The organism is Pseudoclavibacter sp. Z016 (genome assembly GCF_002931215.1).
In the GTDB taxonomy this organism is placed as follows: domain Bacteria; phylum Actinomycetota; class Actinomycetes; order Actinomycetales; family Microbacteriaceae; genus Pseudoclavibacter.
Genome location: NZ_PSTU01000022.1, coordinates 1 through 57,489, shown reverse-complemented (window position 1 = coordinate 57,489; position 57,489 = coordinate 1). Strand labels below are relative to the sequence as shown.

Here is a 57,489-nt window from a genome sequence, read left to right as displayed (position 1 = left end):
GTCGCCGGCATCGCATCCCTTCTTCACCGTCGTGGAACCCGTCTCGCGCAACAGGGTCCGCAGGCATTGGCCCGCCCGCGGCTCGGCCGAGCGGTCTGTGCCGTCTACTTCGAACTTCACGCGAGTCCCTTCCGGATGCGCTCCGCCAACACGATGCTCACACCGCGGCGCCAATCTGCTGAGCCGAGCGGGTCGCTGTAGTAGCCGTCCGCGTCAGCGACGCGCGCGGCGAGGTCGGCTGCGGTCGGGAGGTGCGGGAACGCGAGCACGGTCGGGGTCTGCGTGGCTGCGGTGACCGTGAAGACGCTGCGCCCTGAAGGGTCGACGCGCCCCGTGACGACGGCGCCAGAGCGTCCATGCTCTGCGAGCGCGATCTTGAGGAGCAGCGCCCGCGAGCGCAGCGCGGCTGCGGGCAGGTGGATGCTGCGGAGCACGTCGCCAGGCTGGAGGACGGTCGTCCCGTCCCCGGTCACGAGGTCCGCGACCGGCAGGCGCACCGCCTCGGCTCCTCGCCAGATCTCCGCCTCCCCATCGAGCGCGACGCACAGCGAGACCATGCCGGCAGCTGCAAACGCCCGGCAGATGTTGCCGCCGACCGTCGCCGTGTTCCAGATCTTGAACGACGCGAGGAGAGCATCCGCCGCGGCCGGCACGAGCGAGAGCGCCGGCCAGTCCTGCTGCGACGGGAGCCTGCCAGCATCCCGCGCCTCCTTGGCCCACGCGACCAGCGTCGCGATGGTGCAGGTGGCCGAGATCCGGAGCCCAACGTCGTCGGCCTCGATATCGGGCCACCCCATGGCGGTCACGTCGACGAAGCCCGTCGTCGTCGGCTGCGGCTCGCTCATGAGCCAGGTGCCGCCCGCCAGGATGGCCTCCCCAGGGGCGAGGAGCAGCTCCTCGCGGGTTCGTGCGACGCGGTACGAGCGCACCGTCGTGATGTCCATGGCCCTCCCGGTCGAGACTCCGCGCCGTCGGTCGCTTGCTGGCGCGAGTGGATTCTCGGGAGTGAACCAGAACGCCGTTTCGGCGGTGTTTCGATCGTGGGTCGAGGATCGTGACGACCTTCACGTGCCCGCAACAGCCACGCAATGGGCCCGGCTTAGCGTTTCGTCATGCGTGGAATCCTGCCGATGGGCGCCGAGTGGTCGCGCCGAGGTCGACCGTTCGCGATGGCGACGCTCGTCGCCGTCAGCGGCAGCGCGCCCCGCGAGGTGGGCGCGAGCATGATCGTGTCGGCTGACGGCGAGGTGTTCGGCAACGTGTCCGGCGGATGCGTGGAGGGGGCCGTCTTCGAGCAGTGCCTGCACGCGATCCAGAGCGGCAGCGCGAGCGTCGAGACCTTCGGGTACAGCGCGGCGGCCGCGTTCTCGGTTGGGCTGAGCTGCGGCGGGGTCATCGAGGTCCTGGTCCGCCCAGTCCTGCCGGGCAGCGCGGCGGCCGCTGACGTGCTGCTGCTGGCGGAGCGTGAGGCGCGCGCGATGCCCGCGAGCTACACGCTGACGGTCGCCGGAGCCGACGTGGGCCGCGGCGTGATCGACCAGACATCGCCGCCCTCGTCGGGAGCCGTGACGATCGCCCTCGGCTCGCCGCCCCGGCTGATCATCGTGGGCGCGGTCGAGTTCGCCGTGGCGCTCTCCCGCATCGCGATCGCCGCGGGCATGCAGGTCACCGTCGTCGACCCGCGCGAGGTGTTCGCGACGACGGCCCGGTTCCCGGGCGCCGAGGTGGTTGTCGCCTGGCCGCACCGCTACCTGGAGACCGCGGAGGTGGACGCGCGCACCGCCGTGTGCGTCCTCACGCACGACCCGAAGTTCGACGTGCCCGCGCTGCGCGTCGCCCTGGCCTCTGCCGCCGGCTATGTCGGTGTCATGGGGAGCCGTCGGACCCATGAGGAGCGGCTCGAGCGGCTCACCGACGCATCGGCACCCGCGGCCGAGGCCGTGCCAGCCGAGCAGCTGGAGCGGCTGCGCTCGCCGATCGGGCTCGACCTGGGCGGGCGCTCCCCCGAGGAGACGGCCCTCTCGATCCTCGCCGAGATCGTCGCCGACCGGCACGGCGCATCCGGTCGCCGCCTGTCCGAGCTGTCGGGGCCGGTTCACCGACCGCTGGGAGCGCGCGTCGCCTCGTGAGCGGTGACGGGTGCGGGGTGGGGTGGGGGTGCTGGTGCTGGTGCTGGTGCTGGGGGCGAGGTTTGGAGGTCGGGCTGCGGAGTTCGGAGGTCGGGGCCAGGGGCTTGGCGGGGGTTGTGCGCAGTCCGGGTTCCTGCACCTGGGCTGGCGAATGCCGGTGGCGGAAGCACAGGTCTGCGGCGGGGGCGCGGATGGACCCTGGGCTCGTGCCTGCGACGTGCAGCTGCGGCGAGACCCACCCAAGCGCATCCACCCCAGCCGCGCGGAAGACGGTGCGCAAATGAACGTCTGCGGAGTTGCCCTCGCGGCCGGCGCCCGTCCGCGACGCAGCGGACGCGCCAACAGACCCACGACCCAAACCCGAGGCGAGACCCACCCGAGCGCATCCACCCCAGCCGCGCGGAAAACGGTGCGCGAATGAACGTGTGCGGAGTTGTCCTCGCGGCCGGCGCCGGGTCGCGATTCGGCGGGCCGAAGGCCCTGGCATCCCTGCCCGACGGCACACCCTGGGTTGCGCGCGCCGTGGGGACCTTGCTCGGGGCCGGATGCTCTGATGTGCTGGTCGCCCTGGGCGCCGGTCGCTCGGAGGCGGCCGCGCTCGTACCGGCGAGCGCGACGGTTGTGCCCGTGCCGGAGTGGTCTGGAGGGCTCGCCGCCTCGGTCCGAGCCGCGCTGCACGCTGCCGCCATGACCGACGCGGACGCCGTCCTGCTTGTTCCCGTCGACACGCCCGACCTGTCAGTCGCGTCCTGCCGGAGGGTCCTCAGCGCGGGTGGGGTACTCGCCCGGGCGACCTACCGCGGCGAGCCCGGGCATCCGGTGCTCATCGGGCGCACGCACTGGGCCGCCCTCGCATCGACGCTCGACGGTGACCGAGGCGCGGGCCGGTACCTGGCCGAGCAGGGCGCTGTCGTGGTGGAGTGCGGCGACCTGTGGCACGGCCGCGACATCGACGAGCCGGTCGCCCCTCCCGTCGCGGCACGCCCTCCGGGCCAGCCCCTCCGCTGATTAGGTCACTTTCACCCCGTACCGAGCGCCGAAACGGGGCGAAAGTGACCCATCGGCGGCTGACAGGGCAGCGGCGCAGGGCGAAAGTGACCCATTCACGGCGCAGAGCCCGGTCGACGAACCCTCCACACCACGACCCCCTCTGATTGGGTCACTTTCGCCCCGTACCGAGCGCCGAAACGGGGCGAAAGCGCCCCATCCACGGGAGATGCGGCAGCGAAGCGGGACGAAAGTGACCCATCCACGGGAGATGCGGCAGCGAAGCGGGACGAAAGTGACCCATCGACGGGAGATGCGGCAGCGAAGCGGGGCGAGGGCACCCCATCCCGGCGGAGGCGACTGCGGAGCGGGATGCAAGCGCCCCATCGACGACGGAGGACCCGGTCCACAAACCCTCCACGCCACGACCTCCTCCAACTAGGCCATTTTCACGCCGTATCGGGCGCCGAAACGGGGCGAAAGTGACCCATCCATGGGAGACGCGGCGGCGAAGCGGGACGAAAGTGACCCATCGACGGGAGATACGGCAGCGAAGCGGGGCAGGCGCAACCCATCCCGGCGGACGCGACGGCGAAGCGGGGTGCAAGCGCCCCATCGACGGCGGAGGAGCCGGTCGACAAACCCTCCACGCCACACCCTCCGCCAATTAGGTCACTTTCACGCCGTAGCGGGCGGCGGAACGGGGCGAAAGTGACCCATTGGCGGCAGACAGGGCGGCGGAGCGGGGTGAAAGTGACCCATCGGCGATGGATGCAGCGTCGAGTGGGGCGAACGTGACCCATCGCGCGCAACGCGGACGCGACGGCGGCAGCGGTAGCGGCGGCGGCCGCGCCGACGGCAGCGACCCCGGGGACGGGCCGCTACGCGCCGAGCTGGTCTTCGAGGTTGAAGACCTCGACGAGGGGCGACGCCGCCTGGTCGGCGCGGCCCTCGAGGCCGTCGAAGAACTGCGACATGTCCGCTTCCCAGCGCGCCGCGACCGGCGAGGCCGCGAGGTAGGCGTTCGCGGCCGCCTCGTCGTCGACGTCGTAGCTGCCGAACAGGGTGCCGTCCGGAGCGAGGAACAAGGAGTAGTTGCGGCGGCCGGCGGCGGCGATCTCGGCGAGCATCTCCGGCCACACCTCCGCGTGACGGCGCACGTACTCGTCGATGTGCTGAGGTGCGACCTTCAGCTGGAATCCGATTCTTGGCATGTGGTTCTTCCTATCTGCGTTCGTGTTCCCGGAGTTCGTGACCCCGGACCATGCCGGGCAGGGCCGCGCGGACGCGGACGCGGACGTGGCCGCGGCCACGACGCGCGCCGGGACTTGGGCCGGGATGCGCGAACGCCGCGCCGGGAGATGGTCCCGGCGCGGCGTCCGCAGTTCAGCTCAGCGGGGCGACTGGCCCCCGCCCTCAGCCCCTAGAAGCTGAAGTCGCCGATGTTGGCCTTGTCGAAGACGAAGGGGTCGCCGAGGAGGACGACGCCGTCGGCGCCGACCGTGTATTCGCCGAGCTTGCCGGCTTCGAAGGTGTCACCCTCGGCGCCGGTGATGTCGCCGGCGATGAGCGCCTGGGCGGCGAACGCCGACAGGTAGCCGAGGTCTTCCGGGTTCCAGAGTGCGAACGAGGTGACGGTGCCGTCCTCGACGAACTCGCGCATCTGGTTCGGCGTGCCGAGACCGGTCACCGCGACCTTGCCCTTGAAGTCAGAGGTCTGGATGTAGCGTGCCGCAGCCGCGATGCCGACCGTCGTGGGCGAGACGATGCCCTTGAGGTTCGGGTGCGTCTGGAGGAGCGCGGCGGTCTTGTCGAACGAGGTCTGGTCGTCGTCGTCGCCGTAGACGGTCTCGACGATGGTGATGTCGGGGTACTCGGTGCCGACGTACGCTTCCATCTTCTCGATCCACGCGTTCTGGTTCGTGGCGTTGGCCGCGGCGGAGAGGATGGCGATCTCGCCAGATCCGCCGATCTGCTCGGCGATGAGGTCGATCTGCGCCTTCGCGATGCCGTCAGCGTCTGCCTGGTTCACGAACAGGTCGCGGCACTCGGGGTTCGTGTCGGAGTCGAAGGTGACGACCTTCGTGCCGGCTTCGCGTGCCTCGTTGAGGGCGTCGCAGATCGCTTCGGGGTCGTTGGCGGAGATGACGATGCCGCCGACGGCCTGCTGCGTGAGCGTGTTGATGTAGCTGACCTGCGCGTCGGGGGTGGCTTCCGACGGGCCGACCTCGGCGAACGTGCCGCCGAACTCGGTGGCGGCTGCCTGTCCGCCGACGGAGGACGCCTCGAAGTACGGGTTTCCGAGGTTCTTCGGGAGGAAGGTGACGGTGAGGTTGCCGGTGTCTCCGCCGCCTGCGGCGGTGTCATCGCCGCCGGTGGTGCATCCAGTGAGCACGAGTGCAGCGCTTACTGCGAGTGCGCCTGCTGCGCTCAGCCGCTTCGTTGCGAGCTTCATGGGGGTTCCCTTCGGGTACTGAGCCGCTCGGTGTTCCGGGCGACGGTTGGGGTGTTGCGTGTTGGGTTCGAGGTGGGGCTGCAGTTCTTGGGAGGCGATCAGCCCTTGGGAACTGTCCCGCTGGTCGTGCCGACCAGCGGTTTCTCTGCCCTGGGCCGCTTGCGGCGGATCCTGGGCAGGAGGCTTGCTCCGACGACGGAGGCCACGAGGAGCACTCCGGTGATGATGTTGATGACGTCGGAGGTGACGTTCGCGAGGCGCAGGGCGCTAGCGAGGACGCCGATGAGGAGGACTGCCGCGACGACTCCGTAGAGCTTGCCGCGTCCGCCGAAGACGGACACGCCACCGAGGACGACGGCTGCGATGACCTGCAGTTCGAGGCCGGTCGCGTTGTCGCCTCGCGCTGAGCCGTAGCGCAGCGTGAAGTAGATGCCGGCGAGGGCGGCGAGGCCGCCTGCGAGCACGAAGAGGACGAACTTCGTGCGACCGACGGGCACTCCCGAGAAGTGGGCGGCTTCCTTCGAGAGGCCGATGGCGTAGACGCCGCGGCCGAAGGGCGTGTAGTGGAGCACGATGATGAAGATCGCGAGCAGGATGAGGAACGGGATCATGATGGCCGGAATGGGCGTGCCCACGATCTTGGCCTTCGCGATGTCCGTCCAGAACTCGGGGAACGAGGTGACCGCGGCGGTGCCGAGCACGCCGACGGCGATGCCGCGGAAGAGGGCGAGGGTACCGATCGTGACGGCGAGCGACGGCAGGCCGACCTTCGTGACGAGGAAGCCGTTGAAGGCTCCGCCGACGACGCCGACGATGAGGGCGGCGAGGGCGGCGATTTCGAACGGCACGCCAGCCTGGTAGAGGGCACCCGTGGTGACGCTCGAGAGGCCGACCATGGAGCCGACCGACAGGTCGATCTCGCCCGTGATCATGATGAGCGTCATCGGCAGGGCGATGATGAGCACCGCGGCGACGTCCATGAGCAGGTACGTGATGGTGATGGGCTGCGAGAAGCCCTTGACCGCGGACATCGAGACGACGCACACCACGACGAGGAGGGCGACGATCGCCATTTCGCGGGTGAACAGCATCCGACGCCAGGCTGGCTGCGAGTAGTTCTCGATGGTGCGCTGCGTTGCAGCGGACGACGTTGGGGTCGTGAGAGCGGTCATGATTCCTCCCTCGCTTCGACGAGCTTGCGGGATTGGCGGATGGCGAGGACGCGGTCGAGGACGATCGCGGCGAGGATGAGCACACCGACGACGGCGCGCTGCCAGAAGTCCGGGATGCCGACGAGCGGGAGCACTCGGTTGATGGTCATGAGGAGCATCGCTCCGATGGCGGCGCCCCACAGGGTTCCGACGCCGCCAGTGATGGCGACGCCTCCGATGACGGCAGCGCCCACCGCATCCAGTTCCCAACCGGCACCGGCCTGCGAGCTGACCGTGCCGTAGCGGGCGGCGTAGAAGACACCGGCGAGGCCGGCGAGTGCGCCCGAGAGCACGAACGCGGTGAGCACGCGGCGCACGTCGGGGAGTCCGTAGAGCTTCGCGGCGTCCGGGTCGGAGCCGATGGCATAGAACTCGCGGCCCGCTCGCGTGTTCTTCATGACCCAGGCGGCGATGGCGAGCACGATGACGGCGATGATCGTGAGGATCGGGATGGTCAGGATCTGACCCGTGCCGAGTGCGAGGAAGTCGCGGGGCATGTCGCTCGCGTTGATGCGGCTCGAGCCGGCCCACATGACGTTGATGCCGCGGTACGCGTAGAGCGTGCCCAGCGTGATCACCATGGCCGGCACTCGCACGTAGGCGACGAGTGCGCCGTTGACGAAGCCGAGGATCGCGCCGAACAGCACTGCCGCGACGACGACGACGGGGATCGGGATGCCCGGGTAGTCGATGAACAGGCGGCCCGTGAGGAAGGCGGTGAGGCCGATCACGGAGCCGACCGACAGGTCGACGTTGCGGGTGATGAGCACGATCGCCTGGCCGACTGCGACGAGCAGCAGGATGGACGGCGTGAGGAACAGGTCTCGCCAGCCGTCCGGGCTGAAGAGGAAGTTCGGGTTGGCGATGGTCGCGACGATGAGGACGACCGCGAGGGCGAGGAGGATGCCGAGCTCGCGGGCCTTGCCGAAGTTGCCGAAGCGGATGGCCTTCTTGGGCGGCATGGGCGCGCCGGCGGTGGGGTGCGGCCCCTGGGTGGTGGTCGTGGTCATCAGAGCACCACCGTCACTGCGCCGGTCGCGGCGCGCATGACGCTTTCGCTGGTCGCCTGGCTGCGGTCGATTTCCTGGGCGATGCGGCCTTCGTGCATGACGAGCACGCGGTCTGCCATGCCGAGGACCTCTGGGAGCTCCGAGGAGATCATGAGGATTCCCATTCCGGTGCCCGCGAGCTCGGAGAGCAGGCGGTGCACTTCTGACTTGGTGCCGACGTCGATTCCTCGTGTCGGCTCATCGATGATGAGGAGCTTGGGGTTCGTCGCGAGCCACTTGGCGATGACGACCTTCTGCTGGTTGCCGCCGGAGAGGGTGCCGGCGATCGTGTCGAGCGCCTGCGCCTTCACTTCGAGCTTGGTCGCCCAGGTGCGGGCGTCGTCGTGCTGCTTGCGGCCGCTGATGACGCCGAGCTTCGTGAGCTGGTTCAGAATGACGCTCGTGATGTTCTCGCCGACTCCGGAGTCGACGACGAGGCCCTGCTTGCGGCGGTCTTCTGGGATGAGCGCGAGGCCGGCCTGCATGGCTGCGACGGGCGAGCCCGGCTTGACGACCTTGCCCTCGACGCTGACGCGACCCGACTTGTACTTGTCGACACCGAACACGGCGCGGGCGACCTCGCTGCGGCCTGCGCCGACGAGGCCGGCGAGTCCGACGATCTCGCCGGAGCGGACGGTGAAGTTGATGTCGTGGAAGATGCCGGGGCTCTCAAGGTCCTCGACGACGAGCACTGGCTCGCCGATGACGGCTTCCTGCTTCGGGAACAGCTCGGTGACCTCGCGGCCGACCATCTGCTGCACGAGCGCATCCACGGTCGTCTCGCTGATGAGGTTCGTCGCGATGTAGCTGCCGTCGCGCATGACGGTGACCTTGTCGCAGAGGGCGAAGACCTCGTCGAAGCGGTGGGAGATGAACATGAGCCCTCGGCCCTCGTCGCGGAGGCTGCGGGCGATGGCGAAGAGCCGGTCGACCTCGACGCCGGAGAGGGCTGCGGTCGGCTCGTCCATGATGAGCACCCGCGCGTTGAGCGAGACGGCCTTGGCGATCTCGATGACCTGCTGGTCGGCGATGGAGAGGCCTTCGGCGGGGCGGTCGGGGTCGATGTTCACGCCGAGTCTGGCGAACAGCGCCTTCGCCTCGTCGCGCATCGCCGAGCGGTTGATGCGGCCGAAGCGGTTCGTGGGCTGGCGACCCATGAAGATGTTCTCGGTGACCGAGAGGTCGGGGAAGAGCGTCGGCTCCTGGTAGATGACCGCGACGCCAGCGGCCTTCGACTGGGCCGTGGATGTGAAGTTGACGTCTTCGCCGCCGAGCTGGAAGGTGCCGGCGTCGCGCTGGTAGAGGCCAGCGACGATCTTGACGAGCGTGGACTTGCCGGCGCCGTTCTCACCCACGAGTGCGTGGATGGAACCGGACTCGACGGCGATCGTGCCGGATCGGAGTGCGACGACGGATCCGAATGACTTCTGCACATCGCGCAGCTCGAGTACGACTTGCGAACTCGTCACGGTGGCTCCGTTCTCTTCGTTGAGTATTGCGGGGGTGTTGAGGGGTGCTCGGTGGTGAGCGGCGTGAGCCTGCCTGCTGTTTCACGGACTTTGTGAATCGTTTCAAGCGACTGGATGCGACACTACGCGACGCTCGCAGAAAACGTCAAGCCAAGGATGCAGAGTTGTTACCGGAGGGCGTGCCGCGCTCCTCGGAAGCTGACCCCAACAGCCCCTCCAACCCCTGGAAAGCTCGCGCGACGGCAGTGTGGGCGGCCTCATCTGCGCCCGCCTCGGTCGCCCACCAGGAGAGCGCCTCGGCCATGGCAGCCTGCACGGCCGCACTCGCGGCACGCGCAACAAGGCCGTCCGGATGCAGTCCGCCCCTGCGCGCCAGGAACACGGCGACCTCTTGCCGCCAGCCGAGATAGGCATCCGGGCGCGAAGACTGCCCTGGAGGCATCGCGGCGATGGCGCGGAGCCGGAGGCGTGCGGTCGGCTCCTCCTCGACCTCGAGGTCGAAGACCCTACCGACAGCGACGGCGAGCGCCTGGAGGGGCGCCAGCCCCTGGTCGACCGCGTCGAGCTCGCGCCTGAGCGCTTCGTGCCCACCCTCGGCACCCAACCAGACGATGTCACCCTTGGCCGGAAAGTACCGATGCAGGGTGCGCAGGCTGATGCCCGCCTCGGCGGCGAGCTGCGCCATGGTGACGTGCTCATACCCCTCGCGGAGGATGATCTCCAGCATCTGCACGCGGAGCTGGCGCGGATCTGCAGACGCGGGTCGCCCGGGCCGACGTGTCTCACTCATGTCCACATTGTTGCTCCTTGCCGGGTCCGGAGTATTGACATACTCTGCCAATACTCGCCTGAACTCAACGTGGAGGTCTCATGCCGCATCCGCTCCCCGACGTCTCGAACGCCCCGATCTCGGACCTCGTCTCACTCAGAGGACGGCGCGCCGTCGTGACCGGAGGCGCCCAGGGCCTGGGGCGGGCCATCTGCGAACGACTCGCCGAAGCCGGTGCAGATCTGCTCATCGTCGATCTCGACGCGACCCGTGCGACAGCCGCAGCTGACGAGATCGCCGCCAAGCACGGCACCCGCGCCATGGGCGCCGCCGCAGACGTGAGCGTCCCCGACTCCATCTCCGCCGCAGCCGCCCGCGCCGCCGCTGAGCTCGGAGGAATCGATATCTGGGTCAACAACGCGGGCATCTTCCCGAACGCCCCCGTCCTCGACATGCCGGTCGAGATGTGGGACCAGGTCTTCGCGGTGAACGCCCGAGGCACCTTCCTCGGCTCCCGCGAGGCGGCGAAGCACATGAGCGGGAACACCTCCGGCGGCGTGATCGTCAACGTCATCTCGACAGCGGGGTTCACGGTCGGATTCCCCGGCATGGCCGCCTACGCAAGTTCGAAGCACGCGGCACGCGGACTCACGAAGTCGCTCGCGCTCGATCTCGCTCCCATGGGGATCCGCGTCCTCGGGGTCGCCCCGAGCTACGTGCCGACCGAGGGCAATATCGCCGCTGCCGCCGCCGGCATGGAAGCCGCGAAGGCCGCCGGCGTGGAACTGCCGGAGCTCGACGTCATGAACCACAGCTTGATCGACCGCACCGGCACTCCGGATGACATCGCGCGCGTCGTGCTGTTCGCCGCCAGTGATCTGTCGATGATCATGACCGGCAGCACGCTCCTCGCCGACGCCGGGGAGACGATCTGATGTCGGCGCAGCACCAGGGGCGCCTGCACGGCAGGGTCGTCATGATGACGGGCGTCAGCAAGGGGCTCGGCAAGCAGAACGCGATCGAGCTGGCGAAGGCCGGAGCGAAGCTCTCGATCTCAGCACGGAGCGAGACCGCACTGCGCGAGACCGTGGCGCTCTGCGAAGCCGAAGGGGCAGAGGTTCTCGGCGTGGTCTGCGACGTGACCGACGTGGAGCACCTCGAGCGCTATGTCGCGCGAACCGTCGAGCGCTTCGGCCGCATCGACGTGCTGGTCAACAACGCCAACTTCGAAGCTGAGCTCACGCCGTTCCTGGAGCAGGACGTGTCGTCGCTTCGCACCGCGTTCGAGGTCGGCGTGGTCGCCGTGTGGCGCCTCATGCAGCTCTGCCATCCGCACATGTCCAGGACGGAGGGGACAGCTTCCATCATCAATCTGGTCTCCGGCGTGTACGAGACCGGGATGGAGGGCTACGCGTCCTACGTTCCCGACAAGGCGGCGATCCGAGGCCTCTCCATGGTGGCTGCCCGAGAGCTCGGGGCGAGTGGCATCCGCGTGAACACGCTCGCGCCGGTTGCACTCACTGACACGATCCTGCACGGCCTCGCGCCCGAGTACTCGGAGTTCGTGAAGCAGCAGATGTCGGTGAACCCGCTTGGCAGGTTCGGCGACCCAGCGACGGACATCGCCCCGGTCCTGATCTTCCTCGCCAGCGACGACAGCCGCTGGATCACCGGCCAGAACTTCAACGCCGACGGCGGAGCCGTCATCCAAGCCTGAGTCCGTCACCCCCGCTTCCTCGAGCAGTCGAGGGAGCGGGGTTCTTCCGGCCTAGTTGTGAATCGTTTCACCTTCCGATCGAACCACTCGAATCCTGCCGAGCGCAGGGAGAGGAACACTCCGTGACCCAACCAAGACGAGGTCGAAGGCGGCGCACCGTCGCCATCGCCACGGCAGCGAGCCTGTCCGTCCTCCTCAGCCCACTGCTCGCCACTCCCGCAACGGCCGACCCGACGCCTCCCACGGCCGCGGTCCCCGTCATCGACACCGCCGCCTTCGCTGACCCGCCCTCAGCCGTTCGCCCGATGTTCCGGTGGTGGATGCCATTGGCCTACACGGAGGACAGCGTGCTGCGCGAGCAGCTCGACCAGATCGCCGCCTCCGGCGCCGGCGGTGTCGAGGTCGCTCCCTTCATCGTCGCCGGCGAAGGCAACCAGAGCAACGCGTTCCTGGCCGAGTACGGCTGGGGCACCCCCGCGTGGGCACACAAGATGGAGGTCATCACCGAGAAGGCCGCCGAGCTGGGCCTCATCGTCGACCAGAACCTCGGGCCGCACTACCCGCCGACCGTGCCGACGCTGAACAGCTTCAACCAGCCGGAGGCGGAGCAGCAGCTCATCTTCGGCTGGTCAGCTCACGCAGCAGGCGAGACCGTCACCGGCGCCCTCCCCGCGCCCCTGACAGCACCGCCCTCGGTCGCGACGAAGCTCGCCGAGGGAGCGACCGCAGGCCAGACGGCCCTGACCGTCGCGAGCCTCGGCGGCTTCGCGATCGGCGACGTCGTGACGCTCGGGGCAGAGGGCACGTCCGAGACCGTCACCGTCACTGCCGTCGGCGACCGCCTCGGCGCAACCGGAATGCTCACCGTGACGCCGATCTCCGGCGATCACGCTGTCGACGCGCCCCTCGTGAACGTCGCAGAGACCACGCGCCTCCGCACCGTGATCGCACAGTGCGAAGCCGAATGCGCCCCCGGCAGCGAAGGGCCCGCCGCACTCGTGCCGGGATCGATCGTCGACGTGACCGACAAGGTCGTCGATGGCCAGCTCGACTACACGTTCCCAGCCGACGGCGCACGCTGGGTGATCATCGACTTCCAGCAGACCGCATCCGGTCTGGTCGGACAGCGCGGAGGCTACACGGCGACACAGCCCAACTACGTGGTGGATCACCTCGGCAGGGGCGGCGTCGACATCCAGGCCGACTTCTGGGACGAGAACATCCTCACCGACGCCGTGAAGGCGAACCTCGACAAGGTCGGAGGCGGCGCCATCTTCGAGGACTCCCTCGAGCTCGGCGAGTCACAGAAGTGGACCTGGAGCTTCCTCGACCAGTTCGAGGAGCGCCGCGGCTACGACGCCACGGAGGTGCTGCCCGCACTCGCAGGTATCGGCATCCAGGGCTCGCATGAGGCAGCATTCGAGATCGGAGAGGTCGGCGAGAAGGCCCGCGAGGACTACCGCGAGACCGTCAGCGACCTGTTCGTCGACGAGTACGTGACCCCCATGCAGTCCTGGGCCCAGACGCATGGCCTCGACTTCCGAGTCCAGGCGTACGGCCTGCCCACCTCCACGTCGCACGCGTCCTCCGCATCAGGCATCCCCGAGGGCGAGTCGCTGAACTTCGGCAGCCCGAACCCGCTCGGCGCCGAGCAGAACTACCGCGTCGTCAGCGGCGGCGCCCACCTCGCCGGCAAGGACACCGTCTCGGTCGAGTGCTGCGCCGTGTTCTTCGGCGGCTACCGCTCCGGCATGGCCGGCCCGAACATCGGTGGTCAGTTCTCCGACAGCGGCGAGGGCTCGGTGCTCGGCGGCAAGTACTCGCAGGGTCTCCTCGACAGCGTCTACAAGAGCTACGCGGGTGGTGTGAATCAGCTGGTCTGGCACGGCTTCGCCTACCCGGATGCACCTGCAGGTGTGGGCACAGCGGGCCGCGATGGCGGCACCTGGCCCGGCTACCAGCCGTGGGACATCTTCGGCGCGCTCAACGTGAACGACGTCTTCGGACCCCGCCAGGCCAACTGGGAGGACATGACGGGGGTCAACGACGCCCTCGCCCGCACGCAGTACGTGCTGCGCGAAGGCCAGGCGAAGCTCGACCTCGGTGTCTACTACGAGGACCTGGGCCTCAAGGGCTCGTCGGTGAGCGGACAGCAGGCAGAGCAGCACATGCTCGGCACCGACTCCGCGACCTCATCCGCCGGGTACACCTACGACTACTTCGCGCCCCAGTTCCTCGCGGAAGAGGGACTGGCACCGGATGCGGACGCCGGCCTGTTCGGCGACCGTTCCGGCTACAAGGCGGTTGTCCTCAACGAGCAGCGCACGATCTCCCTCGCCGGGGCACGCTCGCTGCGTGACCTCGCGAAGCAGGGACTCCGCGTGTATGTCGTCGGCCAGGCGCCGAGCGAGCTGACGGGCGCTGAACCGGGAGCTGACGAGCTGGCGACGGTCGTCGCAGAGCTCCTCGCGCAGCCGAGTGTCACGCAGCTCGGCACCGAGGCGGAGCTGCCCTCTGCCCTCAGCGGCGACTCGATCGCGCCCGCCGTGTCCCCGAGCGACCAGGGCTCAGCACTCGGCTTCGTCCGTCGCGCGGCAGAAGGCGTCACGTACGACTTCGTGTACAACCGGTCCGGTGAGGCTGTCCAGCAGTCGCTGACCCTCGCGGGCACCGGCCGCCCCTACCAGCTCGACCCCTGGTCTGGAGAAGTGACTCCGATCGGCGAGTTCACGCAGGATGGTGACAGCGTCACGGTCTCCGTCGACGTCGCCGCTCACGACACGGCGATCTTCGCCCTCGTCGACGACGACGGATCCGCCGTGCACGCGGTGTCCAGCGATGCTGATGTGCTGGCACCGGCAGCCGACGGCAGCATTTCGGTGCGCGCGACCGGCGACGGCACGTTCGGGACGGAGTTCAGCGACGGCTCGTCGACGACGACCGACGTGACCGGCCTGGCGGCTCCGCAGGGCCTGAGCACCTGGTCGCTCGCCGCCCAGACGTGGGGCCCGGCGCCCGATGCGACGGGAATGACCGCATCCAAGACCGAGAAGGTCGACCAGACAGCCATCGACATCACGGCCGACGCCGACGGGAAGCTGCCGTCGTGGCGAGAGGTGACCGGCGAGGTCGACCTGAGCAACGCATCCGGGCTCGGCACGTACTCGACGACGGTCACGCTTCCGGAGGCCTGGACGGAATCGGATGGAGCCTACCTCAGCCTCGGTGACGTCCTCGATACGGCCCAGGTCTGGGTGAACGGCGTGCAGGTCGTCGTGAACCAGGCCGACCGAGCACGCATCGACCTCGGCCACCACCTGGAGCCGGGCGAGAACCGCATCGAGGTTCGGGTTGCCACGACGATGTTCAATGCAGTCAAGGCGACCGGCGACTCGAACTACCAGACCGCGGAGCAGCAGCGGACCGGCCTCATGGGCCCGGTCACGTTGACGCCGTACCGCGACACGGTCGCGTTCGAGGCACCGACGGCGACGGCCACCCCGCAGCCGACCGGCGAGCCGCAGCCGACGTCGACTGACGGCACCGGGACCACGGCGCCGACCTCGGCACCGGGCAACGGTGGCAACGGTGGCAACGGTTCGAGCAACGGCGACTCGGATGCTGGTGGCCAGGACGGCGACCTCGCCACGACGGGCGTCGACGGCAGCCTCGCGGGCCTCCTCGCGCTCCTCGGGGTCGTGCTCGCCGGCACCGGAGCCGCGTTCCTCATCAGGAAGCGCCGCGGACGCGTGACGAGCGAGTAGTTCGGCTCAGAATGCGGCCCCTGCTTCTACGATCGTGTGGATGCAGGGGCCGCTTTCGTTGCACGAGCCCGACGATTCTTGGCGCGGTTCCTGCCTTACAGCGGCTCGCTCACGTACGACTGCAGCTGCACGCGGAACGCGGCGACCGCATCCACTTCGGGCGCCAGGAGCCACTGCTGCGTCAGCCCGGCCCTGAGGCCGGCGATCTGGACGGCCGCGAGCTCGACGGGAACGTCAGCGCGAGCGTAGAGCCCCTTCTCCTGCAGATCCGTGAGCGCGTCGAACGCCGTCGACCGCAGGAACTCGTACCACCGCGCGATCGAGGCGTGCGCTGGATGCGTCGGGGCCAACGCCTCCGCGGACACGATGCTGAACATCAGGACCCCGTCCGGCTTCGCAACGTCGCGTTCCGCGAGCGCCAGGAGTCCGCGCAGGTACGAGAGCCCGGTGGAGAAATCGAGGCCGACCTCCGCGGCGGCGCGCTGGCCACGGCGCTCGAGGAGCGTCTCGAGCAGCACCGCCTTGTCGGGGAAGTGGTGGAGCACTCCTGTGTGGGACATGCCAGCCTCGACGGCGATCTCGCGGATCGACGCCGCGTTGAAACCCTTGACCGTGAAGACCCGCGTGGCCGCATCCAGAATCTGGTCGCGCCGCGGATGCGGGGTGACGTCCCTCTGCGAGAACCGCGGGACGGGATCGGCGGCTGCTCCTGGGGACATGGCGACCATTCTCCCTTGCCGGGATTGTCTAACACGTGTTAGGTTCGCGACTGAATCGATTCAACTCCCCGAATTCGGTCCCACCCGCGCCCTCGGACCCCACGAGCTGGCGCGACAGTTCACACCCCGTCGTTGGCAAAGATGCCAGAGAGGTCACAAGATGAACGATCCACGAAGACGAGGGCGACGAGCCGTTGCGCTCGGCGCAGCCCTCACCGTCGCCTGCACGCTCGCCGTCGCCGGCCCAGCCGTCGGCGACGAGCACACCACCACGACCAGCGCCATCGACCCCACCGAGTTCGCAGAGCCAGGCGTCGACTTCCGACCAGGCGTGCGCTGGTGGTGGCCCGGCAACGCGGCCAGTCAGGAGGACCTGCTCGCGCAGGTCGACTACCTGCACGAGAACGGCTTCGGCGCCGTCGAGATCGTGGCCTTCTCGAAGGGGTTCCTGACCGAGGAGGGCATCGCGGGCAACGGCGGCAACGGCGGCTCGATCTACGACGCCGCCCCGGGCTACGACACGGAGGCCGTGCTCGGCTACGAGTCGCCGGAGTACTTCGCGAAGCTCGACGCGGTCATCGCCCGCGCCAACGAGCTCGGCATCACCGTCGACCTCAACATCGGCAGCGGTTACCTCGCGAGCGACGACTCCATCGACCTCGAGGACAGCCAGAACACGATGGCGCTGGGCCGGGCCACCGTTCGGGTGGATGCGGCTGGCGCGCTCACCCTCGTGTCCGGCGACGTCTCGGTCCCGACCGGCACGGGCAAGCTCTCGCTCGGCATCCCCAAGGCGGAGGTCAGCCCGTTCTTCGCCTCGGAGAAGTTCGGCTTCGACTTCGGCGAGTGGAAACCGGAGAACGCGCACCTGAACTCGGTCATGCTCGCGCCGATCACCGGACAGGGCGCCGACCTGACGACGGCCAACCAGACCCTCACCTCCGACTTCAGCTCGGTCAAGACCTACGAGCAGCAGTCGGTGCTCGACCTCGATGCCGCGCAGCTCTCCTACCCGAGCGACGGGCAGACGACCTTCGGTGTCGACACCTCGACCCTCGCGGCGGGCGACTACGAGATCGTCGCGCTCTACAGTGCAACGACGGGCGCGTACGGCTTCAACTCGATCATCGAGAACACGACGACCGACAAGCGCAACTACGTCGTCGACCACCTCAACCCGGTCGCGATCACGAAGCTCGTCAACGGCTGGCTCGGCGAAGCCGCGCTGAACGACATCGTCGAGTCGCGCGACATCCGCGCGGCCTTCAACGACAGCTACGAGTTCTACACCGACCGCCACTACAACGACCTCATCCAGGCCGCGGCGGAGTCGCAGGAACTGCTCGGCTACGACATCACGCCCTACCTCCCCTCCCTCTACTCCGTCTACCAGGACTCGTTCCTCATCGACGGAACCCCGACGGTCAAGCCGGAGTATGCCGCGCTTGGGCTGCAGACTCCGGAGGTCAGCCGCTTCGGCGGCGGCAGCGGAGTGCCGCTGCTCGCCAGCAACCTCAGCGAAGAGGAATCGCAGCGCATCGTGCACGACTACGGCGTGCTCCTCAACGACTCGTTCCTCCAGGGCCTCGAGGCGTTCTCGAGCACCCTCGGCGAGTACGGCATCGACTACCGCCAGCAGGCGTACAACCCGCCCATCGACACCCTGAAGTCGTCGCAGTACGTCGACATCCCCGAGACCGAGGGCCTCGACGAATACCAGCTGAAGCGCGTCGCATCCGGAGCGCACCTCTACGGCAAGAACCTCGTCACCTCGGAGGTCTTCACGCTGGGCTCGGTGCCGTTCCAGATCACGCCGGAGTTCATGAAGCAGGGCTACGACCTCATGGCGACGAGCGGTGTGAACAACTTCTTCTACCACGGGCTCAGTGCCACCTACAGCGGCAACGACGACCCCGCCTTCACATCCGACGACAACCTCTTCGCCGAGGAGGGCTGGCGCGCCTGGCCCACGATCGGCGTCGAGATGGCCGACACGGCCGGCATCGCCGACTACTACGCGTCGATGAACGACTACGCGTCGCGCGCCAACTACGTCATGCAGTCGGGCACGAACAGCAGCGACGTGGCGATCTACATGCCCCTCTTCGGGGCGCTGGCGAGCGGCGGCGGCTTCGGCGGCGGCTCCACGCCGCTCGCATCCGTCACCACGGCCCAGGCAAACGGGTGGGCGTGGGATGCCATCAACGACGACACCATCCAGACGGGCCTGAGCTGGGACGGCTCGCAGCTCGTCGCGAACGGCGGCAACGCATCCTTCGACGCCATGCTCGTCGAGAGCGGCACCGTGCCCCTCGAGACGATGCAGGCGCTGCAGAAGTTCAAGGATGCGGGCGCTCCGATCGTCTTCGTCGATTCAGCTCCCGCCGCGCAGCCCGGCTACGCAGGCGGCGAGTACGCGGCACTGGATGCGCAGGTGTCCGACATCGCCGCAGCCATGGGCGGTGCCGTCGAGGCAGCCGCCGTCCCCGCGGCGCTCGCGGCCTCGGTCGACGCTCCTATCTCCTACGAGGAGAACGCGGACGTCCGCTTCGGGCGCCGCACGCTGCCGACCGGAGGCGAGCTCGCGTACGTGCGCAACACCTCCGCGGAGGCGGCAACGGGTGTCAACCTGACGGTCGCCGACGGCCTCGACTCGTGCTGGTGGCTCGACCCAGAGACGGGCGAGATCTTCGACGCGGAGGTCGACGGCAACGTCGTCTCGGCGACGCTCGACGCGAGCGGAGCGGTTGTCCTGCTCTGCGAGCCAGCAGGCACCGGCATCGCCGATTCCGCCGTCTCCGACGGGACCCCCTCGTCGATCGACACGACCGAGCGCAGTGTCGGCCACCAGCTCGGTGCCTTCTCGCTCGAGGTCACGGCAGACAACCTGGGCACGAACGCACCGGGTGAGCCGAGCACGTCCGAGTACACGGGCGAGGTCCTCGGCGACTGGAGCGCCGACGGGTTCCTCGGCAACGAGCTGCGGTACGTCACCGACTCGGGAACGTACCGAACCACGGTCGAGATCCCGGATGCGGCCGACCTCCTCGAGGGCGGCGCGGTGCTGAACCTCGGCACCGTGAGCAACGCGGCGACGGTGCGCGTGAATCCCGGCACCGAGCACGAGCTCGTGACGCAGCTGTACGCCGCGCCGTACGAGGTCGACATCGCGCCGGCGCTCGTGAACGGCTCCAATGTCATCGAGATCGACGTACAGCCCGTGCAGAGCAACCGCCGCGAGGGCCTCAAGGAGCTGTACAACAGCGACCCGGTCGCCAACGTGAAGTACCAGGCGTACAACAGCGTGCACGGCGGGTCCGGCCTCATTCCAGCCGGCCTCGTCGGCCCGGTCACGCTGAACAGCGCTGTCGAGAGCATCGCCGAGCCGAACCCCACGGGCACCGCGGAGCCCACGCCGCAGCCGACCTCCACGGACGGCACCGGGACCACGGCGCCGACCACGAGCCCCGGCAACGGCGGCGGTGACGGCGGCGGGAACGGGTCCGGGAACGGCGGATCCGACGCCGGCGGCCAGGACGGCGACCTCGCAACGACGGGCGTCGACGGCAGCCTCGCCGGCTTCCTCGCCCTCCTCGGGGCTGTGCTCGCTGGCACCGGAGCGGCGTTCCTCATCAAGAAGCGCCGCGGACGCGTGACGAGCGAGTAAGCGCTCTCGGTCCGAACAAGATCGCCCGGACGGTCGTCACAGCCCCAGCTGACGACCCTCCGGGCGATCCCGTTGACACGAGAGGCACGACGATTGAGGTCGCCTCGAAGGCAGCGCGAGCCTGTCGACGGATACTGCAGCCCTCAGCCGCGGCCTCCGATCGTGCTCGCGCGCTCGTGCAGACTGGGCGGCAAGACAATGGTGCGATGCTCGTGCCGATCGCCAAGAGCGATCTCCTCCATGAGCAGCTCCGCGCCCACCCTCCCCATCTCGAGGCCGGGCTGCCCGACACTCGTGATGCGGACAGGGCTGTCGGTCGACATGCGGTTGTTGTCGAAGCCGACGACTGCCAGATCCTCCGGCACCGAGACGCCTGCCGCCAGAAGGGGTTGCATGGCCCCGAATGCCAGGGCATCGGACGCGCAGACGAGCGCATCCGGCCGCTCGTGCGGCGGGCGCTCGGCCAGCATCACGCCGAGGCTATGCCCTCCACGAACGGTGATGCGTGGCGTCTCGATGGTCTCGATCTCGACACCTCGACTCTCCTCGCAGGCCCGGAGCACACCTCTCCGACGTGCCGCGACCGCGGAGAGCGAGAACGGACCACCCGCGAAGACGAGCCTGCGACGCCCGAGCGCGATGACGTGCTTCGCCGCCAGGTAGCCGCCAAGCTCTTCGTCGGCCACGACCCCGCAGGCGTCGTCGCTTCCCGGCCAGTTGACCTGCACGACCGGCATGCCCCTGCCCCGCGCCTGCTGCGCGGCTTCGAGCGGAGCGTCGAGTGGAGCCAACAGGATGCCGGCCACCTGTGTCTCCTCGAAGAGCTCGATGTGCCCTGTCTGCTTGGCGAGGTCGACGTCACTGTTGGCCAGAAGGAGTCGCTTGTGCTTCGTGTCGAAGGCCTCCTCCGCCCCTCGGGCGATGTCGAGGAACAGCGAGTTCGCGAGATCGACGATGACGAAACCGACCGTGTCAGCCCGCCCCATGGCGAGCGACCTCGCCGTCCGATTCCGGACGAAGCCAAGCTCCTCGATGGCGCGCTCGACTCGTTCGCGCGTTCCTGCCGCGACGAGGTTCGGGGTGTTGAGCACGTTGGAGACGGTCCCCAATGACACCCCGGCGAGACGCGCGACGTCAGTCATCACTGGCCGCGGTCGATCCCTGGTCTCATTGGTCGTCGGTGACATGGATCAGAACTCTATACGACAAGAAAGTTATCCGTTCGCTTGCGAATCGTGCAGGTTCGTGGTTGTCTTTGAAGCGCTTCAAGCACGCGAGGTCGACTCGCCCAATCAAGGAGGATTCATGAAGCGAACCCCTCGGGTCGCGCCAACGCGCTTGACCCTGACCGCGCTCGCGGGAGTCTCAGTACTCGCGCTCACGGCCTGCTCTGGTGGAGGTGGCGCATCCGTCAGTGACGATGAGTTCTCCGTCTTCATCAACGTGGAGAACACCGAGGTTCCAGCCGTCCTCGAAACCCTAGCCGGGGACACCTGCTCCGCCGAAGCCGGCGCGCAGCCGCTGAGCGTCGAGACCGTCCCCCAGACGAACCTCGACCAGCAGCTCCAGCTCAAGGCGGGACAGGGGGACCTCCCCGTGCTGTTCTCAGCAGGCAACGCACCTGCCCTGACGCAGACACTCGCGGAGTCGGGCAACATCGCCGACTTCGAAGCGCTGCTGACGGAATCCGGACAGCTCGACAAGATCGAGCCGGCAGCCGTCTCCACGATCGAGAACCTCTACGGCAGCTTCGCCGTGCTCCCATTCGAGTACAACGTCGAGGGCATCTGGTACAACAAGACGATCTTCGACGAGCAGGGCATCGCCGAGCCACAGACGTGGGACGAGCTCACCGCGGCCTCGGAGAAGCTCGACGCTGCCGGCATTCAGCCGTTCTCCGCGAGTGGAGAGCAGGGGTGGCCGATCACGCGCCTGATCTCGAGCTACCTGTTCCGCACCCTCGGCCCCGACGCGATGCAGAAGGTCGCCGACGGCGAGGCCAAGCTCACCGACCCCGAGTACGTCGAAGCCGCGCAGGCGATCGCCGACCTCGGCGCGGCCGGCTACTTCGGTCAGGGCGTCGGATCGATCGACATGGCGACGTCCGAGAACCAGTTCCTCAACGGCAGCGCCGCGATGTTCTACATGGGCAGCTGGTTCCTCAGTGGCCTCAACGACCCAGAGGCGAACCGGATCGGCGTCGAGAACGTCGGGTTCATGCCCTTCCCCGGCGTCGAAGGCGGCGCAGGCGACCGCTCCCAGCTGGCGGCGAACGTGGGCCTCCCACTCACGATGAACGCGAACGCCACGGGAGAGAACTCCAAAGCATGGCTCAGCTGCATCGTCGAGAACTACGGCAGCACCGCGCTCGCACAGGAGAACCGCGTCTCCGGCTTCGCGCTCTCCGAAGAGGTCGCCGACGTACCGCCGCTGACACAGCTGGTCCAGGACCAGATCGCTGAGACCGAGACCACCGTGCTCTGGTTCGAGGCGCTCTTCTCCCCTGAGGCGACGACCACGAGCCAGCGCAATGCCGCCCAGCTCGTCACGGGCAGCATCACCGCTGAGGACTTCATGGCGCAGGTCCAGGCAGACCTGGGCTAAGTCCCCGCGAGGTGCGGGAGCGTCCGCTCCCGCACCTCCACCGGATTCGGAGATACACATGAAAAACGTGCTCGGCGACAAGCGCACGATCGCCATCCTGCTCGGCCCCGCACTCCTCGTCTACTCAGTCGTGATGCTCGTGCCGGTGCTCGTCTCACTCGGGTACACCCTCTTCGAGGGGAACGCGATCGTCGGCTTCACCTTCGTGGGCTTCGACAACTTCGTACGACTGTTCGGCGACTCCGAAGTCCACGCCGCCCTCCTCTTCACCCTGAAGTACGCGGTCGTCGTGACCATCGGCCAGGTGCTCTTCGGGTACGGCCTGGCACTGCTCTACGCCTTCGCGCTGAAGCGGGCCTCGGGCCTCATCCGGACACTCGTCTTCTTCCCGGTCGTCATGCCGACCGTCGCCGTGGCCTTGCTCTTCCAGCAGCTCTTCTCCGTCGCCCCCACGCAAGGTGTCGTGAACTCCTTCATCACCTCATTCGGTGGCGTCCCGCTCGACTGGTTCGGCGACGGCGGCAGCGCCTTCGTCGTGATCGCGATCATGGACATCTGGCGCTCGATGGGCTTCTACGGCGTGCTCCTCTACTCAGGGCTCATCGACATCCCCGAAGACGTCATGGAATCCGCCAGACTCGACGGAGCCAGCGGGTGGAAGCTCATCCGCCACATCGTGCTTCCGCTCTCGCTGCCCGTCCTCATCTCCTCGCTGATCTTCTCGATCAACGGAACGCTCAAGGTGTTCGACAGCGTTCTCGCACTCACGAACGGCGGGCCCGGCAGCACCACGAGCCCCCTGACGATCGCGATGTTCGACCAGTCCTTCACCTACGGCCAGTACGGCTACGGCTCGACGATCGCGATGCTCCTGACGATGGTGTGCCTCGCCGTGACGTTCGTCGTCTTCCGCGGGGCCGCCCGCAACCGACAGAAGGCTGCATCATGACCACGACCAACAGCTTCTCGCCGGCCCGTGTCCGCCGGCTGCTCGGCCGGATCCCGGTCTGGATCGGCGTCGCCTTCCTCCTCGTCATCGTCGGCTACCCGCTGCTCTGGCTCCTCCTCGGCTCCTTCAAGACGCAGCGCGAGTTCCTCGAAGAACCCACCTGGGCGATGCCGGAGCAATGGAACTTCGACAACTACAGCGTCGCGTGGGAGACGGCCGGCCTCGGCCAGACGTTCCTGAACAGCGCCGTCGCCGTCCTGCCCTCGCTCTTCCTGATGCTCCTCCTCGGTACGGCCGCGGCGTTCGCGCTGGAGATCATGGTGTGGAAGGGGCGCAGCAACGTGCTGCTCATCTTCCTCGCCGGCATCATGGTGCCGACCCAGATGATCCTGCTCCCGCTCTTCAGCGCCTACTTCCAGATCGGCCTCACCGGCACCCTCTGGACGCTGATCATCACCTACACAGCGACCGGGCTCCCGCTGACGGTGTTCCTGATGGCGACCTACTTCCAATCCATCCCCAGAGAGATCTTCGAAGCGGCGACCATCGACGGAGCATCCGTCATCAGGCAGTTCTTCTCCATCGGACTGCCGATGATGAAGAACGGCCTGTTCACCGTCGGGCTCGTGCAGTTCTTCTTCTTCTGGAATGACCTGCTCATCGCGCTCACCTTCGCGAACTCCGGCAGCATCCGCACGCTGCAGCTCGGTCTCCTCAACTTCAACGGGAACTTCGGCACGACGCAGTACGGTCCGCTCTTCGCGGCCGTCAGCATCAACGTGTTCGCGCTCCTGATCGTCTACCTCATCCTCAATCAGCGGATCCAGAAGGGCCTCACGGCCGGAGCGGTCAAGGGATGAGCATCAATACTCCGAACAGGAACACCGTGCACGTCACTCCCCCCACGATCGAGCACCTCCGCGAGAACATCGGCATCGGCACCCCCACCCCTCGACTCAGCTGGAAGATCAGCGCCGCTCCCGGGTGGACACAAGATGCCTGGGAGCTCGAAGTGGATCGCGGCGGGCAGCTCAGCCGGTCAGGTGGTCGAGGCCACGAGCAGGTTCTCGTGTCCTGGCCGTTCGACCCGCTTCGCTCGCGTGAGTCAGCAGCCATCCGTGTCCGCGTGCTCGGCGGCGGCACGTGGTCCGCCTGGAGCGATGCCACAACGGTCGAGGTCGGCCTCCTCGAGGAGGCCGACTGGCAGGCGAGGCCCGTCGGCGCAGCCTGGGAGGAGGAGGCCGGGACCGACCGGAGGCCATCCCTCGTCCGCCGCGAGTTCCACCTCGCGAAGCCCGTCCGAAGCGCCCGCCTGTACGTCACCGCGCACGGTCTCTACGAAGCGGAGATCAACGGGCAGCGCGTGGGCGACCACGAGCTGTCTCCAGGCTGGACGAAGTACGACGACCGCCTCATCTACTGGACCTTCGACGTCACCCAGCACGTCCAGCAGGGCGCGAATGTCATCGGCGCCTGGCTCGGGGACGGCTGGTACCGCGGCCGGCTCGGCTTCAACGGCGGCTACCACGACCTCTACGGCACCGACCAGTCCCTCATCGCTCAGCTCGAGATCGAGCACACCGACGGCTCCCGCCACGTCGTCGCGACCGACGCCGATTGGGTAGCGGCGCTCAGCCCGATGACCAGCGCCGGCCTCTACGACGGCGAGAAGCACGACACCCGCGAGGAACAGGACGGGTGGAGCGCACCTGGCGCCTCCGATGACGGATGGACTCCCGTCGCAGTCCGCTCTCGCGACGCCGCCACTCTTGTCGCGCCGTCGCTCCCGCCGGTGCGATGCACGCAGGAGATCGAACCTGTCTCGGTCACTCGAACCGCAGAGGACTCCCACCTCGTCGACTTCGGGCAGAACCTCGTCGGTCGGCTCCGCGTCGAAGTCGACGGGCCGGCCGGACACCGCATCGAGCTGCGTCACGCCGAGGTGCTCGAGCACGGCGAGCTGGGCGTCCGCCCGCTCCGCCTCGCTGACGCCCACGACATCATCACCCTGGATGGCCGCGGCCCACGCCTGTGGGAGCCGAAGTTCACCTTCCACGGCTTCCGATACGCCGTCATCACCGGTCTTGCGGAGCTGCCCGTCGGAGGTGTGATCGCGCGCGTGCTGCACAACGACATGGAGCGCACGGGAACGCTCACCACCTCATCCGATGACCTGAACCGGCTGCACGAGAACGTCGTCTGGGGCATGCGCGGCAACTTCCTGTCGATCCCCATGGATTGCCCGCAACGCGACGAGCGACTCGGCTGGACGGGCGACATCCAGGTCTTCGCCCCCACCGCGTCCTTCCTCTACGACTGCGCCGGGTTCCTCGAGAGCTGGCTCGCGGACCTCGCCCTCGAGCAGCTGCCCGACGGCACCGTGCCGTGGTTCGTGCCCGTCGTCCCCGGCGGGCCCACCTGGACCCCCATCGAGACCGGCGCGGTTTGGGGCGACGCCTCTGTACTCACTCCCCTGGTGCTGCACGAGCGATTCGGCGACCGCGGCATCCTCGCGCGTCAGTTCGAAAGCGGGCGAGCTTGGGTCGACCGGATGATCCTCCAGTCGGGTGACTCGCGACTCTGGAAGTCGGCACACCAGCTCGGCGACTGGCTGGACCCTGCTGCTCCGCCTCATGACCCGGCAGACGGGCAGACCGACAAGTACCTTGTCGCCTCTGCGTACTTCGCGTACACGACGAGGCGTCTCGCCGACATCGCCATCACCCTCGGCCGAACCTCGGAAGCGAGCAGGTACGCGACGATCGCGTCCCAGGCGCGCGACGCATTCCGCAGCGAGTACGTCGTGGATGGCGGCATGCTCACGAGTGACGCGCAGACCGCATATGCACTCGCCATCCGCTTCGACCTCCTCTCGGCCTCGGAGCAGCAGGTTGCCGGTGCACGGCTGGCCCAGCTCGTGCGAGAGGCGGGCCATCGCATCGCGACGGGTTTCGCCGGAACCCCCGTCATCAGCGACGCCCTTACCGCAACCGGGCACCTCGACGAGGCATACGCACTGCTCCTCGAGGACTCGTGCCCGTCCTGGCTCTACACCGTGCGCATGGGCGGCACCACGATCTGGGAACGATGGGACTCGATGCTCCCCGACGGCAGCATCAACCCGGGTGAGATGACCAGCTTCAACCACTACGCGCTGGGCTCCGTGGCCGACTGGATGCACCGCACCATCGGGGGGCTGGCTCCCGCGCAGCCTGGCTATCGGCGGGTCGTCTGGGCGCCACAGCCCGGCGGCGACCTCACGAGCGCGACGATCGCCTTCGATTCCAGGTACGGGAGGATCACTGGCTCGTGGACGCGAACCCACGAGGGCGTCAGCTACGAGCTGCAGCTTCCGACCGGCGTCACGGGGCAGGTGCGACTTCCCGGGACAGAGGAGCGGTTCGAGCTCGTATCGGGCGCGAAGTTCGAGCACCGCGTCGCGGCCCCCGTACTCGAGACGCGGGTGCGATAGGGAGAGCTGGCCCACCGTGTCCGGCACGATCTCCGTCGCACGCGACCCCAGAGCGCAGCTCGTGCTCGGGACGCTCGGTTTCGGCACGAAGCAGAACCGGGATGCTTCGTTCGCCCTCCTCGATACCTTCGTCGAGGAGGGCGGGCGGACCATCGACACGGCACACGTGTATGGCAATTGGGAGCATGCGGCCCCGCCGAGTGCGAGCGAACGCGTGCTCGGTGCATGGCTGTCGTCCAGGGGCATGCGCACAGTTGTCAACGCCACGACCAAGATCGGCCACCCCTCACTGGATGACCCCGAGGTGACGCGCCTCGACCCCGAGTCGCTGCGCCTCGACATCGAGGAGGCACGCGACAACCTCGGGCTCGAGACGATCCCGTTGGTGTACCTGCACCGGGACAGCACCGCGATACCCGTCGAAGAGCTCCTGGCGCCGTTGGAGGAGTTCACCCGAGCAGGTCTCATCAGTGCGTACGGCGCCTCGAACTGGACGACCACGCGTCTTCGGGAGAGCCGTGTGGTCGCGGCGGCTCGCGGGTGGACCGGATTCGTGGTCAATCAGCCCAGCTGGGGACTCGCGCGCCCACTCGAGACGGCACTCCCGACCGGAATGGTGGCGATGGACGGGACGATGCATCGCTTCCACGAGCAGTCGGGCCTTCCCGCCAGCCCCTACTCGTCGCAGTCGAAGGGGTATTTCTCGCGCTGGAGGCGCGGTCCAGCTGACGCGACGGTTCGGCTCTTCCACGACAACCACAACAGGGCGACCGCGCTGCTGCTCGACGAGCTCGCGCCTCTCTACGGCGTACCCGCGACCGAGTTGTCGGTCGCCGTTCTCCTCGCCTCTGCGTTTCCAGTCTCTCCGGTCATCGGCGCTGGCACCGTCGAGCAGCTGCGATCCAGCTTCCGCGCCGCCTCGGTGGGCGTGTCTGCGGCCCACCTCGAGGCCGTTCGCGCGCTTTGCAGATTGCCCGTTGTGTAACGGCATGGCGACTGATAATTTCGTGTCACCCGGATGTTGAAGCGTTTCAACACATCGCTGCGTTCACCGACGAACGCTCCATCCGCGTGCCTCCACTCCCGATGAAGCACCTCAACGAAGAGAACGGAAGATCGCACTTGATATCGAAGACCCCCCACGGCAGAGGCCGATCATTCAAGGCCGCGACAGCCCTGACGCTCGGCACCTGCCTCCTCGCAGGATCCTTCGTGAGCGCGCAGCTCGCCATCGCCGCTCCGACCGACACCACTCCCGTCGCTCTTCAAGTCGACCGCCAGGAGTCCCCCATCCTGGTCGACTCCACACCGAGCTTCAGCTGGCAGATGGATGCGGCGCATCGCGGCGCCGCACAGACCGCCTACCGCCTCGTGGTCGCGACCTCGTCCGAGAGGGCCTCCAACGGCGAGGGTGACGTCTGGGATTCCGGCGTCGTCGAATCGAACGCCAGCTCAGCGGTTGCCTACGCTGGCCCCGCGCTGTCGCCGAAGACCAGCTACTTCTGGGCCGTGCAGGTGACGGATGAGCGCGGGGAGACGCTGCCCACCGCCACGTCGTCCTTCCGAACCGGCCTCAAGGCGACCGACGGGAGCACAGGTTGGAACGGCGCTCAGTGGATCACCCAGCCAGGCGCCGAGCCCTCGCTCGCTGACGATCGCTCGCTCGCAACGACGTTCGATGTCTCGACGAGATTCCAGATCCTGCAGGGGTCCGCCGGCCTCACGTTCAACGGGGTCGACGACGACTTCATCCTGCTCAACGTGGCTGAGGTCGACGGTCAGTACCGGCTGAAGCTGCACGAGGGCAACGCACAGGGCATCCGAGACTTCACCCGCGACAACGGCGCGGCCGAGAATCCGGAAAGCCCCCGTGGCTTCGACCCCGTGAATGTCGACGTCGCACTCGACGGCTTCGACCCCGCCGCCGAGCACACGCTCACGGCGAGCCTCGTCGGAGGCGGAGGGGTCTTCCCCTCCGGGTCGACGTGGAAGATCAGCCTCGACGGTGCAGTGCTCGCCGAGTTCGAGCTGCCGGGCAACCGGCAGATGGTGCGAGCGGGTCTTGTCGGCCTGTACAACGACAACGGGACGAGCGCCAAGTACACCGATGTCTCCCTGACGGTGCCCGATGCGGCCGAGAAGCTCGACGAGACCCAAGCGAAGCTCACCGCAGATCCCAGCGCATCCGCCTTCGCTGAAGCCGACGGTGCGAAGATCGCCGACGGCTGGATCACGGTTGCGGACAGTCTCGCTCAGGAGTCCGACACAAGTGCGTCGGATGGCCTCTTCCGCGAGGAGTTCACCACCAGCGGGAAGACAGTCGAGTCGGCCCACCTCTACGCGAGCGCCCTCGGCATCTACGAATTCGAGCTCAACGGTGAGAAGGTCGGTGACTCCTACCTCGCGCCTGGCACCTCCGACTTCTTCAAGACAGCGCTCTACAACGCCTACGACGTGACCGATCAGATCGCGGCCGGCGACAACGCGATCGGCGCGCAGCTCAGCGATGGCTGGTACTCGGGATCCTTCGGCGCACTGCAGAAGCCTTACGGAGCACAACCGGCGCTCATGGCGAACCTCGAGATCACCTACACCGACGGCAGCACCGAGTCGGTCGCGACGGGACCCGATTGGTCGTACTTCGGCGAGGGCCCGATCACCGACAGCAACCTCATGGACGGCGAGAACTACGACGCTCGGCTCGAGCCAGCAGTCGCCGGATGGTCGCAGGGCGGCTTCGATGAATCAGGCTGGGCAACACCCGCAACCACCTCGCTGCCCGCAGGGCTCAAGGTCGTCGGCGACAGCGCATCCGCGATCAAGAAGGTCGAGGAGCTCTCGCCCGTCTCCCGCACGGTCGATGCAAACGGCAACCTCGTCTTCGACTTCGGCAAGAACATCGTCGGCAACGTCGCGATCAACGTGTCTGGGCCCGCCGGTTCGACCGTCGAGCTCAACTACGGCGAGATGCTGAACGACAGCAGCGCAACAGCCGACGGCCCCGCAGGCACGATCTACAACGAGAACTTCCGCTCGGCGAAGGCCAACGACTTCTACACGATCGGCGACTCGGGCTCCGGCTCGTTCGAGCCGACGTTCACCATGCACGGCTTCCGCTACCTCGAGGTCTCCGGCTTCGACGGATTCGACGCGAACTCTGTCGACACAGGCGACGTCACGGCGTACGTGCTGAGCTCCGCCACCGAGCTGACGATGGACCTCGAGACGTCGAGCGACGGTCTCAACGCCCTGCACGAGAACACGATCAACGGCCTGCGCGGCAACTTCAACTCGATCCCGACCGACACTCCGGCCCGTGACGAGCGGATGGGCTGGCTCGGGGACATCCAGGTGTTCACGTCGACCGCATCCATGACCGCGGATGTGCGCAACTTCCTGCAGAAGTACACGGAACTCGACCTCGCGGACGCGCAGTTCGCGGACGGCCAGTACCCGCGCTTCGCGCCGTACCACTCCGGCTGGGAGTTCGTGCACGGAACGTCCGACCCGTGGACAGACGCCAGCATCATCGTGCCCTACGAGCTGTGGAGGGCGTACGGCGACACCGAGATCCTCGAGGTCAACTACGAGCAGATGAGTGCCTACGCGACGGCGCTCAACGAGGGCCCGCGCGGGTTCGTGCTCGGCGACTGGCTGTCGTTCGCGAAGACCGACACCGAGTTCGTGATGCAGGCGTACAAGGTGCACACGATCGCACTCATGGCCGAGGCCGCAGAGGCCCTTGGCAAGACCGAGGACGCGCAGAAGTTCAGCGGCTGGCACCAGGACTGGAAGAACACCTTCGTCTCCACCTACTTCCCGAGCGGTGGCTCGCAGATCGAAGGCGTCGACCTCGAGACGCAGGCCGCCTACGCCATCGTGCTCGACTTCGGCCTCTACCCGGATGGCAGCCAGGCTGGGCTCGCCGAGCGCCTCGCACAGCTGAGTCTCGCCGGCAAGAACGGAGAGCCCGCGCTCACGACGGGCTTCCTCGGCACTCCCGCCATCCTGCCGGCGCTCTCCGGCAGCGGCCAGCTCGACGCCGCCTACGACCTCGTGCTCAGCAACGCCTACCCGAGCTGGCTGTACACGGTCGACCAGGGCGCCACGACCTACTGGGAGCGCTGGAACTCGTACACGCTCGAGGACGGCTTCGGCGACGTGAGCATGAACTCGTACAACCACTACGCCTACGGCGCGGTCAGCGAGTGGATCTACAACACGGTCGCCGGCATCAACCAGGACCCGGCGAACCCCGGTTATCAGCACTCCGTGCTCAAGCCGCAGCCGGATGCCGACGGCCGCGTCACGTGGTCGAACGCCGCGTTCACCACGAACTACGGCACGCTCGTCTCCGATTGGACGACCGAGAACGGCGCGTTCGAGTACCACGTCGTGGTTCCCGCGAACTCGTCCGCGACGGTCTATGTGCCAGTTGCCGACGAGAGCATGACCGTGCTTGAGGGCGGACTCGCCGCGGCCGACGCCGAGGGCGTCACGCTTGTGGGCATCGAGAACGGGACTGCCCAGCTCGAAGTCACTTCCGGCAGCTTCGACTTCACGGTCGGTGTCGCCCCGGAGCCGACGACTGAGCCCACGCCGCAGCCGACCTCCACCGACGGCACCGGGACCACCGCGCCGACGTCGAGCCCCGGCAACGGCGGCGGCAACGGGTCCGGGAACGGGTCCGGGAACGGCGGCTCCGACGCCGGCGGCCAGGACGGCGACCTCGCCACGACGGGCGTCGACGGCAGCATCGCCGGCTTCCTCGCCCTCCTCGGGGCTGTGCTCGCCGGCACCGGGGCGGCGTTCCTCATCAAGAAGCGCCGCGGACGCGTGACGAGCGAGTAGCCGCAAGGGGACTCAGGAAAACGCCCGGGCGGATGGGCTGGCACTCACCAGTTCATCCGCCCGGGCTCTTTCTGCACCTTCAACTGCTCTGCCTACCCAAGAGCGACCTGGAGCGCGACCGCGCCTTCGCCACAGCTCTCGACCGCGCACTTGGCGAACTCCCCCGACGCCAATAGCGTGGCCCGCGACACGAGGTGTTCGCGCTCAGCCGCGCACTCAGAACGCTCGCCCCGCACAAGGAGTCCCGATGAAGGTCACCACCACGACCCTGGAGATGCTCAAACAGCCCCGAGACGTGCCTCGCGCGTTTCCCGACGACATCCGCCTCGACCGTGCGGGTTCGATCTCGCCGGAGTACGCACGGTTCCTCTACGGACTCGTCGGCGGGCCATGGTTCTGGACGGAGCGGCTCGACTGGACGAGGCGCCAGTGGGTGGATGAGCTCGCGGAACTCGGCACCGAGTTCTGGATCCTCTACGGCGGCGGCAATCCGCTCGGGTACGTCCACCTTCAGCCGAAGCCATCCGACAAGGGAACCGCGGTGGAGATCCGGTACTTCGGCCTCGCCGAGGCGGCCCAGGGTCGCGGACTCGGGGGACGATTGCTCGAGCACGGCGTCCTCGCCGCGTGGACGCTGCCGGAGCGCGCCCAGCTCGCACCCGTCTCACGGCTCTGGGTGCACACCTGCACCCTCGACGGCCCGCTGGCCCTGGCGAATTACCAAGCACGTGGATTCGTGATCACCGGAACCGAGGAGACCTTCGAGGACCTCCCAGATCGACCGGTCGGGTCCTGGGTTTCCACCGGTGGGCGGGCCGCGCAGCCATGATCGCCGGACACGGGGAGAAGCGGCTAGCGTGAAACGCGTGCCGGATGCTCTGCCAGACCAGCCCACGCACGACGGGCCACGCGACCCTGCGCCCGGCCGAGCCACTCCGATGCGGGCGGTCGTGAACTCGACGGATGGCGGCCCGCACAGCTTGCAGCTCCGCGAGGTGCCGCTCCCCCACCGAGCGCCCGGTCATGTGCTCGTCGAGGTGCGGGCGGCCGGCGTCGCGTTTCCCGACGTGCTGCAGTCGCGCAGCGAGTACCAGCACCGCATCCCGACTCCGTTTGCGCTCGGCTGCGAGTTCGCGGGCATCGTCGCCGAGGCCGGCGAAGACTCCGGGTTCGCGGAGGGCGACCGGGTCTTCGGCGTCGCCAGCCATGGCGCCTTCGCCGAATACGTCGTCGCGCCGGCCGACCGGGTGCTGCCACTACCGGATTCGATCAGCTTCTTGGATGCCGCGGCGCTGCCCATCAACCTCCTGAGCGCCGACTTCGCCCTCCGCGACCGCGGGCAGGTGCGGCCAAGCGAGACCGTCCTCATCCAGGGGGCCGCTGGCGGGCTCGGCGTCGCGCTCATCCAGCAGGCGAAGCTCATCGGCGCCACCGTCATCGCCGTCGTCTCGACCGAGGAGAAAGCTGCGCTCGCACGCTCGGTCGGCGCAGACCACACCGTCTTCGCGGGCGACTTCCTCGCCGAGGTCCGCCAGCTCACCGACCACCGCGGCGTCGACGTCGTCCTCGATCCCGTCGGCGGCGACCGCTTCACCGACTCCCTGCGGTGCCTCGCGAAGCGCGGGCGCCTCGTCGTGCTCGGCTTCACCGGCGGCAGCATCCCGACCGTCAAGACCAACCGGCTGCTGCTTGGCAACATCTCCGTCGTCGGCGCGGCTTGGGAAGGGCTCATGCCCGAGTGCCTCGTGTCACTGCCCGAGCAGTGGGCGCGGCTCTCGCCCGCCGTCGAGCGCGGCGAGCTGCGCGCCTCGATCACCGCGGTCGTCCCCCTCCGCGAAGCGTCCGAGGCCGTCGCGAGCCTCGAGGAGTGCCGCGCCCGCGGCAAGGTCGTGATCGACCTCGGGCTGGAGTAAGCGGGCAGCGCGAGCTGCACCGCGGCTCACGAGACGACGCGCCCCTCGACTCACTCCCTCGCCCGATGCCAGACTCGGACGATGACCGACCCCGCCACCCCCGCGTTCGTCGCCGAACTCCCCGCCCCCATCGCCCGCCTCGCGGAGGGTGTCGAGCTGCTCGACCCGGCGGATGTTCCCCCGCTGCGCTGGGGAATCCTCGGCGCCGGCCACATCGCGCGAAGATTCGCGCACGAGGTGCCGCGTCACACCCGGTCGACGATCGCGGCGGTCGGGGCGCGCGAACTGTCGCGCGCCGAAGCCTTCGCCCAGGAGCTGGGCGTCGAGCGTGCGTACGGTTCCTACGGCGAGCTCATCGCGGATCCGAGCGTCGACGCGATCTACCTGGCAACCATCAACTCGACACACCACGAGCTCGCGCTCGCGTGCATCCGCGCAGGCAAGCCGGTGCTCGTCGAGAAGCCGTTCACGCTCAATGCCCGCGAGGCCCGCGAGGTCTTCGCCGCTGCCGAACAGCGTGGAGTGCTCGTCGTCGACGGCATGTGGACGCGGTTCCTCCCCCAGTTCACGGTGACAAGGCAGATCGCCGCCAACGGAACGCTCGGCCGCCTTGTCACCGCCCACGCGAACTTCACCGGGATCATGGATGCCCCCGTCCCGCGCATCGTGGACGTCGAGCAAGGCGGTGGCGCGCTGCTCGACATCGGCGTCTACTCGGTCGCCGCGGTCCACGACCTCATGGGCTCGCCCATCGAGGTCGCCGCGGCAGGCAACCTGCTTCCCGGGTACGCCGTCGACGGGTCCGCATCCGTCATCATGCGCACCGCGAGCGCCGTCGGCACGGCTCGGTGCAGTTTCGAGGGACGAGCCGCGTCGAGCGCGGAGTTCGTGTTCGAGCACGGCATCGTCGAACTGCCCGGGGAGTTCTTCGTTCCGGGAATGCTCCGCGTGAGCGAGTTCGACCGAGACGGGTCCGGGGAGGCCACGGACGAGTCGACCGATGGCGTCGGCGGCGCCACCGTCAGCGAGTGGGACGCGACGGTGCCAGGCGGGTTCCAGTTCGAGGCCGCCGAGTTCGCGCGCCTCCTCGCAGACGGGGCCACGCAGTCGCCCGTGATGCCCTGGCAGGCATCCATCGAGATCATGGAAGTGCTCGACCAGGCGCGAGCCGCGATCGGCGTGGTCTACCCGGGCGAGACGACCCCGTAGCCCTCCCGCTTGCCATGTCCCGAGGATGTGGTTACAGTGACAGCGGCTTGTCACTGCTTCCGCAGGCAACACCGCAGCTGTTTCGACGACGATTTCAGCAAGCGTGTTCCTAGGAGAGCAAGATGATCATTCGGCGGGTACTCAACAACAACGTTGTTGACGCGTTGGACGACTCCCTGCAGGAGGTCATCGTCTTCGGCAAGGGACTCGGGTTCCGCTCGAAGCCGGGCGAGCGCGTCGACCAGTCACTCGTCGAGAAGGTCTTCCGGCTCGAGGACGACGCCGCCAGCCGGCACTTCGCCTCCATCGTCGACTCGATCCCGGCCGAGATCCTCACCGCCACCGCCGACCTCGTCGCCCGCGCGCGCGCCGAGTTGAGCGCGAAGATCAGCGACAGCCTCTACGCGAGCCTCGCGGACCACTTCGTGTTCGCCGTGCAGCGCGCCCGCGACGGCGGCGACTTCACCGTGCCACTCGCCGTCGAGGTGCGCCGCTACTACCCGAGCGAGTACGCCTTCGCGAAGAGCGCCGTCACCGAGCTCAACTCGCGCCTCGACGTCGACCTCCCCGAGGAGGAGGCGACGAGCATCGCCCTCCACGTCATCAACGCCCAGGTCGGCGGCGCCGCCGACAGCGCGGCCCGCCTCATGGAGCTGACCCACTCGATCCTCGACATCGTGCGCCTCCACTTCGGCCTGCACTACGACGACGCCAACTCGTCGTATCTCCGCTTCGTCACCCACGTGCGCTTCTTCGCGCAGCGCGTGCTCCTCGGCGAGACCGTGCAACGCGACGACGCCGAGCTGCTGCGCATCCTCACCGAGCAGAAGCCGGCAGCGTTCTCGAGCGTCGACAAGGTGGATGCGTTCGTGAAGCGCAGCCACGGGCACGCGATGAGCGCCTCCGAGAAGGTCTACCTCGGCCTGCACATCGCGAACTTCCTCTGACACGGCACCGCCGCATCCACCCCACAGTTTTCAACACCCCAAGAATCCACCGCAGCGTGAGGGCAACCGCGTGAAGCCGGGATTCTCCCCGACCAGGAGACACCCCATGAAGTATGAGAAAGACGCCGCAGCGATCATCGCCGCGGTCGGCGGCGAAGAGAACATCTCCTCGCTCTACCACTGCGTCACCCGCCTGCGCTTCGGCCTGAAGGACAACTCGAAGGCAGATCAGGCCGCGCTCACCGCGATCGGACCCGTCGTCGGCGTCAACGACGCCGGCTCGCAGTACCAGGTCATCATCGGGAACGACGTGCCGCTGGTGCACAAGGCGATCGTCGCCGAGGTGCCGCGCCTCGCGAGCTCCGAAGAGAGCGCAGCGGATGCAACCGCCGGCACCAAGGGCGGCAAGCAGAAGCTGCACACCCGCTTCTTCGACTTCATCTCCGGCGTGTTCGCACCCATCCTCCCGGCCATCGCCGGCGCGGGCCTGCTCAAGGGTGTGCTCGCCCTTATCAACGCGTTCGGCTGGGTCGACCCGAGCTCGCAGACGTTCCTCATCTTCTCGGCCATCGCCGACGCGGTCTTCTTCTTCTTGCCGATCGTCGTCGCCGTCTCGGCAGCGCGGAAGCTCAACGCGAACCCCTACGTCGCGGCGTCCCTCGGCGCGGTCCTCGTCTACCCGGCGCTCACGACCATGCTCAGCGCCGGCGAGCCGGTCGCGCTCCTCGGGGTCACGGTCACCTCGGTCTCCTACGCGTACTCCGTCATCCCCGTGCTGCTGGGCGTCTACCTCATGTCGTGGGCTGAGCGCCTCTTCACGAAGATCATCCCGTCGTTCCTGAAGCTGACCTTCGTGCCCATGCTCACGCTCGTCACGGTCGTCCCGATCACCCTCGTCGTCCTCGGCCCGCTCGGCACCTTCGTCGGCAACGGCGTCGCCGGCGGCATCAACTGGGCGCTCGACAACGGCGGCGCACCCGCCGGCTTCGTGATCGGCGCGCTGCTTCCGCTCATCATCATGACCGGGATGCACTACGCGCTCGTCCCGTTCATCCTGCAGAACCTCGCCACCCTCGGCTACGACAAGTTCCTGCCCCTCACCTATGTGCAGACGTTCGCGACCGCCGGTGCCGTCTTCGGCGTCTTCCTCCGCGCCAAGAACGCGCAGATCAAGGCACTCTCCCTCTCGACGACCTTCACGGCCCTCATGGGCGTCACCGAGCCAGCCCTCTACGGCCTCGCGCTCCCGCTGCGCCGCCCCCTCATCGCCTCCATGGCGGGAGCCGGCGTCGGCGGCGCCATCTCGCTCGGCTTCGGCGTGCAGGCCTACGTGCTCGCCGGCAACGGCGGCCTCCCCGGCCTGCCGGGCCTCGTCGGAGCCACCTTCGGGTGGGCGATCCTCGGCATCGTCCTAGCGTTCATCGTCTCGACCGTCGTCTCCGCCATCCTCGGCATCGACGAGTCGATCCTCGCCAAGGCCTCCCAGACCGTCGCGGCGAACGAGAAGCCGGCGGCCGCAGCCACCGCAGCCAGCGCCGCCTCGACGACGGATGCACCCCTCGCGCCCTCGAGCGGCGAGCTCATCGCCTCCCCCATGGCAGGCGAGCTCATCTCCCTCGACGACGTGCCAGACAAGACGTTCTCGCAGCGTCTCGTCGGCGACGGCGCCGCCATCCGCCCGACCAGCGGTCACGTCACGTCGCCCGTCACGGGTGAAGTCGTCACCGTCTTCCCGACCAAGCACGCCGTCGCCATCCGCAGCGACCAGGGCACCGAGGTGCTCATCCACATCGGCATCGACACGGTCTCCCTGCAGGGCCGCGGCTTCGAGGCGCACGTCGCGGAAGGCGACCGCGTCACCATCGGCGACCCGCTCATCGACGTCGACCTCGACGCCGTCAGCGCCACCAACGACACCGTGACGGTCATCGTCATCACCAACCTCGGCCTGCGCTCGATCGTGCCGGGCACCCCCGGCACGCGCGGGAACGGCGACGCACTCATGCACGTCCTCTCCACCATCGACGCCAAGGCCAGCCACAAGGAGGCAACCGCATGACCCGCACCACGGAGCAGCGCACCGCAACCGACCCGAGCCCGCACGGAGCCTCCGGCGCCTTCCCCGATGGATTCCTCTGGGGAACTGCGTTCGCCGCGAACCAGGTCGAGGGTGGCTTCGACCAAGACGGCAAGGGCCTCTCGCAGGCCGACGTCATCCCCTTCCGCAAGACCGGCGACTACGTCGACATCACCTCGCTCATGAAGGCGACGGATGCGCAGATCGCCGAAGCCATCGCCACCCCGGGCGCTGCCGGCTACCCCAAGCGCTCGGCAAGCGACTTCTACAACCGCTGGGAGGGCGACGTCGAGCTCTTCGCGGAGCTCGGCCTGAAGTCACTGCGCATGTCGATCGCCTGGACGCGCATCTTCCCCAACGGCGACGACGCCCAGCCCAACGAGGAAGGCCTCCTCTTCTACGAGCGTCTCTTCACGCGCCTCCGCGAGCGCGGCATCGAACCGGTCGTCACGATGTCGCACTACGAGATGCCCCTGCACCTCGTCACCGAGTACGGCGGATGGTCGAACCGCGCCGTCGTCGGCCTCTTCGAGACGTACGCGAGGACCATCCTCACGCGGTACCGGGGACTCGTGCGCTACTGGCTCACGTTCAACGAGATCAACACGACCCTCATCGAGCCGTACACGGGCGGCGGCATCATCGAGCGCGAACCCGAGGACGGGGTCGACCCGCGCCAGGTCGGCTACCAGGCGCTGCACCACCAGTTCGTCGCGAGCGCCCTCGCCACGAAGGCCGCCCGCGAGATCGCCCCGGATGCGCAGGTCGGCTGCATGCTCGCCCGCATGGCCCACTACCCGGCCACCTCGGCGCCCGCCGACATCGTGCGGGCCCAGTGGGACAACAACATGAACCTGTTCCACACCGACGTGCAGGTGCGCGGCCGGTACTCGGGAACCGTGCGGCGCTTCTGGCGCGACACGGGCATCCACGTCGCCATGGAGCCGGGCGACGAGGCACTCCTCGCCGCCAACACGGTCGACTTCATCTCGTTCAGCTACTACATGAGCCTCGTCTCCTCCGTGAGCCCCGAGCAGTACGGCGCAACGGGCGGCAACCTGTTCTCGACGATCAAGAACCCCCACCTGCAGACCACCGAATGGGGCTGGCACCTCGACCCGGAGGGCCTGCGGTATGCGCTCAACGATCTGTGGGACCGCTACCAGGTGCCGCTGTTCATCGTCGAGAACGGCCTCGGGGCGACGGATGTGCTCGAAGGGTCCGGCGACGACCGGGCCGTGCACGACGAGTACCGGATCGACTACTTCCGCCAGCACCTGCAGCAGGTTCGGGAGGCCATCGAGGACGGCGTCGACCTGCTCGGCTACACGTCGTGGGGCGGACTCGACATCGTGAGCGCCTCCACGTCGCAGATGACGAAGCGGTACGGGGTCATCTACGTCGACCTCGACGACGAGGGCGCCGGCAGCGGCGACCGCGTGCGGAAGGACAGCTTCCACTGGTATCGGGAGCTCATCGCCTCGAACGGCGCGACGCTCGAGGCGCTGCCCGCAACCGGCGCGTAGGCAACACCGGCCGGCGATCACGGCCGTTCGTCCCGAGAGGGCCGCCATGCATGCATGGCGGCCCTCTCCTGCCGCGCGGCGTCGGCCAGCCGGGCGATACGCTCGAAGCCACGACTTCTCCCCCAATGCGCAGATTCTGTCACGCGAGAGGCCCCCGTCAAGAGCGTTCCGCGTCGCATGCGATGCGGCAAGCCGCGCCCTGGACCGCGGCCTCTCCCAGTGAGGGGCAGCAGGTATTGGGAGGACGGGCAAGAAGCGGGCAGGCCGCTTACGCGGAGAGCTGCGTGCCGTCGAGCTTGGCGTCTTCGGCGGCGCGATCGAGCGCACGCGAAACGGACGAGCTGCCGACGCCGAGCACGGTCGCGATGCGCTGGATGCTGTGCCCTTGGGCTCGCATGTTCAGCGCCTGCTCTGTGCGCTCGGGCGTCATCACGGACGGGCGACCGCCGACGCGGCCCTGGGCTCGCGCGTGCGCGAGCCCGCGCTGTGTGTTCTCCCGGATCGTGTCCACGCGGAGCTGCGCGAAAACAGCGACGATGCCGAACAATGCGCGCCCCATCGGCGTGGTCGTGTCGATGTCGGGCTCAGTGAGACTCTTGATGTTGATGCCGCGATCGTGCAGCTCACTGATGGCCTGAATGGCCATCGTCTCGCTACCCGCGATGCGGTCGAGACGGCGCACGACGAGGGTGTCACCCTCGCGCAGATAGTCGAGGCAGGCGAGCCCCTGCGGCCGCTTGGCGGTGCCCGTTCCGGCGCCGGGTCGAGTGGCCTCCAGACACTGCGGGGCCCAGCGTCGCAGAGTCCGCACCGCAACGCCGGAGTGCTCCGCAAAACGCGTCCACGGCACGCCGTCCTGGTGTTGGCGCACAAGCTCGGCTTTCTGCCGGTCGCTGAGGTGCGCCATGATCCCTTGTCAGGCCCGCTCGACGTGCTCGGCCAAGTGCCGATAGATCGTGGGCCGGGACACCCCGAACGTGTCGGTAATTTCCTGCACGGTGTGGCCGCATTCGAGAATCAGCTTGCCAGGCTCTCGCTATTCATGCTTCACTACTAGCGTGTCTCGTATACAAGCTCGACAGGATGCGCAACTGACGCGCGCAGTGCTCCCGTTGGTAGTTCTGCAACTTATCCAGCAGGAGGAGTCCTACGGGTATGAGTTGGTCGAGCGCTTGACGGCGCTCGACCTCGAAGTCAGTACGGGGTTGGTATATCCCGTCCTGAACCGGCTCGAACGGGACTCTCTCGTCACGACGTTCTCCAGGTCGTCGCCGAGTGGCCCACCTCGTAAGTACTTCGCGCTGACGGATGCAGGCGCAATTGCACTCGCGGTCGCCCGACATCAGTGGGAGCAAACTGCTACGGCCGTGTCCGAAGCCATCGAACTCGAAAGGGAATGAGCATGTCACACTTCACTCAAGCCAAACATTCGACATCCATGCGCGCATCCATCTATTTGCTTCGTCTGGACTGGCACCTCGAGGGAGTCGTCTCTGCCTCCGAGCGTAGGCGCATCCTGAGAACGCTGCGCGACGAGATTGACACGGATGGGCGGCCGGTGCAAGCGGTAATTGCCGACCTGGGTGCCCCGCGAACACTTGCAGCACGCTATGGCGAGGGAGGATGGATGCGGCCGCTCTGGTCAATCGGCACGTTGACTGCCGCGGCAGCGCTCGGCACGTACTGGGTCGCGTTCCTCTCGTTCGCCGGGGGCATGCTGGCAGTGGTGGATAGCGTTGCACCGATGAAGGCGGAGGCAACCTTCTTCTTCGTGCCCGTCAACGCGTTCTCGAATGATCAGGGCTTCGGCATTGGGTGGTCGGGGGGATGGGAATGGCTCGTCGTGCCCATCGTCATCATCGCCATCTTCCTGCTCGTCGGCGCAAGGGTCTGGCGCCTATTCCGTCGCGACAGAACGACCACCGAGTAGATCGAAGGATCAATCGGTGATGGCGGGGACAACCACCACTCCCCAAGGTCGATGACAGAGATCGGCGTCACTGCGCCGCCACGAGGCGAATTGACTCACGCATGAGACAGGACATACATCGCCGTGATCACGGCGACATCTACGGCTGTGATTCACAACGTTGACGGCGTCCGGCTCAACCTCTCCCCCACAAACGATCGTTTGCGGGGGAGCAGCTGCCGGGCCATGCTTGTGGGAACGAGCCGAGCGCGACGCCGAGGAGCAAGCTGATGACCGTCCGTCTAGACAGCCCGAAGCGGATGACCACGATCTCGTACCGCCTGCACGACGCGGCCGATTTCGAGACCTCCAAGAGCGGCTATCTCGTGCGGCCAGCGAGGGGGAAGACGTGAACCCGAGCCAGGCCTTCGACGGCCCCGACGTAGTCGTGGAGATCTTTCAAGCCGCAGTCGCGCTCGGCGAACGCGGTTCCATTGACTGACAGCAGGACGGCGGTCACTGACCGGTTCCGGCAGCGGCTCGGGCATCCAGGCTCTGGCGCTGGAGGTCAGCAGCTGACATCACTCGCCCCACAGACCCGAGCCGTCTGGTCGAAGCGGGAGCGACCCATGGCCTGCGATCTCGGTCCAGTCACCGTCATAAACGATCAGTTTCGAGCGATTGCTGAAATCCACAAGACCGCATCCGCATCACTTTCAGAGACCCAGTTTCAAGGTCGTACTACGACCGGAAACGAGCGCAAGGCAAACGCCACAACCAAGCACTCGTGAGCTCTCGCGAGACGACGCTGCGACGTTCTCTGCGCAATACTCCGAGACGGCACCATCTACCAGCCACCTATGGCTCCTGCCGCTTGACAAGACCATAGGGACCCCCCTCATCTGAAACGGACCCCAATTGCCCGCTTCCCCCCAGCGCCGCCGCTTCGCGCTGTTCGTGCTCTTCTTCCTGCCGGGCATCACGATCGCCTCCTGGGTGACCCGCACCCCCGACGTCCGGGATGCGCTCGGCGCGTCGACCGCGGAGATGGGGCTGATCCTCTTCGGCCTTTCGGTCGGGTCGATGGTCGGCATCCTCAGCTCGGGCCGGCTCGTCAGCAGGTTTGGCGCGCGCCCGGTCATCGCCGTCGGCATGACCCTCGTCGCGGCGAGCGCGCTGACGATCGGGGCGGGTGCGGCGCTGGCCTCCGGCATCGTCGTGGCCCTCGGGCTCGCCCTCTTCGGCCTCGGCATGGGCGGCGCAGAGGTGGCGCTCAACATCGAGGGGGCTGACGTGGAGCGGCAGCTCGGCAAGTCGACGCTGCCCGCCATGCACGGCTTCTTCAGCCTCGGCACCACCATCGGCGCGGTCGGCGGCATCGTCGCAACCGCCACGTCCTTCCCCATCCTGGCGCACCTCAGCATCGCCGCCGTGGTCGTCGCAGTGGGGCTCGTCGCCTCCATCCGCCTCCTTCCCCCGGCTACCGGCAGGGCGGCGCTCGAGGTGAGCACCGTCAAGGCAGATGCGCCAGCCAGCAGCCCGCTCTGGCGCGACAGGACGCTGCTGCTGATCGGCGTCATCGTGCTCGCGCTCGCCATGGCCGAGGGCAGCGCCAACGACTGGCTCCCTCTCGTCATGGTCGACGGGCACGGTTTCGACGCGGCCTGGGGCTCCGGCATCTTCGCGGTCTTCGCCCTGTCGATGACCGTCGGACGGTTCGTGGGCGGCTCGTTCGTCGACCGCTTCGGCCGGCCCGCGGTGCTGTGCGCGAGCGCGCTGATCGGCGCGGCAGGGCTCGCGCTCATCATCTTCGTCGACAACCAGGCGGTCGCTGCCTGCGCCGCGATCCTGTGGGGCCTCGGCACGGCACTCGGCTTCCCCGTGGCCCTCTCGGCCGCTGGCGCCTCGGGCGACCGGCCCGATGCGCGCGTCGCGTTCGCCGCGACGCTCGGGTACATCGCGTTCCTCGTCGGTCCACCCGCGCTCGGCTTCCTCGGCGAGGACTTCGGGCTCAGGTCCGCGCTCATCGCCGTGCTGGCCCTCGTCGCCGTGGCCGCCGTCGCGAGCTGGCTGGTCGGCCGCGGGGCACCGCGGCAGGAGGGCTCCGACGTCGCAGTCGCACCGCGATCGAGCTCCGAGAACTCGACCTCGCAGCGCTGAAGACGCCCGCGCTCGTCAGCTACCCGGTTCGTTGCGACACAGGCGGATTCAAGCCGCCCGCCGGAACGCCTGCGCGTTCGCGACGACGACTCCGACGATGACGATCGCCCCGCCCACAAGCTGCCCGATCGTGAACGGCTGTCCTGCCAGCAGGGTGAACGCGACCGTGAACACGGTGATCAGGTTCAGGAACACCCCTGCTCGGGCCGCCGGGATGACGGCGAGCGCGCGGTTCCAGAGCAGGTAGGACAGCACCGACGGGAACACTGCGATGAGCAGCAGCGACGTGAGCGCTTCCGCTGAGACCGGGAGCTGCGGGCCGCCCGTCGCGAGGGTGACCGGCGCGACGAGGAGCACGGTGATGACCGCCTGGATCGACGTCGAGGTGATCGGGGGCAGCGGCGGCGATCGGCGGCCGATGATCGTGTAGGCCGTCCAGATGCCGACGGCGCCGAACATGAGCAGCTGTCCGATCCCGAACCCCGCCTCCAGGAACGCACCGACGTCGCCGCCGCTCACAACGACGAACACGCCGACGAGGGCGATCACGACACCCCAGACGCCGGTGCTGGTGAGGCGCTGGTTCAGGAAGACCGCGGCGGCAACCGCGATCACCGCCGGGTTGAACGCGTTGATGAGGGATGCGCTGAAGGCATCGCTGTACTGCAGGGCGGCGTAGAGCGTCAGGTTGTAGCCGACGAGCCCCGTGCAGCTGAGGGCGAGCAGCCACGGCCAAGCACCGAGCACCTCCCGCCACTTCGGACGCTCAACGAAGTGCGCGATCGCGAGCAGCGGCACGGCGGCGAGCGTCCAACGCCACAGCACGAGGCTGAGCGGGTCCAAGGTCTTGAGCACTGCCTCGCCGACGATGTAGTTGCTCGCCCAGAACAGGGTCGCCCCGAGCAGCGACAGCACTGCGATCACCAGCGAGCGACGAGCGGATGCGTCCTGCGCCGCACCCAACGAGCCCACACTCACGAGCACCCTCCCTGACCCGGGCAGCGGAACGCGGCTCGACCACGTCAGCCTAGCCAGGCGGCTCGCCCGCTAGCGTTGGCGGCATGAGAACCGTTGGCGTTGACCTGGCCGCCGAGCCCACCCGGACGGCGCTCGCCGCCATCGAGTGGGGAGCGGATACGGCCCGCGTGGCCGAGCTGCGGCTCGGCATCCACGACGCGGACATCGTCGACCTGTCGGTGGATGCGACGAGCATCGGCATCGACTGCGCGTTCGGCTGGCCCATCGAGTTCGTCGAGTTCGTGACGGCGCACGCAGGACGGGCGACGGGGGCGCGCACGCACTCCGGCATCGACCTGCGTCGGCGTCTCGCCTACCGAAACACGGACCGGGTCGTGCGCGAGCGCACGGGGCGGTGGCCGCTGAGCGTATCCACGGACCGGCTCGGCATGACGGCCATCCACTGCGCCGAGCTGCTCGAGGCGTTCGAATCGACCGGCGAGGAGGTCGACCGCTCCGGCGGCGGACGCTTCGCCGAGGTCTACCCCGCCGCAGCCCTGCGCGCCTGGGGGCTGCTCACTCCCGGGTACAAGACCAAGCCGGAGGCGCGCGTCCTGGCGGCGGCGGCACTGCTGGATGCGCTCCCCTGGCTCGAGACGACCGACGAGCAGCGCCTGCTCCTCGGCCGCTCCGACGACGCCCTCGATGCACTCGCCGCATCCCTCAACGCGCGCGCCCACGCGCTCGGCAAGACGCTGCCCGTCGCACCAGACCTGCTCGACGCAGCGAAGGTGGAAGGCTGGGTCGCCCTGCCGACCTGCTCCATCGCCGAGCTGGCGCCCCACACCTAACGCCTGACCCCTGACGCCTGACGCCAGCCGGAACCGCCGCCGAGCGCTCAGCCACCGCGCCTAGCATCAGCGCATGACTCGAGCTGCGCGCAACTGGTTCACCGAGGGCGGGCGGGCCTACGCCGACTTCCGCCCGAGCTACCCCTCGACGCTGGCCGCTGAGCTGGCCGAGCTCACGCCGAGCACGGCCCTCGCCCTCGACGTGGGCTGCGGGAACGGCCAGTTCACGACCACCCTCGGCGACGTCTTCGAGGAGGTCATCGGCCTCGACCCGAGCGAGGAGCAGATCGCCAACGCCGCGCCGCATCCGCGCGTCGAGTACGTGCAGGCGCCCGCCGAATCGCTGCCGAGCAGCATCCACGACGGCTCCGCCAGCCTGGTCAGCGTCGCCCAGGCCGCGCACTGGTTCGACCTGCCCAAGTTCTACGACGAGGTCACCCGAGTGAGCGCCGACGGCGGCATCCTCGCACTCCTCTGCTACGGCATCCTCCACATCGACGATCCGGCGATCGACGAACGCGCCCAGCGCTTCTACGCCGACGACCTCGACGCCTACTGGCCGCCGACACGGCGCCTCGTCGAACGCGAGTACCGCGACCTCCCCTTCCCGTTCGAGGAGCTCGAGTTCCGCGCCCCCAGCATCGAGAAGAACCTCACGCTGGATGCGCTGCTCGGCTACTTCTCGACCTGGTCGGCCGTCCGCGCCGCCCGCGAGGCCGGCCAGGAGCATCTCCTCGAAGCCGTCGGCCGTGACCTCGCCGAGCTCTGGGGCGACCCCTCGACCGAGCGGCGGACGACCTGGCCAATCGGCGGTCGGGTCGGGCGAGTGAACCGGTAGCGCAGGCCCCGCATCCGCTCGGCAAAGCTGAGTAGCATGCCGACCATGCCCATCAGACTCGAGAATGTCGGCATCGCCGTCCGTGACCTCGAAGCGACCATCGCCTTCTTCACCGACCTCGGCCTGACCGTGCTCGGCCGCGACGAGGTGAGCGGCGAGTGGGCGTCCACGGCCGTCGACGTCGACGGGAACCACGCGAAGATCGCCGTGCTGCAGACACCGGACGGACACGGACAACTCGAGCTCTTCGAGTACCTCAACCCAGAGGCCATCGAGACCGAGCCGACGCTGCCCAACGAGATCGGCATGCACCGCGTGGCGTTCTCCGTCGACGACCTCGACGCCTCGCTCGCGATCGCCGCCAGGCACGGCTGCCTTCCGCTTCGCGGCGTCGCGAACTACCAGGACGTGTACAGGCTCACCTACCTGCGCGGGCCGAGCGGCATCATCGTGATGCTCGCCCAGGACCTCACGAAGAGCTGAGCAGAAGCCGAAGCGCGGCTACCGGCCGGCCAGGTACTCGGCGAACGAGACGGGGGCCCTGCCCGTGACCCGTTCGACGTCGACCGAGACCCTCGACAGCTCACCGCTCGCGATCGCCGTATACGTGCTCACCCAGGCATCGTTCTGCCAAGGCGGTGCGCCCCACTTCGCCCGCGACTCGTACGCCTCCTCGAGCGTTTCGTCGTGGAACGTGACGGCGGTGCCGCTGGCGAGCGCGATCGCGTCCGCGATCTCGGCCGCACTGAGGGCCTCAGGTCCCGTCAGGTCGTACGTCGCACCCTGGTGCGCATCCGGCGCGAGCAGCACGCTCGATGCGACTGCGGCGACGTCGGCGCGGCTCACGATCGACACACGTCCGTCTCCCGCGGGGCCGCGCAGCACGCCGTCGTCGCCGACGAACATGGGCATGACGTCCATGTAGAAGTTGTCGCGCAGGAACGTCCACGCCATCCCCGACGCCTTGAGGTGCTCCTCCGTCGCGAAGTGGTCTCGCGCCAGCGTGAACGTCGAGTCCGGCGATGCCCCGAAGAACGATGTGTAGACGACGTGCTCGACCCCGGCGTCTGCCGCCGCGTCGATGAACGCGCGGTGCTCGTCGAGCCGTGTCTCGCTCTCGGACGCCGACACCATGAAGAGCGTGCGCACGCCGCGCAGGGCGGCCGTCGATGCGGCGCGATCCGCGTAGCTGAAGGGCGCGACGACGCAGCCGGGCAGCTGGGGCGCCTTCGCCGGCGTGCGCGCGAGGAGGAGCTGCGGTGCTCCCGCATCCGCGAGCTGCCTGGCGACGCGTCCGCCGACAGCGCCCGTGCTGCCGGTCACCGCGATGCGATCGACGCGTGATTCGCTCATGCCGCCCTGCTCTCGTCGTACCGGAGCTGGGCATCCCCGACGTCGGACATGTGCTCGGCAGCCCAGTCGGTGAGGATGCGGAGCGGACCGAGCAGGCTGCGGCCGACCTCCGTCAGCTCGTAGTCGACACGGGGCGGCACCTGCGGGAAGACGGTGCGCGTGACGAGGCCATCGCGTTCGAGGCCGCGGAGCGTCTGGGTGAGCATCTTCTGCGAGACGCCATCGACGGCCGCCTGGATCTCCGAGAATCGCTTCGGCCCGTCGTGCAGCGTGCCGACGACCAGCACCGTCCAGCGATCGCCGATCCGATCCAGCAGTCGCCGCGACGGGCAGTCACGGACGTACGGGTCCCACAGCGGCTCGGACATGGTCCACCCTTCCTCGGAGTATCCACAGGTTACCCAGTCACCAGCGGAGACTCAAGAGGTGCGCAAAGGGCACTTCGCGGTAACCGACTCCCCGCAAAGTGCCTTCTTCCCCTCCCCGCAGTCGGTCTCCTACGGTGACCTTCGGCGGCTGAAACGGCCGCCGCGACGAAAGGACCATCATGGCCAAGATCACCATCCTCGGCGGGACCGGATACGCCGGCAGCCACCTCGTCCGGGCGGCAGCCGCCGCTGGCCACGAGGTCACCTCGTTCAGCCGTTCGCGTCCCGCAGAGCCGATCGAGGGCGTCTCCTACGTCAACGGCAGCGTGCTCGAGGACGGCACGCTGGAGCACGCGATCGACGGCGCGGAGGTCGTCGTCTCCGCACTGGCACCCCGCGGCGAACTCGAGGGACGCACCCGGGGACTCCTCGCGAAGGCCGCCGAGCTCGCGGCTTCGAAGGGGGTGCGCTTCGGTGTCATCGGCGGCGCCGGCTCGCTGTTCGTCGCCGAGGGCGGCCCGAGGCTCTTCGACACGGAGGGCTTCCCGGATGCGGTGAAGCCCGAGGCCTCCGAGATGGCGGGCGTGCTCGACGACCTGCGCGCATCCGCCCCCGAGCTCGACTGGTTCTACGTGAGCCCTGCCGCCGCGTTCGGCGCCTGGGCGCCGGGCGAGGCGACCGGCGAGTACCGCATCGGCGGCGACGTGCTCCTCACCGACGCGAACGGCGACTCGAACATCTCCGGTGCCGACTTCGCGACGGCGATCGTCGCCGAGATCAACACCCCCACCCACCGCCGCGCCCGCTTCGGCGTCGCGTACTGACTGACGGTACCGCCAGCCTCACCCTGCTTGCAGCACTCCTCATCCAGTCGCAGACCTGGGGGTTGCGCATGCTCGTTGCTCAGCAAGCATGCGCAAACCCCAGGTCTCCGGGAGGTGCGACAGCCAGGCAGGCAGACTGACCGGCGGGCCGGTGACCGTCAGACGAGGACTACGGGACGATGACCGCGCGACCGCGGATCTCGCCAGCGTGCAGCTTCTCGTAGGCGGTGGTTGCCTCGTCGAGGGAGAACTGCTCGACGTGGATGTTGATGGCCCCGCGCTTCGCGAGCTCGACGACCTCCATGAGCTCCGTCCTGGAGCCCCAGTTGATGGCGCGGCCGGTGACGTCGAGCGGCACCGTCGTCTGACCGATCGGCACCGCGCCGCTCGCGACGCCGACGACCACGACGGATCCGGCGGCCGCGACCATCTTCGCGGACAGGTCAGCCGTCGGCTGGATGCCGACGAAGTCGAAGACCACCGTCGCGCCCAGGCCGCGGGTGAGGTCCTTGACTGCGGGGACGGCATCCGGGTTGGACAGGAACGTGTGGTCCGCGCCGACGGTGCGGGCCAGCTCGAGCTGCGGCTCGCCGACATCGAGCACGACGACCGTCGCCGCGGAGAGCGCCTTGAGCAGCTGGATGGCGACGTGGCCGAGACCGCCGGACCCGATGACCACCGCAGTCGAGCCGGGGACGAGCTTCGGGAGCGCCGACTTCACGGCGCGGTACGGGGTGAGGCCGGCGTCGGTGAGCGACACGTTCTTGACCGGGTCGAGGTCGCCGATCGGCACCAGGTGCCTGGCATCGTCGACGATCATGTACTCGGCCATGCCGCCGTCGCTGAAGATGCCAGGTGCGCGCATCCCCTTCTCGCAGTTCTGCTCGGCTCCGCTTGCGCAGTGGTAGCACCGGCCGCATCCCCACGGCCCGTAGACGATGACCGATTCGCCGATCTCGACGTCGTGGACGCCGCTGCCGATCGCCTCGACGACGCCCGCGACCTCGTGGCCGAGCGTGAGCGGGAGCGGCTTGAAGTAGTACTCCTCCTCGGAGGCACCCATGATGAACTCGTCCGAGTGGCAGGCTCCAGCGGCCGTCACCTTGAGCAGGATCTCGCCGGCGGCAGGCGTCGGGGTGTCGATCTCGACGAGTTCTGGGCGCGAGCCGATCGCGCGGTACTGCAGTGCTTTCATGGCGCTGCCTCTCTCCGGGCGGAGGGACAGCCCGGCGTCATCGGGCGACGCAAAGCGCCGCGAACCCGGAAGTGGGGTTCCGTTCGATGCTACGCCTCGCTATGTGCCGAGTCAGCGACCGCGCGTGAGTTTCAGACGAAGAACAGCGCGACCGCGAAGCAGCCAGCCGCGAGCGCGAAGTGCAGCGTCGCCATCTTGCGGCTCGCCTTCACCTCCCCGGTCGTGAGACGCGCGTAGACCTCGCGGAAGCGCTCCCGGGGGCGATCCTTGAACAGGACTCCGAGCACAAGCGCGATCGCGGTCGGCACCGCGTAGATCACCGTGTAGGCCGCGAGCGCCGCAACCGCCGTCGGGGCGGAGACCTCGGCGTCGATGAGGCGCTCCACGGCAAAGAACATCGGGAACGCGTTCGGCAGATCCGCGACCGTCGCGACGACCCCGAGCGGAAACGCGGTGGCCGGATTCACCCAGCGCAGCAGCGGGTAGCCGCGGCGCTCGTGAGTTCGGAAGCGCCGCACCCCGAAGACGACGAACAGGATCCCGAAGCCGAGGAAGATGATGCGGCGCATCCACGTGGCGAGGTCGTCGACGAGCGTCCCGGCGAAGCTCGCCCCGAAGTACACGAGCATCGTCAGCCCGAAGAAGGCGACCGCTGCGCCCGCCGCGTAGACCCAGCCCGTCGGGACCGGTCGCTGAACGGTGAGCAGGATGAGGATGACAACCGCGATCGTCGACAGGTTGAGCGAGTCGATGACGGCGAGGCCGATGAGCGCGGCGACCAGACCGCCGCTCACCCCTCGCTCCCCCGCATGCCGTGGACTCTACCGGGCGGGCCGTCCGCTGACTCGCCTCGTCGGCCGCGATGCCCGCCGCGCCTGACCAACTTCAGTGCTCATTCGGCTGAAAACGCTCCTCAAAGCCGGCCAGGCCCTGGATGAGCACTGAAGTTGGTCAGGCGGCCCGGGGTAGGGCAGATCGGGGGCTGGCAGCGGCGACCGCAGTCCGAGTCCACGATCGCGCGCCCTCGCCTCAGCGCACCGGCACGTCCGCGAGCGCCGCGGCGAGCGCATCCGTGAACCGGTCGATGTCGTGTTCCTGGAACGACAGGGGCGGCCGAACCTTGAGCACGTTGTTGCTGGGACCTGCCGTCGAGGTGAGCACGCGGTGCTCGCGCAGCGCGTTGACGAGCGCGAGCGCTGTCACCCCGTCGGCTTCCTTGCTGGATGCGTCGGAGACGATCTCGACGCCCGTGAACTGCCCGGCGCCGCGGACGTCGCCGATGCGCGCGTCCCCCACCGAGCGGATCGCGGCGCGCAGCTGGTCGCCGACGCTCGCCGCACGTTCCGGCAGCCCTTCGTCGCGCAGCACATCGAGCACCGCCTGCGCGGCGGAGATCGCGACCGGGTTCCCGCCGAACGTGTTGAAGTACGGGATGTTCGTGGCGAAGGGCTCGAGCACCTCGGGGCGCGCGGCCATGCCGGAGACGGGGATGCCGTTGCCCATGGGCTTCCCCATGGTGACGATGTCGGGCACGATGTCATGCCTCGCGAAGCCCCACATGCGGGGTCCGAGGCGACCGAAGCCCGGCTGCACCTCGTCGGCGATCCACACGCCGCCGGCCTCGTGCACGGCGTCGAACGCCGGCTTGAGGAAACCGCTCGGGTCGGCGGCGACGCCATCGGACGAGAAGACGGAGTCGGCGAGGAAGGCCGAGAACTTCACCCCGTGCCTGGCGAGGTCGGCGATGGCCGCGCGGATGTCGGCGGCGAGCTTCTCGCCGACGAGCTCGGGGGCGGTTCGGTAGGTATCCGGCCCTGGCACGGTGCGCACCTCGAGCCCGAGCGTCTGCCCGCTGCCGAGCGCCGGGGAGACGCCCGAGGTCAGTCCAGAGGTGCCGTGGTACGCCTCGCTCGTGACGATGACGCCGCTGCCGCCGGTGTACGCGGCGGCGACGCGCAGGGCGAGGTCGTTCGCCTCCGACCCCGTGCACTGGTACATGACCTGCCCGATCTCCGCCGGCATCGTCGAGAGCAGGTCCTCCGTGTAGTCGAGGATCGCCTCGTGCAGGTAGCGGGTGTGGGTGTTGAGGGTGCCGGCCTGCGCCGCCATCGCCGCCACGACCCGCGGATGCGCGTGGCCGAGGCTCGCGACGTTGTTGTACATGTCGAGGTACTCGACGCCGTCGTTGTCGTAGAGGTACGTGCCGCTGCCCCGAACGAGGTGGACGGGGTTCGAGTAGAAGAGCCGGTAGGAGGGTCCGAGGAGCCGTGTTCGCCGCTCGACCATGGCCTCGGTCTCGGCCGCCGCTGAGGACTCCCCCACCCGGTAGCTGTTGCCGTCCATGATCGTCGATCTGCTCACGTGACGTGTCCTCTCCCGCGGGCGCACTTCGCCCGGTCGGCGCTTCGATCCTGTCCGGCCCAGTCGAGCGCACTGTTTCCTCCTGGTAAATCGTGTGTAACGAGTGCCCGTACATCGCTCATCTTCAGCGAATCAGCACCTAGACATGGATCACCCCGCACTCAGCCGGCACACACCAGAGCCGCCGCGAGCCGTGCATCCGCTGCACGAATCGCCCCAGCCCGAGGAGACGACCATGATCGAGGCAACGCTCAAGCAACCCGTCTCGGGGCTGCGCGTCTTCGACGCCCTCGTCAAGGGGGAATCGGCTCCCGCCTGGCTGCACGACGGGATGCTCGCAGCCTTCGGACTCCCGCCCGAGGCCGCGACGAAGCTCATCTCCGTCTCCGAGAACGCGTCGTACCTCGTCGAGCTGGCAGGCCAGCCGATCGGCGTCGTTCGCCTGCAGCAGCCCGGCTACCAGGAGGGTGAGGGCCAGCTCCGCTCGGAGATGCTGTGGGTCGAGGCGATCCGCGACTCGGGATGCGCGGAGGTCCCGTCTCCCATCCCGGGCGCCGACGGACAGGTGACGCAGAGCATCCCGTCGCCCGACGGGATGGCCCTCAAGGCGGTGTACTTCGAGCATGTTCGCGGCTCGATCCTGCAGGACGTCGAGGACGCGACGCCGTGGTTCACGGAGCTCGGGCAGATCACGGCCCGCCTCCACGACCACGCGCGCAGCTGGCGGCGACCGGCGGGGTTCGACCGGTTCACGTGGGGTCTCCCCGACCTCCTCGGCTCGACCGCGAGGTGGGGCGACTGGCGCCGCGCCTCGCTGACGCCGGCGCAGCTCGATCAGCTGGAGCGCGCCGAGATGTCGGCCCTCAGCCTCGTGCAGGCCGCGCCAGCTGGCTGGCAGGACTGGGGGCTCGTGCACTCCGACCTGCGCCCCACGAACGTGATCCGGGACGGCGAGCGGCTGATCGTCATTGACTTCGACGACTCCGGCTTCAGCTGGTTCCTCTACGACTTCGCGTCCGCGCTCACCTTCCAGGAGCACAAGCCCGAGGCACGCGTCATGGCCCGCAACTGGATCGATGGGTATCGATCCGAGGGACGACTGACGGATGCGCAGCTCGAGCTCGGCTGCGCCCTCTCCATGGTGCGCACGCTCACGATGCTCGGCTGGAGCACGACCCACCGAGATGAGGCGCTCCCGCCGGACCTGCAGGGCGGTGGCGTCATCGACGCCGCACTGTTCACCGCCGACCGATTCCTGACCTCCCCGACCTGGCTCATCGACTGACCCTCGCGGCTGTGGTCCGCTGACCGCCGCCGCGCACCCGAGGCCCAAAGCCCCACCATGAGCGCGGCGCGCCCGCGAGCCGCCCGCTCCCCAGACTGCTCCACCCGTGCATCCCGCACGCCATCTCCCTCCATGACCCCAACACAAGGAGCCATGTATGCCCGCTGCCGATCTCGCCTGGATGCTCGCCGCATTCGGACTCGTCCTCCTGATGTTCCCCGGAATCTCGTTCTTCTACGGAGGAATGCTCAACAGCAAGAACATGCTCAACATGGCCATGATGGTCTTCGGCTCGATGGCCGTGGTCGCCGTCATCTACGTGCTGTTCGTGCACGGGATGGTGCTCGGAAACTCGGTGGGGGGCGCCGGAATCATCGGTGACCCGCTCGCGTTCGTCGGCATGGAGTCGTTCATGACGGACTCGTCCGAGGGCGACATCATCACCGTCGACGCCTACTGGGGTGCCTTCTACATCCTGTTCGCCGCGATCAGCATCGCGATCGTCGCATCCGGTGCGGCTGGGCGCATGAAGTACTGGGCGTGGCTGGTCTTCGCCGCACTGTGGACGATCCTCGTCTACGCGCCCCTCGCCCACTGGGTCTTCGCGTTCACGAGCGACGACGGCGAGACGGTCGGCGGGTGGATGCGCAACGTCCTCGGCCTGCACGACTACGCGGGTGGCACGGCGGTGCACATGAACGCCGGAGCTTCGGCTGTGGCCCTCGCCCTCGTGCTCGGCCGCCGCAAGAACACGGAGCTCCGCCCGCACAACATGCCGCTCGTCCTTCTCGGCGCCGGCCTCCTCTTCTTCGGCTGGATCGGCTTCAACGGCGGAACGGCCGCAGGCGCGAACTTCCTCGCCGGCTACGTGGTGCTCACGACGACCCTGTCCGCGCTGACCGGCGCGTTGGGCTACCTGCTCATCGAGCGCATCCGCGACAAGCACGCCACGACGCTCGGCATGGCGACGGGCATGATCTCGGGCCTCGTCGGCATCACCCCGGCAGCGGACGCCGTCACCCCGCTCGGCGCGCTGGCCCTCGGCTTCATCACGGGCGCCGTGGTGGCGCTCTGCATCAGCTGGAAGAACCGTGCCAAGGTCGACGACGCGCTCGACGCGTTCTCGGTTCACGGCATCGGCGGCATCGTCGGGGCCCTGTTCGTGGTGTTCCTCGGCGCGGCCGCGGCACCGGCTGGCATCGCGGGCCTCTTCTTCGGCGGAGACCCGAGCCTCCTGTGGCGTGAGCTCGTCGCCATCGTCGTCACGTGCGTCTACGCGTTCGTCGTCACGTACCTGATCGCGTGGGTCATGAACAAGATCGTGCCGATCCGCGTGCCCGACGAGGTGGAGTCAGTTGGTCTCGACCGCGGCATCCACGCCGAGAGCGCCTACGAGTTCGAGGCACGTTGACCATGATGGAGACAGGCCGCTCCGGTGTGCTCGGCAGGTCCGAGTTCACCCCGCGCGATCAGAACACGCAGTCGACGCGCGACCCCCACGACCAGAACGCACAGACAACGCCAGCACAGAAGAGGAGCGCACGCCGATGAAGCTCGTGACCGCAGTGATCCAGCCGACGAAGGTCGACGATGTGAAGGATGCTCTCGAGGCCGCAGGCTTCACGGGCCTCACGATTACCGAGGTGGAGGGGCACGGCCACCAGAAGGGCCTCACCGAGTTCTACCGGGGGCAGGCCGTGAAGGTCTCGTTCCGCGCCAAGACACGTGTCGAGGTGCTGGTCGCCGACGAGACGCTCGAGAAGGCTCTTGACGTCGTGGTCGAGGCGGCCCGCACCGGCAACGTCGGCGACGGGAAGGTGTGGGTGACGGATGTCAGCCACGTCGTCCGCGTGCGCACGGGCGAGTCGGGCCCCGCGGCCGTGTAGTCCGCGCACCGTGTAGCTCACGCCATCGCGGCGCCCCAGATCGTTGTGGCCCGTTGCTGTTCCCGGCACTGGGAGCAGCAACGGGCCACAACTTTGCGCGCTGGTGTCAGCCGAGTTCGAGCCGCATGAAGGTGTCTGCCCGCGCGTAGTAGTCGTCCACGGGCAGCTGCTCCCGGGTGATGCGCGTGAACCCTGCCGCCTCGTAGAGGTGCAGCGCGGCCCGGAGACTCGAGTGAGAGCCGAGGAAGACCAGGCGACCGCCGAGCTGCGGGGCACGCTCGATCGCCGCCGCGATCAGGCGCCGGCCCACTCCCGAGCCCTGAGCCTCCGGCGACACGCCCATCTTCGCGAGCTCGAACACCCCTTCTCTGTGCGGAAGGAGCGCGACGCAGCCGACGACTCCGCCGGAGACCGCGCGCGCGAGCAGCACGTCGCCGCCCGGCTCCACGATCTGCCCGAGAGGATCGTCGAGCAGCCTGCGATCGTCGGTCGTCACGCTGAAGAGGCGCGAGATCCAGGCTTCGCTGATCTCCCGGAAGGCTGCGGCGTCGTCAGCGGAAACGAGTGAGGTCACGGTGATGTGGGTCTGAAGCTCTGGCATTCCCCCAGAGTGCCGCTCACACACCAAGAGGTCCAATACTGGTTGCACGCGTGATCAATAAGCTTGAGGTATGGATTCCCGGGTTGAATTGCGCCACCTCCGCTACTTCCTCGCGCTTGCCGAAGAGCTGCACTTCGGCCGCGCCGCCGCCCGCCTCCACATCGCGCAGCCCGCGCTCTCGCAGCAGATTCGCCAGCTCGAAGAGCTGATGGGCGTCACGCTCTTCGCGCGCACGTCCCGCTCCGTCGAGCTGACGGAAGCTGGGAGCGGGTTTCGTCCGAGAGCACAGGGGCTGCTCGCCTTGCTCGCCTCCGACGTGGATGAGGCGCGTCGCGTCGCGCGCGGCGAGTCAGGACGCATCGACATCTCGTTCATCTCGTCCGGGGCTGGCATCGTGAGCACGATCCTGCACCACTTCACACGCAGCCGCCCGAACGTGCTCGTCGAGCTCCACGAGGGCCCCACCACGGCGGTGCTGGACCGCCTGGAGCGCGGTACAGCCGACGTCGGGATCGTGCGCGACGCAGACGAACACGCGGGCCTCACGGTCTCGACCCTCTTCGCAGAGCCCTTCGTTGCCGTCCTCCCGGCCAGCCACGCACTGGCCGGAGCCGCAGCGGTGACTGCGACCCAGCTCGCGTCGTCTCCACTTGTGCTCTTCCCCCAGGCCTCCGGGTCGCGCGCCCATTCCCTCACCCTGCAGCCTTTCCGCGAGGCAGGCATCGAACCATGGCTCGGCCTCAGCGGCTCGGAGTGGGGCACCATCTTCCACCTCGTCGCGGCGGGACTGGGCGTCGCAGTCTCCCCTGCCAGCGCGGCCGCACCCCTGCCGCGCGGAGCTGTCGCGGTCCCGCTCGCCTCGACTGGGGCCGTCAGCCTGGTCCAGCTCGCGCACAGGGCCAGCGATGCGAACCCACTGGTGCGCGCATTCAGCGCGACAGCCGCGGAGGTGAGGGCGGCGACCACGCCGCAAGTCACGGCGACTGCATGACCATCGCGCTCGACGCTCCGCGTCAGAGCTCCGGGTGCTCGCGGCGGCGAGCTCGGTAGGCCGCGACGGCAGACCGATTCGCGCACCGCGTCGAGCAGAATCGCTTGGTGCGGTTGCGGGTGAGATCGACGACGACACCCTCGCAGCGATCGGCATCGCAGGTGCCGAGACGCCTCATCTCGTCGGCTCGGATGAGATCGACAACCGCGAGCACCGTCTCGACCATGATGCGCTCAGCGAGAGGCCGGTCGGCGTCAACCGCGTGGAGGTGCCAGTCGTGCCAGCCCTGGCCGTCAGTGCTGGCGTAGCGCACAAGAGAAGGCTCTGGACGTCGTGGTCGAGGCGGCCCGCACCGGCAACGTCGGCGACGGGAAGGTGTGGGTGACGGATGTCAGCCACGTCGTCCGCGTGCGCACGGGCGAGTCG

50 protein-coding genes and 2 pseudogenes (1 of these 52 only partly in view) are annotated in these 57,489 nt (G+C 68.3%); 32 read left to right on the top strand and 20 right to left on the bottom strand.

The genetic code is table 11. The annotated features are described in order from the left end of the window. Together C5B99_RS17995 and C5B99_RS17990 are read right to left on the bottom strand one after the other, a co-directional pair. Positions 1 to 120: the beginning of a molybdopterin-dependent oxidoreductase gene (locus C5B99_RS17995; protein ID WP_104244639.1), read on the bottom strand. The gene continues 2,652 nt to the left of window position 1, outside the view; 120 of the gene's 2,772 nt are visible here — the first part of the coding sequence; it begins with the start codon at positions 118 to 120; its stop codon lies beyond the left edge, outside the window. After that, entirely contained in the window at positions 117 to 944 is an 828-nt protein-coding gene (locus C5B99_RS17990; RefSeq protein WP_104244637.1) for an FAD binding domain-containing protein, read from the bottom strand. The genes C5B99_RS17995 and C5B99_RS17990 overlap by 4 nt, the downstream gene beginning before the upstream one ends. A gap of 168 nt (positions 945 to 1,112) precedes the next feature. Between C5B99_RS17990 and C5B99_RS17985 the strand changes: the two genes are divergently transcribed. Together C5B99_RS17985 and C5B99_RS17980 are read left to right on the top strand one after the other, a co-directional pair. Next, positions 1,113 to 2,129 (top strand): XdhC family protein, encoded by a 1,017-nt coding sequence (locus tag C5B99_RS17985; RefSeq protein WP_104244635.1) that lies wholly within the window; start codon positions 1,113 to 1,115, stop codon positions 2,127 to 2,129. Positions 2,130 to 2,546: 417 nt separating this feature from the next. After that, on the top strand, positions 2,547 to 3,137 hold the full coding sequence (locus C5B99_RS17980) for an NTP transferase domain-containing protein (protein WP_104244633.1): 591 nt from the start codon (positions 2,547 to 2,549) through the stop codon (positions 3,135 to 3,137). An 860-nt stretch (positions 3,138 to 3,997) separates the two neighbouring features. On the opposite strand, the gene C5B99_RS17975 is transcribed toward C5B99_RS17980, so the two are convergent. The 6 genes from C5B99_RS17975 to C5B99_RS17950 all read right to left on the bottom strand — a co-directional run bounded on the left by C5B99_RS17975 (position 3,998) and on the right by C5B99_RS17950 (position 10,090). Then, entirely contained in the window at positions 3,998 to 4,330 is a 333-nt protein-coding gene (locus C5B99_RS17975; protein WP_104244631.1) for an L-rhamnose mutarotase, read from the bottom strand. Positions 4,331 to 4,539: 209 nt separating this feature from the next. Beyond that, positions 4,540 to 5,571, bottom strand: a complete 1,032-nt coding sequence (gene rhaS, locus C5B99_RS17970) for a rhamnose ABC transporter substrate-binding protein (RefSeq protein WP_104244629.1) — start codon at positions 5,569 to 5,571, stop codon at positions 4,540 to 4,542. Between the two features lie 98 nt (positions 5,572 to 5,669). Next, positions 5,670 to 6,743, bottom strand: a complete 1,074-nt coding sequence (locus C5B99_RS17965; RefSeq protein ID WP_104244627.1) for an ABC transporter permease — start codon at positions 6,741 to 6,743, stop codon at positions 5,670 to 5,672. Further along, entirely contained in the window at positions 6,740 to 7,792 is a 1,053-nt protein-coding gene (locus C5B99_RS17960) for an ABC transporter permease (RefSeq protein ID WP_104244625.1), read from the bottom strand. The genes C5B99_RS17965 and C5B99_RS17960 overlap by 4 nt, the downstream gene beginning before the upstream one ends. Further along, complete coding sequence (locus C5B99_RS17955) at positions 7,792 to 9,300, bottom strand: sugar ABC transporter ATP-binding protein (protein WP_104244623.1); 1,509 nt, start codon at positions 9,298 to 9,300, stop codon at positions 7,792 to 7,794. Before C5B99_RS17955 ends, C5B99_RS17960 begins: the two co-directional genes overlap by 1 nt. Positions 9,301 to 9,445: 145 nt before the next feature. Then, entirely contained in the window at positions 9,446 to 10,090 is a 645-nt protein-coding gene (locus C5B99_RS17950) for a TetR/AcrR family transcriptional regulator (RefSeq protein ID WP_146080635.1), read from the bottom strand. An 80-nt stretch (positions 10,091 to 10,170) separates the two neighbouring features. Between C5B99_RS17950 and C5B99_RS17945 the strand changes: the two genes are divergently transcribed. The 3 genes from C5B99_RS17945 (at position 10,171) to C5B99_RS17935 (ending at position 15,550) form a co-directional block, all read left to right on the top strand. After that, complete coding sequence (locus C5B99_RS17945) at positions 10,171 to 11,004, top strand: SDR family NAD(P)-dependent oxidoreductase (RefSeq protein WP_104244619.1); 834 nt, start codon at positions 10,171 to 10,173, stop codon at positions 11,002 to 11,004. Next, complete coding sequence (locus C5B99_RS17940; protein WP_104244617.1) at positions 11,004 to 11,786, top strand: SDR family NAD(P)-dependent oxidoreductase; 783 nt, start codon at positions 11,004 to 11,006, stop codon at positions 11,784 to 11,786. Before C5B99_RS17945 ends, C5B99_RS17940 begins: the two co-directional genes overlap by 1 nt. A 122-nt stretch (positions 11,787 to 11,908) precedes the next feature. Next, entirely contained in the window at positions 11,909 to 15,550 is a 3,642-nt protein-coding gene (locus C5B99_RS17935; protein ID WP_104244615.1) for a glycosyl hydrolase, read from the top strand. 95 nt (positions 15,551 to 15,645) lie between these two features. Here the strand turns inward: C5B99_RS17935 and C5B99_RS17930 are convergent, their stop codons facing one another. Further along, positions 15,646 to 16,269, bottom strand: coding sequence for a TetR/AcrR family transcriptional regulator (locus C5B99_RS17930; RefSeq protein WP_181065055.1), 624 nt, complete (start codon positions 16,267 to 16,269; stop codon positions 15,646 to 15,648). Positions 16,270 to 16,429: 160 nt separating this feature from the next. On the opposite strand from C5B99_RS17930, the gene C5B99_RS17925 reads away from it, so the two are divergent. Further along, positions 16,430 to 19,936, top strand: coding sequence for a glycosyl hydrolase (locus C5B99_RS17925; protein WP_104244611.1), 3,507 nt, complete (start codon positions 16,430 to 16,432; stop codon positions 19,934 to 19,936). Positions 19,937 to 20,079: 143 nt separating this feature from the next. Here C5B99_RS17925 and C5B99_RS17920 read toward each other — a convergent pair whose 3' ends face one another. Further along, positions 20,080 to 21,078 carry a LacI family DNA-binding transcriptional regulator gene (locus C5B99_RS17920; RefSeq protein WP_258063552.1) on the bottom strand — a complete coding sequence of 333 codons (999 nt, stop codon included), beginning with the start codon at positions 21,076 to 21,078 and terminating at the stop codon, positions 20,080 to 20,082. Between the two features lie 163 nt (positions 21,079 to 21,241). On the opposite strand from C5B99_RS17920, the gene C5B99_RS17915 reads away from it, so the two are divergent. The 12 genes from C5B99_RS17915 to C5B99_RS17860 all read left to right on the top strand — a co-directional run bounded on the left by C5B99_RS17915 (position 21,242) and on the right by C5B99_RS17860 (position 39,484). Next, positions 21,242 to 22,540: an ABC transporter substrate-binding protein gene (locus C5B99_RS17915; protein ID WP_104244607.1), complete on the top strand. Its 1,299-nt coding sequence runs from the start codon at positions 21,242 to 21,244 to the stop codon at positions 22,538 to 22,540. A gap of 58 nt (positions 22,541 to 22,598) precedes the next feature. Beyond that, positions 22,599 to 23,489 carry a carbohydrate ABC transporter permease gene (locus C5B99_RS17910; protein ID WP_104244605.1) on the top strand — a complete coding sequence of 297 codons (891 nt, stop codon included), beginning with the start codon at positions 22,599 to 22,601 and terminating at the stop codon, positions 23,487 to 23,489. Beyond that, the gene (locus C5B99_RS17905) at positions 23,486 to 24,349 is read left to right on the top strand and encodes a carbohydrate ABC transporter permease (protein WP_104244603.1); all 864 of its coding nucleotides are present in this window, start codon (positions 23,486 to 23,488) and stop codon (positions 24,347 to 24,349) included. Before C5B99_RS17910 ends, C5B99_RS17905 begins: the two co-directional genes overlap by 4 nt. A gap of 26 nt (positions 24,350 to 24,375) precedes the next feature. Further along, positions 24,376 to 26,961, top strand: a complete 2,586-nt coding sequence (locus C5B99_RS17900; protein ID WP_104244663.1) for an alpha-L-rhamnosidase — start codon at positions 24,376 to 24,378, stop codon at positions 26,959 to 26,961. A gap of 16 nt (positions 26,962 to 26,977) precedes the next feature. After that, positions 26,978 to 27,946, top strand: coding sequence for an aldo/keto reductase (locus tag C5B99_RS17895; protein WP_104244601.1), 969 nt, complete (start codon positions 26,978 to 26,980; stop codon positions 27,944 to 27,946). Positions 27,947 to 28,173: 227 nt separating this feature from the next. Beyond that, positions 28,174 to 31,812 (top strand): family 78 glycoside hydrolase catalytic domain, encoded by a 3,639-nt coding sequence (locus C5B99_RS17890; protein ID WP_146082053.1) that lies wholly within the window; start codon positions 28,174 to 28,176, stop codon positions 31,810 to 31,812. A gap of 247 nt (positions 31,813 to 32,059) precedes the next feature. Further along, positions 32,060 to 32,641 carry a GNAT family N-acetyltransferase gene (locus C5B99_RS17885; RefSeq protein ID WP_104244597.1) on the top strand — a complete coding sequence of 194 codons (582 nt, stop codon included), beginning with the start codon at positions 32,060 to 32,062 and terminating at the stop codon, positions 32,639 to 32,641. Between the two features lie 37 nt (positions 32,642 to 32,678). Continuing rightward, entirely contained in the window at positions 32,679 to 33,725 is a 1,047-nt protein-coding gene (locus C5B99_RS17880; RefSeq protein WP_258063551.1) for an NADPH:quinone oxidoreductase family protein, read from the top strand. Between the two features lie 81 nt (positions 33,726 to 33,806). Then, a complete protein-coding gene (locus tag C5B99_RS17875; RefSeq protein WP_104244593.1) occupies positions 33,807 to 34,934 on the top strand; it encodes a Gfo/Idh/MocA family protein in 1,128 nt (375 codons plus the stop codon). Between the two features lie 122 nt (positions 34,935 to 35,056). After that, positions 35,057 to 35,881, top strand: a complete 825-nt coding sequence (locus C5B99_RS17870; RefSeq protein WP_104244591.1) for a PRD domain-containing protein — start codon at positions 35,057 to 35,059, stop codon at positions 35,879 to 35,881. Between the two features lie 106 nt (positions 35,882 to 35,987). Then, on the top strand, positions 35,988 to 37,940 hold the full coding sequence (locus C5B99_RS17865; RefSeq protein ID WP_104244589.1) for a beta-glucoside-specific PTS transporter subunit IIABC: 1,953 nt from the start codon (positions 35,988 to 35,990) through the stop codon (positions 37,938 to 37,940). Further along, positions 37,937 to 39,484 carry a glycoside hydrolase family 1 protein gene (locus C5B99_RS17860; RefSeq protein ID WP_104244587.1) on the top strand — a complete coding sequence of 516 codons (1,548 nt, stop codon included), beginning with the start codon at positions 37,937 to 37,939 and terminating at the stop codon, positions 39,482 to 39,484. The genes C5B99_RS17865 and C5B99_RS17860 overlap by 4 nt, the downstream gene beginning before the upstream one ends. Positions 39,485 to 39,752: 268 nt before the next feature. On the opposite strand, the gene C5B99_RS17855 is transcribed toward C5B99_RS17860, so the two are convergent. Beyond that, the gene (locus tag C5B99_RS17855; RefSeq protein WP_104244585.1) at positions 39,753 to 40,391 is read right to left on the bottom strand and encodes a recombinase family protein; all 639 of its coding nucleotides are present in this window, start codon (positions 40,389 to 40,391) and stop codon (positions 39,753 to 39,755) included. 9 nt (positions 40,392 to 40,400) lie between these two features. Further along, complete coding sequence (locus tag C5B99_RS17850; protein WP_258063555.1) at positions 40,401 to 40,502, bottom strand: helix-turn-helix domain-containing protein; 102 nt, start codon at positions 40,500 to 40,502, stop codon at positions 40,401 to 40,403. On the opposite strand from C5B99_RS17850, the gene C5B99_RS17845 reads away from it, so the two are divergent. From C5B99_RS17845 to C5B99_RS17830, 5 genes and pseudogenes are all read left to right on the top strand, one after another. Continuing rightward, entirely contained in the window at positions 40,462 to 40,884 is a 423-nt protein-coding gene (locus tag C5B99_RS17845) for a PadR family transcriptional regulator (RefSeq protein ID WP_308471443.1), read from the top strand. The genes C5B99_RS17850 and C5B99_RS17845 overlap by 41 nt on opposite strands. 2 nt (positions 40,885 to 40,886) lie before the next feature. Further along, a complete protein-coding gene (locus C5B99_RS17840; protein WP_258063550.1) occupies positions 40,887 to 41,414 on the top strand; it encodes a hypothetical protein in 528 nt (175 codons plus the stop codon). Between the two features lie 269 nt (positions 41,415 to 41,683). Then, complete coding sequence (locus tag C5B99_RS19740; protein WP_258063549.1) at positions 41,684 to 41,806, top strand: hypothetical protein; 123 nt, start codon at positions 41,684 to 41,686, stop codon at positions 41,804 to 41,806. 305 nt (positions 41,807 to 42,111) lie between these two features. Further along, positions 42,112 to 42,271, top strand: a pseudogene (locus C5B99_RS17835) (IS110 family transposase); the annotation flags it as partial. A gap of 40 nt (positions 42,272 to 42,311) precedes the next feature. Beyond that, positions 42,312 to 43,553, top strand: coding sequence for an MFS transporter (locus C5B99_RS17830; RefSeq protein WP_104244581.1), 1,242 nt, complete (start codon positions 42,312 to 42,314; stop codon positions 43,551 to 43,553). A 48-nt stretch (positions 43,554 to 43,601) separates the two neighbouring features. Here C5B99_RS17830 and C5B99_RS17825 read toward each other — a convergent pair whose 3' ends face one another. Further along, entirely contained in the window at positions 43,602 to 44,531 is a 930-nt protein-coding gene (locus C5B99_RS17825) for a DMT family transporter (protein ID WP_258063548.1), read from the bottom strand. 83 nt (positions 44,532 to 44,614) lie between these two features. On the opposite strand from C5B99_RS17825, the gene C5B99_RS17820 reads away from it, so the two are divergent. The 3 genes from C5B99_RS17820 to C5B99_RS17810 all read left to right on the top strand — a co-directional run bounded on the left by C5B99_RS17820 (position 44,615) and on the right by C5B99_RS17810 (position 46,682). Then, on the top strand, positions 44,615 to 45,361 hold the full coding sequence (locus C5B99_RS17820; RefSeq protein ID WP_104244579.1) for a DUF429 domain-containing protein: 747 nt from the start codon (positions 44,615 to 44,617) through the stop codon (positions 45,359 to 45,361). A 73-nt stretch (positions 45,362 to 45,434) separates the two neighbouring features. Next, complete coding sequence (locus C5B99_RS17815; RefSeq protein WP_104244577.1) at positions 45,435 to 46,199, top strand: class I SAM-dependent methyltransferase; 765 nt, start codon at positions 45,435 to 45,437, stop codon at positions 46,197 to 46,199. Positions 46,200 to 46,244: 45 nt separating this feature from the next. Beyond that, positions 46,245 to 46,682: a VOC family protein gene (locus C5B99_RS17810; protein WP_104244657.1), complete on the top strand. Its 438-nt coding sequence runs from the start codon at positions 46,245 to 46,247 to the stop codon at positions 46,680 to 46,682. Between the two features lie 18 nt (positions 46,683 to 46,700). Here C5B99_RS17810 and C5B99_RS17805 read toward each other — a convergent pair whose 3' ends face one another. Both C5B99_RS17805 and C5B99_RS17800 read right to left on the bottom strand, forming a co-directional pair. Then, complete coding sequence (locus C5B99_RS17805; protein WP_104244575.1) at positions 46,701 to 47,552, bottom strand: SDR family oxidoreductase; 852 nt, start codon at positions 47,550 to 47,552, stop codon at positions 46,701 to 46,703. Beyond that, the gene (locus C5B99_RS17800; RefSeq protein WP_104244573.1) at positions 47,549 to 47,920 is read right to left on the bottom strand and encodes a helix-turn-helix domain-containing protein; all 372 of its coding nucleotides are present in this window, start codon (positions 47,918 to 47,920) and stop codon (positions 47,549 to 47,551) included. Before C5B99_RS17800 ends, C5B99_RS17805 begins: the two co-directional genes overlap by 4 nt. A gap of 179 nt (positions 47,921 to 48,099) precedes the next feature. Between C5B99_RS17800 and C5B99_RS17795 the strand changes: the two genes are divergently transcribed. After that, entirely contained in the window at positions 48,100 to 48,744 is a 645-nt protein-coding gene (locus tag C5B99_RS17795; RefSeq protein ID WP_104244571.1) for an NAD(P)-dependent oxidoreductase, read from the top strand. Between the two features lie 169 nt (positions 48,745 to 48,913). On the opposite strand, the gene C5B99_RS17790 is transcribed toward C5B99_RS17795, so the two are convergent. The 3 genes from C5B99_RS17790 to C5B99_RS17780 form a co-directional block, all read right to left on the bottom strand. Next, positions 48,914 to 49,939, bottom strand: coding sequence for an NAD(P)-dependent alcohol dehydrogenase (locus tag C5B99_RS17790; RefSeq protein WP_104244569.1), 1,026 nt, complete (start codon positions 49,937 to 49,939; stop codon positions 48,914 to 48,916). 131 nt (positions 49,940 to 50,070) lie between these two features. Then, positions 50,071 to 50,733, bottom strand: coding sequence for a GAP family protein (locus C5B99_RS17785; protein WP_104244567.1), 663 nt, complete (start codon positions 50,731 to 50,733; stop codon positions 50,071 to 50,073). 235 nt (positions 50,734 to 50,968) lie between these two features. Continuing rightward, a complete protein-coding gene (locus C5B99_RS17780) occupies positions 50,969 to 52,300 on the bottom strand; it encodes an aspartate aminotransferase family protein (RefSeq protein ID WP_219819548.1) in 1,332 nt (443 codons plus the stop codon). Between the two features lie 235 nt (positions 52,301 to 52,535). Here C5B99_RS17780 and C5B99_RS17775 point away from each other — a divergent pair, with 235 nt between their 5' ends. From C5B99_RS17775 to C5B99_RS17765, 3 genes are all read left to right on the top strand, one after another. Next, positions 52,536 to 53,585: a phosphotransferase enzyme family protein gene (locus C5B99_RS17775; RefSeq protein WP_181065054.1), complete on the top strand. Its 1,050-nt coding sequence runs from the start codon at positions 52,536 to 52,538 to the stop codon at positions 53,583 to 53,585. A 157-nt stretch (positions 53,586 to 53,742) separates the two neighbouring features. Next, positions 53,743 to 54,996: an ammonium transporter gene (locus C5B99_RS17770; protein ID WP_104244563.1), complete on the top strand. Its 1,254-nt coding sequence runs from the start codon at positions 53,743 to 53,745 to the stop codon at positions 54,994 to 54,996. Positions 54,997 to 55,132: 136 nt separating this feature from the next. Further along, complete coding sequence (locus C5B99_RS17765) at positions 55,133 to 55,471, top strand: P-II family nitrogen regulator (RefSeq protein ID WP_104244561.1); 339 nt, start codon at positions 55,133 to 55,135, stop codon at positions 55,469 to 55,471. A gap of 106 nt (positions 55,472 to 55,577) precedes the next feature. Here C5B99_RS17765 and C5B99_RS17760 read toward each other — a convergent pair whose 3' ends face one another. Continuing rightward, a complete protein-coding gene (locus tag C5B99_RS17760) occupies positions 55,578 to 56,045 on the bottom strand; it encodes a GNAT family N-acetyltransferase (RefSeq protein ID WP_219819676.1) in 468 nt (155 codons plus the stop codon). A 97-nt stretch (positions 56,046 to 56,142) separates the two neighbouring features. On the opposite strand from C5B99_RS17760, the gene C5B99_RS17755 reads away from it, so the two are divergent. Continuing rightward, a complete protein-coding gene (locus C5B99_RS17755; RefSeq protein ID WP_104244557.1) occupies positions 56,143 to 57,063 on the top strand; it encodes a LysR family transcriptional regulator in 921 nt (306 codons plus the stop codon). Between the two features lie 22 nt (positions 57,064 to 57,085). Here the strand turns inward: C5B99_RS17755 and C5B99_RS17750 are convergent, their stop codons facing one another. After that, entirely contained in the window at positions 57,086 to 57,376 is a 291-nt protein-coding gene (locus C5B99_RS17750) for a CGNR zinc finger domain-containing protein (RefSeq protein ID WP_146082052.1), read from the bottom strand. A 2-nt stretch (positions 57,377 to 57,378) separates the two neighbouring features. Here C5B99_RS17750 and C5B99_RS17745 point away from each other — a divergent pair. Next, positions 57,379 to 57,489, top strand: a pseudogene (locus C5B99_RS17745) (P-II family nitrogen regulator); the annotation flags it as partial.

Bases quoted from the DNA above. Each gene is read 5' to 3' on its own strand.
- C5B99_RS17990 (WP_104244637.1), bottom strand. From the start codon at position 944: ATGGACATCACGACGGTGCGCTCGTACCGCGTCGCACGAACCCGCGAG.
- C5B99_RS17985 (WP_104244635.1), top strand. From the start codon at position 1,113: ATGCGTGGAATCCTGCCGATGGGCGCCGAGTGGTCGCGCCGAGGTCGA.
- C5B99_RS17980 (WP_104244633.1), top strand. From the start codon at position 2,547: ATGAACGTGTGCGGAGTTGTCCTCGCGGCCGGCGCCGGGTCGCGATTC.
- C5B99_RS17975 (WP_104244631.1), bottom strand. From the start codon at position 4,330: ATGCCAAGAATCGGATTCCAGCTGAAGGTCGCACCTCAGCACATCGAC.
- rhaS (WP_104244629.1), bottom strand. From the start codon at position 5,571: ATGAAGCTCGCAACGAAGCGGCTGAGCGCAGCAGGCGCACTCGCAGTA.
- C5B99_RS17965 (WP_104244627.1), bottom strand. From the start codon at position 6,743: ATGACCGCTCTCACGACCCCAACGTCGTCCGCTGCAACGCAGCGCACC.
- C5B99_RS17960 (WP_104244625.1), bottom strand. From the start codon at position 7,792: ATGACCACGACCACCACCCAGGGGCCGCACCCCACCGCCGGCGCGCCC.
- C5B99_RS17950 (WP_146080635.1), bottom strand. From the start codon at position 10,090: ATGAGTGAGACACGTCGGCCCGGGCGACCCGCGTCTGCAGATCCGCGC.
- C5B99_RS17945 (WP_104244619.1), top strand. From the start codon at position 10,171: ATGCCGCATCCGCTCCCCGACGTCTCGAACGCCCCGATCTCGGACCTC.
- C5B99_RS17940 (WP_104244617.1), top strand. From the start codon at position 11,004: ATGTCGGCGCAGCACCAGGGGCGCCTGCACGGCAGGGTCGTCATGATG.
- C5B99_RS17930 (WP_181065055.1), bottom strand. From the start codon at position 16,269: ATGTCCCCAGGAGCAGCCGCCGATCCCGTCCCGCGGTTCTCGCAGAGG.
- C5B99_RS17925 (WP_104244611.1), top strand. From the start codon at position 16,430: ATGAACGATCCACGAAGACGAGGGCGACGAGCCGTTGCGCTCGGCGCA.
- C5B99_RS17920 (WP_258063552.1), bottom strand. From the start codon at position 21,078: ATGACTGACGTCGCGCGTCTCGCCGGGGTGTCATTGGGGACCGTCTCC.
- C5B99_RS17915 (WP_104244607.1), top strand. From the start codon at position 21,242: ATGAAGCGAACCCCTCGGGTCGCGCCAACGCGCTTGACCCTGACCGCG.
- C5B99_RS17910 (WP_104244605.1), top strand. From the start codon at position 22,599: ATGAAAAACGTGCTCGGCGACAAGCGCACGATCGCCATCCTGCTCGGC.
- C5B99_RS17905 (WP_104244603.1), top strand. From the start codon at position 23,486: ATGACCACGACCAACAGCTTCTCGCCGGCCCGTGTCCGCCGGCTGCTC.
- C5B99_RS17885 (WP_104244597.1), top strand. From the start codon at position 32,060: ATGAAGGTCACCACCACGACCCTGGAGATGCTCAAACAGCCCCGAGAC.
- C5B99_RS17875 (WP_104244593.1), top strand. From the start codon at position 33,807: ATGACCGACCCCGCCACCCCCGCGTTCGTCGCCGAACTCCCCGCCCCC.
- C5B99_RS17870 (WP_104244591.1), top strand. From the start codon at position 35,057: ATGATCATTCGGCGGGTACTCAACAACAACGTTGTTGACGCGTTGGAC.
- C5B99_RS17865 (WP_104244589.1), top strand. From the start codon at position 35,988: ATGAAGTATGAGAAAGACGCCGCAGCGATCATCGCCGCGGTCGGCGGC.
- C5B99_RS17860 (WP_104244587.1), top strand. From the start codon at position 37,937: ATGACCCGCACCACGGAGCAGCGCACCGCAACCGACCCGAGCCCGCAC.
- C5B99_RS17855 (WP_104244585.1), bottom strand. From the start codon at position 40,391: ATGGCGCACCTCAGCGACCGGCAGAAAGCCGAGCTTGTGCGCCAACAC.
- C5B99_RS17840 (WP_258063550.1), top strand. From the start codon at position 40,887: ATGTCACACTTCACTCAAGCCAAACATTCGACATCCATGCGCGCATCC.
- C5B99_RS19740 (WP_258063549.1), top strand. From the start codon at position 41,684: ATGACCGTCCGTCTAGACAGCCCGAAGCGGATGACCACGATCTCGTAC.
- C5B99_RS17820 (WP_104244579.1), top strand. From the start codon at position 44,615: ATGAGAACCGTTGGCGTTGACCTGGCCGCCGAGCCCACCCGGACGGCG.
- C5B99_RS17815 (WP_104244577.1), top strand. From the start codon at position 45,435: ATGACTCGAGCTGCGCGCAACTGGTTCACCGAGGGCGGGCGGGCCTAC.
- C5B99_RS17810 (WP_104244657.1), top strand. From the start codon at position 46,245: ATGCCCATCAGACTCGAGAATGTCGGCATCGCCGTCCGTGACCTCGAA.
- C5B99_RS17805 (WP_104244575.1), bottom strand. From the start codon at position 47,552: ATGAGCGAATCACGCGTCGATCGCATCGCGGTGACCGGCAGCACGGGC.
- C5B99_RS17800 (WP_104244573.1), bottom strand. From the start codon at position 47,920: ATGTCCGAGCCGCTGTGGGACCCGTACGTCCGTGACTGCCCGTCGCGG.
- C5B99_RS17795 (WP_104244571.1), top strand. From the start codon at position 48,100: ATGGCCAAGATCACCATCCTCGGCGGGACCGGATACGCCGGCAGCCAC.
- C5B99_RS17790 (WP_104244569.1), bottom strand. From the start codon at position 49,939: ATGAAAGCACTGCAGTACCGCGCGATCGGCTCGCGCCCAGAACTCGTC.
- C5B99_RS17775 (WP_181065054.1), top strand. From the start codon at position 52,536: ATGATCGAGGCAACGCTCAAGCAACCCGTCTCGGGGCTGCGCGTCTTC.
- C5B99_RS17770 (WP_104244563.1), top strand. From the start codon at position 53,743: ATGCCCGCTGCCGATCTCGCCTGGATGCTCGCCGCATTCGGACTCGTC.
- C5B99_RS17765 (WP_104244561.1), top strand. From the start codon at position 55,133: ATGAAGCTCGTGACCGCAGTGATCCAGCCGACGAAGGTCGACGATGTG.
- C5B99_RS17755 (WP_104244557.1), top strand. From the start codon at position 56,143: ATGGATTCCCGGGTTGAATTGCGCCACCTCCGCTACTTCCTCGCGCTT.